Origin of the sequence: Fibrobacter sp., from assembly GCF_017545445.1 — a bacterium.
Classification (GTDB): domain Bacteria; phylum Fibrobacterota; class Fibrobacteria; order Fibrobacterales; family Fibrobacteraceae; genus Fibrobacter.
Window position 1 is genome coordinate 1 of sequence record NZ_JAFWOM010000175.1, and the last position, 57671, is coordinate 57671.

At 45.1% G+C, this 57671-nt stretch carries 47 protein-coding genes; 28 read left to right on the forward strand and 19 right to left on the reverse strand.

Annotated elements, in window-relative coordinates; translation table 11 throughout:
- Window positions 1-642: glycogen/starch/alpha-glucan phosphorylase (locus IKG78_RS19815; protein ID WP_290947257.1), on the forward strand; the 642-nt coding region annotated here is incomplete at its 5' end.
- A 218-nt stretch (window positions 643-860) separates the two neighbouring features.
- Here the strand turns inward: IKG78_RS19815 and IKG78_RS19820 are convergent.
- Both IKG78_RS19820 and IKG78_RS19825 read right to left on the reverse strand, forming a co-directional pair.
- Window positions 861-1865: a Gfo/Idh/MocA family oxidoreductase gene (locus IKG78_RS19820; RefSeq protein ID WP_290947259.1), complete on the reverse strand. Its 1005-nt coding sequence runs from the start codon at window positions 1863-1865 to the stop codon at window positions 861-863.
- Between the two features lie 21 nt (window positions 1866-1886).
- Window positions 1887-2783, reverse strand: coding sequence for a sensor domain-containing diguanylate cyclase (locus IKG78_RS19825; RefSeq protein ID WP_290947261.1), 897 nt, complete (start codon window positions 2781-2783; stop codon window positions 1887-1889).
- A 106-nt stretch (window positions 2784-2889) separates the two neighbouring features.
- Here IKG78_RS19825 and ybaK point away from each other — a divergent pair, with 106 nt between their 5' ends.
- Together ybaK and IKG78_RS19835 are read left to right on the forward strand one after the other, a co-directional pair.
- Window positions 2890-3393, forward strand: a complete 504-nt coding sequence (ybaK, locus tag IKG78_RS19830) for a Cys-tRNA(Pro) deacylase (protein ID WP_290947264.1) — start codon at window positions 2890-2892, stop codon at window positions 3391-3393.
- Window positions 3394-3417: 24 nt separating this feature from the next.
- A complete protein-coding gene (locus IKG78_RS19835) occupies window positions 3418-4581 on the forward strand; it encodes a glycoside hydrolase family 16 protein (RefSeq protein WP_290947267.1) in 1164 nt (387 codons plus the stop codon).
- A 157-nt stretch (window positions 4582-4738) separates the two neighbouring features.
- Here IKG78_RS19835 and IKG78_RS19840 read toward each other — a convergent pair whose 3' ends face one another.
- Complete coding sequence (locus tag IKG78_RS19840) at window positions 4739-5431, reverse strand: 4'-phosphopantetheinyl transferase superfamily protein (protein ID WP_290947271.1); 693 nt, start codon at window positions 5429-5431, stop codon at window positions 4739-4741.
- Window positions 5432-5508: 77 nt separating this feature from the next.
- Between IKG78_RS19840 and rd the strand changes: the two genes are divergently transcribed.
- Together rd and IKG78_RS19850 are read left to right on the forward strand one after the other, a co-directional pair.
- Window positions 5509-5670: a rubredoxin gene (gene rd / locus IKG78_RS19845; RefSeq protein ID WP_290947274.1), complete on the forward strand. Its 162-nt coding sequence runs from the start codon at window positions 5509-5511 to the stop codon at window positions 5668-5670.
- A gap of 132 nt (window positions 5671-5802) precedes the next feature.
- Entirely contained in the window at window positions 5803-8511 is a 2709-nt protein-coding gene (locus tag IKG78_RS19850) for a TIGR02171 family protein (protein ID WP_290947277.1), read from the forward strand.
- Window positions 8512-8552: 41 nt separating this feature from the next.
- Here the strand turns inward: IKG78_RS19850 and IKG78_RS19855 are convergent, their stop codons facing one another.
- The 3 genes from IKG78_RS19855 to IKG78_RS19865 form a co-directional block, all read right to left on the reverse strand.
- Window positions 8553-9701 carry a GGDEF domain-containing protein gene (locus tag IKG78_RS19855; protein WP_290947280.1) on the reverse strand — a complete coding sequence of 383 codons (1149 nt, stop codon included), beginning with the start codon at window positions 9699-9701 and terminating at the stop codon, window positions 8553-8555.
- A 51-nt stretch (window positions 9702-9752) separates the two neighbouring features.
- Window positions 9753-10544 (reverse strand): tRNA (N6-threonylcarbamoyladenosine(37)-N6)-methyltransferase TrmO, encoded by a 792-nt coding sequence (gene tsaA, locus IKG78_RS19860; RefSeq protein ID WP_290947283.1) that lies wholly within the window; start codon window positions 10542-10544, stop codon window positions 9753-9755.
- A 68-nt stretch (window positions 10545-10612) separates the two neighbouring features.
- Window positions 10613-11323: a LamG domain-containing protein gene (locus IKG78_RS19865; RefSeq protein WP_290947286.1), complete on the reverse strand. Its 711-nt coding sequence runs from the start codon at window positions 11321-11323 to the stop codon at window positions 10613-10615.
- Between the two features lie 81 nt (window positions 11324-11404).
- Here IKG78_RS19865 and IKG78_RS19870 point away from each other — a divergent pair, with 81 nt between their 5' ends.
- On the forward strand, window positions 11405-11719 hold the full coding sequence (locus IKG78_RS19870; protein ID WP_290947289.1) for a hypothetical protein: 315 nt from the start codon (window positions 11405-11407) through the stop codon (window positions 11717-11719).
- Between the two features lie 84 nt (window positions 11720-11803).
- Here IKG78_RS19870 and IKG78_RS19875 read toward each other — a convergent pair whose 3' ends face one another.
- Window positions 11804-12361: a GNAT family N-acetyltransferase gene (locus IKG78_RS19875; protein WP_290947293.1), complete on the reverse strand. Its 558-nt coding sequence runs from the start codon at window positions 12359-12361 to the stop codon at window positions 11804-11806.
- Window positions 12343-12561, reverse strand: coding sequence for a hypothetical protein (locus IKG78_RS19880; RefSeq protein ID WP_290947296.1), 219 nt, complete (start codon window positions 12559-12561; stop codon window positions 12343-12345). The genes IKG78_RS19875 and IKG78_RS19880 overlap by 19 nt, the downstream gene beginning before the upstream one ends.
- 510 nt (window positions 12562-13071) lie before the next feature.
- On the opposite strand from IKG78_RS19880, the gene prfA reads away from it, so the two are divergent.
- The 3 genes from prfA (at window position 13072) to IKG78_RS19895 (ending at window position 15880) form a co-directional block, all read left to right on the forward strand.
- Window positions 13072-14139, forward strand: a complete 1068-nt coding sequence (gene prfA, locus IKG78_RS19885; RefSeq protein ID WP_173473445.1) for a peptide chain release factor 1 — start codon at window positions 13072-13074, stop codon at window positions 14137-14139.
- Between the two features lie 71 nt (window positions 14140-14210).
- On the forward strand, window positions 14211-15125 hold the full coding sequence (prmC, locus tag IKG78_RS19890) for a peptide chain release factor N(5)-glutamine methyltransferase (protein WP_290947301.1): 915 nt from the start codon (window positions 14211-14213) through the stop codon (window positions 15123-15125).
- Between the two features lie 47 nt (window positions 15126-15172).
- The gene (locus tag IKG78_RS19895; protein ID WP_290947303.1) at window positions 15173-15880 is read left to right on the forward strand and encodes a hypothetical protein; all 708 of its coding nucleotides are present in this window, start codon (window positions 15173-15175) and stop codon (window positions 15878-15880) included.
- Between the two features lie 38 nt (window positions 15881-15918).
- Here IKG78_RS19895 and IKG78_RS19900 read toward each other — a convergent pair whose 3' ends face one another.
- The 10 genes from IKG78_RS19900 to IKG78_RS19945 all read right to left on the reverse strand — a co-directional run bounded on the left by IKG78_RS19900 (window position 15919) and on the right by IKG78_RS19945 (window position 26008).
- The gene (locus IKG78_RS19900) at window positions 15919-16143 is read right to left on the reverse strand and encodes a hypothetical protein (protein ID WP_290947306.1); all 225 of its coding nucleotides are present in this window, start codon (window positions 16141-16143) and stop codon (window positions 15919-15921) included.
- Window positions 16144-16352: 209 nt separating this feature from the next.
- Window positions 16353-16781: a septal ring lytic transglycosylase RlpA family protein gene (locus IKG78_RS19905; protein WP_290947309.1), complete on the reverse strand. Its 429-nt coding sequence runs from the start codon at window positions 16779-16781 to the stop codon at window positions 16353-16355.
- A gap of 6 nt (window positions 16782-16787) precedes the next feature.
- On the reverse strand, window positions 16788-18677 hold the full coding sequence (locus IKG78_RS19910; RefSeq protein WP_290947312.1) for a tetratricopeptide repeat protein: 1890 nt from the start codon (window positions 18675-18677) through the stop codon (window positions 16788-16790).
- Window positions 18678-18734: 57 nt separating this feature from the next.
- The gene (locus IKG78_RS19915) at window positions 18735-20453 is read right to left on the reverse strand and encodes a tetratricopeptide repeat protein (RefSeq protein WP_290947315.1); all 1719 of its coding nucleotides are present in this window, start codon (window positions 20451-20453) and stop codon (window positions 18735-18737) included.
- A gap of 11 nt (window positions 20454-20464) precedes the next feature.
- The gene (locus tag IKG78_RS19920) at window positions 20465-21313 is read right to left on the reverse strand and encodes an RNA polymerase sigma factor RpoD/SigA (RefSeq protein ID WP_173800450.1); all 849 of its coding nucleotides are present in this window, start codon (window positions 21311-21313) and stop codon (window positions 20465-20467) included.
- 57 nt (window positions 21314-21370) lie between these two features.
- Window positions 21371-21667 carry a DUF971 domain-containing protein gene (locus IKG78_RS19925; RefSeq protein WP_290947321.1) on the reverse strand — a complete coding sequence of 99 codons (297 nt, stop codon included), beginning with the start codon at window positions 21665-21667 and terminating at the stop codon, window positions 21371-21373.
- On the reverse strand, window positions 21664-22791 hold the full coding sequence (locus IKG78_RS19930; protein ID WP_290947324.1) for an Mrp/NBP35 family ATP-binding protein: 1128 nt from the start codon (window positions 22789-22791) through the stop codon (window positions 21664-21666). Before IKG78_RS19930 ends, IKG78_RS19925 begins: the two co-directional genes overlap by 4 nt.
- A 288-nt stretch (window positions 22792-23079) precedes the next feature.
- Window positions 23080-23667 carry a DJ-1/PfpI family protein gene (locus IKG78_RS19935; RefSeq protein ID WP_290947327.1) on the reverse strand — a complete coding sequence of 196 codons (588 nt, stop codon included), beginning with the start codon at window positions 23665-23667 and terminating at the stop codon, window positions 23080-23082.
- A gap of 162 nt (window positions 23668-23829) precedes the next feature.
- Window positions 23830-24198 carry a fluoride efflux transporter CrcB gene (crcB, locus tag IKG78_RS19940; protein WP_290947330.1) on the reverse strand — a complete coding sequence of 123 codons (369 nt, stop codon included), beginning with the start codon at window positions 24196-24198 and terminating at the stop codon, window positions 23830-23832.
- Window positions 24199-24592: 394 nt separating this feature from the next.
- On the reverse strand, window positions 24593-26008 hold the full coding sequence (locus tag IKG78_RS19945) for an ATP-binding cassette domain-containing protein (RefSeq protein WP_290947333.1): 1416 nt from the start codon (window positions 26006-26008) through the stop codon (window positions 24593-24595).
- Between the two features lie 162 nt (window positions 26009-26170).
- Between IKG78_RS19945 and IKG78_RS19950 the strand changes: the two genes are divergently transcribed.
- The 15 genes from IKG78_RS19950 to IKG78_RS20020 all read left to right on the forward strand — a co-directional run bounded on the left by IKG78_RS19950 (window position 26171) and on the right by IKG78_RS20020 (window position 49509).
- Window positions 26171-27604: an alanine/glycine:cation symporter family protein gene (locus tag IKG78_RS19950; protein WP_290947335.1), complete on the forward strand. Its 1434-nt coding sequence runs from the start codon at window positions 26171-26173 to the stop codon at window positions 27602-27604.
- A gap of 93 nt (window positions 27605-27697) precedes the next feature.
- Window positions 27698-28855 (forward strand): GGDEF domain-containing protein, encoded by a 1158-nt coding sequence (locus IKG78_RS19955; protein WP_290947339.1) that lies wholly within the window; start codon window positions 27698-27700, stop codon window positions 28853-28855.
- A gap of 84 nt (window positions 28856-28939) precedes the next feature.
- Window positions 28940-30586 (forward strand): FISUMP domain-containing protein, encoded by a 1647-nt coding sequence (locus tag IKG78_RS19960; protein ID WP_290947342.1) that lies wholly within the window; start codon window positions 28940-28942, stop codon window positions 30584-30586.
- Window positions 30587-30702: 116 nt separating this feature from the next.
- The gene (locus IKG78_RS19965) at window positions 30703-31323 is read left to right on the forward strand and encodes a restriction endonuclease subunit S (RefSeq protein WP_290947346.1); all 621 of its coding nucleotides are present in this window, start codon (window positions 30703-30705) and stop codon (window positions 31321-31323) included.
- Window positions 31320-32888, forward strand: a complete 1569-nt coding sequence (locus tag IKG78_RS19970; protein WP_290947347.1) for a type I restriction-modification system subunit M — start codon at window positions 31320-31322, stop codon at window positions 32886-32888. Before IKG78_RS19965 ends, IKG78_RS19970 begins: the two co-directional genes overlap by 4 nt.
- A 49-nt stretch (window positions 32889-32937) precedes the next feature.
- Window positions 32938-34170 carry an RNA-binding domain-containing protein gene (locus IKG78_RS19975; RefSeq protein WP_290947350.1) on the forward strand — a complete coding sequence of 411 codons (1233 nt, stop codon included), beginning with the start codon at window positions 32938-32940 and terminating at the stop codon, window positions 34168-34170.
- 184 nt (window positions 34171-34354) lie between these two features.
- Entirely contained in the window at window positions 34355-34846 is a 492-nt protein-coding gene (locus IKG78_RS19980) for a hypothetical protein (RefSeq protein WP_290947352.1), read from the forward strand.
- Between the two features lie 238 nt (window positions 34847-35084).
- A complete protein-coding gene (locus IKG78_RS19985) occupies window positions 35085-37100 on the forward strand; it encodes a P-loop NTPase fold protein (RefSeq protein ID WP_290947355.1) in 2016 nt (671 codons plus the stop codon).
- Window positions 37087-38322, forward strand: a complete 1236-nt coding sequence (locus IKG78_RS19990) for a restriction endonuclease subunit S (RefSeq protein WP_290947359.1) — start codon at window positions 37087-37089, stop codon at window positions 38320-38322. Before IKG78_RS19985 ends, IKG78_RS19990 begins: the two co-directional genes overlap by 14 nt.
- A 12-nt stretch (window positions 38323-38334) precedes the next feature.
- Window positions 38335-40215 carry an AAA family ATPase gene (locus IKG78_RS19995; RefSeq protein ID WP_290947362.1) on the forward strand — a complete coding sequence of 627 codons (1881 nt, stop codon included), beginning with the start codon at window positions 38335-38337 and terminating at the stop codon, window positions 40213-40215.
- Between the two features lie 446 nt (window positions 40216-40661).
- On the forward strand, window positions 40662-43895 hold the full coding sequence (locus IKG78_RS20000) for an HsdR family type I site-specific deoxyribonuclease (RefSeq protein WP_290947365.1): 3234 nt from the start codon (window positions 40662-40664) through the stop codon (window positions 43893-43895).
- Window positions 43888-44592: a SprT family zinc-dependent metalloprotease gene (locus IKG78_RS20005; protein WP_290947368.1), complete on the forward strand. Its 705-nt coding sequence runs from the start codon at window positions 43888-43890 to the stop codon at window positions 44590-44592. Before IKG78_RS20000 ends, IKG78_RS20005 begins: the two co-directional genes overlap by 8 nt.
- A 26-nt stretch (window positions 44593-44618) precedes the next feature.
- Complete coding sequence (locus tag IKG78_RS20010) at window positions 44619-46172, forward strand: DEAD/DEAH box helicase (RefSeq protein ID WP_290947371.1); 1554 nt, start codon at window positions 44619-44621, stop codon at window positions 46170-46172.
- Between the two features lie 641 nt (window positions 46173-46813).
- Window positions 46814-47644: a TIGR02147 family protein gene (locus IKG78_RS20015; protein ID WP_290947374.1), complete on the forward strand. Its 831-nt coding sequence runs from the start codon at window positions 46814-46816 to the stop codon at window positions 47642-47644.
- A 14-nt stretch (window positions 47645-47658) separates the two neighbouring features.
- On the forward strand, window positions 47659-49509 hold the full coding sequence (locus IKG78_RS20020) for an FISUMP domain-containing protein (protein WP_290947376.1): 1851 nt from the start codon (window positions 47659-47661) through the stop codon (window positions 49507-49509).
- Window positions 49510-49883: 374 nt separating this feature from the next.
- Here IKG78_RS20020 and IKG78_RS20025 read toward each other — a convergent pair whose 3' ends face one another.
- Entirely contained in the window at window positions 49884-51050 is a 1167-nt protein-coding gene (locus IKG78_RS20025) for a GSCFA domain-containing protein (RefSeq protein ID WP_290947379.1), read from the reverse strand.
- Between the two features lie 560 nt (window positions 51051-51610).
- On the opposite strand from IKG78_RS20025, the gene IKG78_RS20030 reads away from it, so the two are divergent.
- The 4 genes from IKG78_RS20030 to IKG78_RS20045 all read left to right on the forward strand — a co-directional run bounded on the left by IKG78_RS20030 (window position 51611) and on the right by IKG78_RS20045 (window position 57584).
- Window positions 51611-52444, forward strand: coding sequence for a TIGR02147 family protein (locus IKG78_RS20030; protein WP_290947382.1), 834 nt, complete (start codon window positions 51611-51613; stop codon window positions 52442-52444).
- 9 nt (window positions 52445-52453) lie between these two features.
- Window positions 52454-54352 carry an FISUMP domain-containing protein gene (locus IKG78_RS20035; protein WP_290947385.1) on the forward strand — a complete coding sequence of 633 codons (1899 nt, stop codon included), beginning with the start codon at window positions 52454-52456 and terminating at the stop codon, window positions 54350-54352.
- Between the two features lie 385 nt (window positions 54353-54737).
- A complete protein-coding gene (locus tag IKG78_RS20040) occupies window positions 54738-55571 on the forward strand; it encodes a TIGR02147 family protein (RefSeq protein WP_290947388.1) in 834 nt (277 codons plus the stop codon).
- Between the two features lie 9 nt (window positions 55572-55580).
- Window positions 55581-57584, forward strand: coding sequence for an FISUMP domain-containing protein (locus tag IKG78_RS20045; RefSeq protein ID WP_290947392.1), 2004 nt, complete (start codon window positions 55581-55583; stop codon window positions 57582-57584).
- Window positions 57585-57671 lie beyond the last annotated feature (87 nt).

Genomic DNA, 57671 nt, shown 5'->3' on the forward strand with positions numbered 1-57671 from the left:
CTTGCAAACGCCGTGGCTTCTATCATCGACGCTGATCCGGATTGCAAGGGCAAGCTCAAGATGGTGTTCCTCGAGAACTACCGCGTGTCCTTCGCCGAAAAGATCATCCCGGCCGCAGACCTTTCCGAACAGATTTCTACCGCCGGTACCGAAGCTTCGGGTACGGGTAACATGAAGTTTGCTTTGAACGGCGCTCTCACGATTGGTACGCTCGACGGCGCTAACGTGGAAATGAAGGAAGAAATCGGTGACGACAACATCTTCATCTTCGGTCTCACCGTTGAAGAAGTGACGGACCTCCTCGCTAAGGGTTACCGTCCGCGCGACTTCTACGAAAAAGATGATGATCTCCGCCGCGTGATCGACCTCATCGCTTCTGGCTTCTTCAGCCCGGATCATCCGGAAACCTTCAAGCACATTGCAGAAAAGCTCTTGTCGCATGACCCGTACATGCTCTGCGCAGACTTCCGCAGCTATGTGGATATGCAGAAGAAGGTTGCCGATGCTTACCAGGACAAGAAGCACTGGGCAGAAATGGCAATCCTCAACGTCGCTCGCATGGGCAAGTTCAGTTCTGACCGTACCATCAAGCAGTACGCCGAAGAAATCTGGAACGCCAAGCCGTGCAGCATTGAGCTGTAAGCTTAGACGAAAGAACGGACCTGCGGTCCTACAGACGAAAGACGAAAGTAGCCGCAGGTTAAAACGTTATTACAGAAGAGTTCGCGATGAAAGTCGCGGACTTTTTTGCATTTTCACTTTTTTGCATTTTCAATTGGGGCTGCGGTGTTGCCGCCCTATAACGGACGCACGAAGTGCGTGATTCTAATCCTAAAACCTACAACCTATAACCTAACACCTTAAAAAGTCGCGAGTTTTACGGCATCGGCGGAGCTTTGTGCGGCACGGCGGCCCCATTCCGCACAGGCGTGGAGCATGAGCTTCAAAAAGAATTTGTGTTCGTTTTCAAGGGAGTCCGGGACATGCACGACATCGCCGTTTTCGTCATATTGGGCTAGGCTAACGGAGTAATCGTACGCAGGGCGATTTGCAGTACGGGCAAATTTTACAGACACTGTCCGAACGTCATTTTCGCTGTTTCGGTCAACAATAAAGTCCAGTACAGCTCCTGCAAAATCGCCTTTTGCAACATTTATCTGCATTTGAGCACGGTCGCCGTTTTTGTTCAGCAAGAACTTTGAAACCTTCAAATCCTCATAACGGAACATCGAAAGGCAAAGACTCAAATCGTGGACCATCAAATCCAAAGCGACATTCACATCGCGGCAACGCTCGGAATAACGGTGCTCCCGGCGAAATTCAAGCTGCACCGGGACTTTCGCAACTTCCTTAGCAAATTCCGCAGCGGTATAATTCTGAGCATCCGCGACGTTCCCGACAACGTTTGCATTTTCTGCAACTTTCGCAAATTCGCCCCGAGCCTTCATCGCATGGAGTTCCGCCATAAAATGCTTGCGGAAATTCAAGAACACTGGATTAAAACATTCCGACTGCGCGACAAACAAAACCACATCGTTGCGGATTGCCAAATCCACAAGCTCTTGAGCGTGTTCTCCCGTGACCGCCAGCGGCTTTTCAACGAATACCGAAATTTTGCGTTCCAGACAAAGTTTTGCGTACTGGTAATGCGTTGTCGCCGGAGAAGCGATTACCGCAAAGTCGATTTTTTCACTCGATAAAAATTCATTCACTAAAGATTCGCGAAGCGACCCGTCATTTTGCAAATCGCTCAAATCGAAAATCTTCAAAAAACACACGCCAGATTTTTCAAAAAAAACACGATGGCGTTCGCCCATAGTGCCATCGCCAAACAAGACAGCTTTATAAAATTTATTCAAAATCATCCATCATCCAAAGAATTGCAATCAACTATTGGGGTTCGCACGCTTTGTATCTTTATCCATATACATTCGTTTATCAGCAATTTCCATAGCATGCATAAAGCTGAGCGACGGAGACGTCACTTCACAAACGCCAAACGATACACTTACAGATTTACCTTTCAGAACTAACGAACGAGAAGCTTCATTTATACAATCAATATATTTTTTGCACTCGTCTTGCGTTGTATTTGGCAGAATGACAAGAAATTCGTCCCCGCCCATGCGGAACATCACAGCCTTTTCGGGCAGCTCAGTACGGAAAAGCGAAGCCGTAAGCCTTAAAAATTCATCACCAACAACATTTCCATAAGAAGCATTGATATTTTTCAAGCCGTCATAATCCGCAGAAATAACGCACAAAGGATACATATCCGACTTCATGGAATTTGCAATCCACTCATCCAAATAATCACGATTGTACAAGCCGGTCATCAAATCAATGTGCGCATACCTATCGAGCTTTTTTTCAAGCATCATTTTTTCAGAGACATCGTTGATGAGACCGACAATGCCAATAATATTCCCGTCATTACTTCGCACCGGATTCTTTATCAATTCCAGAAACTCGGTCACACCATCTTGATCGATTTCTATGACGTAGCTAGTACCTTTCCCGGTGCGCATGATTTCGCGGTCCTGTTCCATTGCAAGCATGGCATTGTCCTTGTCCTTGCGAATTTCCAGATCCGTTTTACCGGCAATATCCCATGACGGGTCTTCGGCTCCTTTAAGGTGGCGCCAATAATGAGTAGAAAAGACATACCGGCATTCCGCATCCTTGAAAAAGATATTCGACGGAATCTCTTTCAAGATTCTCTTAAACAAGTCGTAATCTATCTTCATCAGTTCCATGGAATGCCCTTCGTCACCTGAATACATCAATTCTAATTTAATTTAGCATTCATCACAACCAATTGCAACTCCACCCACAAAGATTTATATTTGAAATTGGAATAATCACGGGTAAGCCCCGCAAGAGGAATTTATGGATATCAAAAAAACAAACGCCGCCCGCATCTTGGACCGCCAAAAAATTTCATACGAACTTATCCCCTACAAGGTCGATGAAAATGATCTTGGGGCACAGCATGTAGCCGATAGTCTAGGCGAAGACATCAATCAGGTTTTCAAGACAATTCTCGTCCATGGCGACAAAATCGGCTACCTCATTTGCGTAGTGCCCGGCAACCTCGAAGTGGATTTGAAGGGAGCCGCAAAAGTAAGTGGCAACAAGAAAATCGAAACCGTCCCGCTCAAGGATTTGACCCCGCTCACTGGTTACATTCGCGGCGGTTGCAGCCCGCTCGGCCTCAAGAAAAACTTTCCCATTTTCATCCACGAAACGGCCATGCAGTTCCCGTACATCTACGTAAGCGCAGGCGAACGCGGACTCCAGCTGAAAGTGGCCCCGGCAGATTTGGTCAAGGCAACACGAGCGACGGTTGGCGTAATTGCTCGCATCCACCCCGAAGAACCGGACGCAAAGTAATTTAGAATAAAGGATGGTTTGGTCATGTTTTTTAAGTTCAAAAAAATTCGTGCAGTAACAAGAATCGCTACGGCAAGTTTCATCGCCTGCTTTGCCGCATGTTCCGACGATTCTTCGAACGCACTTGCTCCGGTGAGTACAGCGGAATCATCGTTCAGTTCGAATCATTCCGCTCCGGCCCCGGAATCCTCAAGTTCGAGTCATTCCACACCCGCCCCGGAATCTTCGAGCTTCCAGAATGACAATTCTTCTTCAAGCGTGTCTTCGTCATCCATGAACGTTCCCACGTCGTCATCCACGATTCTTTATACGATTTCGTCATCCTCGGAGCGAAGCGGAGGGGATCCATCCAGCAGCAGTAAGACAGATGGCGGCTCGGAGGCAGCCATGACGAGTAGCAGTAGCCGTCATTCCGCACCCGCCACGGAATCGTCTAGCAGTTCCCAAAGTAAAGAACCAGTCGAAACGTACCTCTGGAACGACGAATTCGACGGCGACGCAATCGATACAAGCAAATGGAGTTTCGAAATCGGCACGGGTGCAAGCGGCTGGGGAAACAACGAATGGGAATATTACACGGACCGCAAAGAAAACGCCTACATCAAGGACGGTGTTTTGCATATTCGTGCGCAAAAAGAAGATTACAAGGGTTCCAAGTACACCTCCGCACGCATGATTACCAAGGGCAAGTTTGCTTTCACGTACGGCACCGTAGAAGCCCGCATCGCACTTCCGACCGGCAAGGGAATCTGGCCTGCTTTCTGGATGCTCGGTCAAAACATCGATGAAGTCAGCTGGCCCGCATGCGGCGAAATCGACATCATCGAAGCCATCAACAGCGAAAACATCGTCTATGGCACACATCACTGGCAATACAACGGCAACCACGCCAGCTACGGAAACAACACCAAGGACTACTACGGCACAAGCAAGGAACTCGACATCACGCAGTTCCATACGTACAAGATGGTCTGGAACGAAAAGCTCATCGCCATGTACGTCGATGACTTCAAGTATCAGGAAATCGATATCGAGAATGCGAAAGACGGAATCGAAGCTTTCCACAAGCCGCAATTCTTTATACTAAACGTTGCCGTCGCAGGCAGCTGGCCCGGTTTTGAAGTCGATGATACGCAATTTCCGAACGAAATGCTCGTGGATTATATTAGAGTAGGAAGTAGACAGTAGACGGTAGGCAGTGGTTAGTAAGCAGCAGGTATGGGGTTTGGGCACGGGGCTCACGCCCCTTTGGGGTATGAGGTATGGGCGTTTGTAATAGGAAACGTTCAAAGTCTCGCAAAGCGAAGCGTGCTCATAGCCGACACCTAGCCCACATTAGCTTCTCTCATAATAAAATGTTTAAATCAACACACCTTATTTCTTGCGGTGCGTTTTTGCCGTTATTCTTCATGCAATACGCATGACGATAGCCGTCGTGCAAATCGATTTCACGGAATGTGTATTCTAGCCGCATTCCGCCATGATCCAGCGAAATATTTTCGTAATCATCGACATGCAAAGCGAATTTATCCGGCATGAGAGACATCCCGCGACCGGTCACTTTCATATAACATTCCTTGAGCGTCCACAACCTGTAAAAAGCCTCCGTCTGCATTTCGAGCGATTCAAAATGCTTAATCCATGCCGATTCTTCGGGCAAGAAAAAACGTTCGGCAAGACGTCCGCGGTTGCCTTTGATAATCTCGACATCGCACCCCACTTCAAAAGGCGAAATCACGCACATCACGCGTTCGCCTGAATGGGATAAATTAAAATGGATTCCGGGGCAATCCGCCAAGAACGGCTTTTCGTTTTCGCCATACGCGATGCGTTCGTCAGCGCCGGCCAAGCCCGCCTCTTCGCACGCTTTGCGGAGCAAAAGTCCAACGCCCAGCGACTGCATTTTTCCCTTGGGAAACTTGAACGACATCACTTTCCTTTGGCGGTATCCGGGAACCGCTTTCAGCAATTTTTCAAAAACAGAGGAATCCTTCAATACAGAAATATCGGCGATGTAAATTCGAGTCGTCTCTAGCATAAAAAAAATATAAAAACTGATTTTCTCATTTATAATTATATAGATTAAAAGCAACACCATTTAGCAAGGAGAAATACATGTCCAAATACAAATGCGAACCCTGCGGTTACATTTACGACCCTGCAGTCGGTGACCCTGACAACGGAATCGCACCCGGCACCGCCTTTGAAGATTTGCCGGAAGACTGGGTTTGCCCGGTTTGCGGAGTCGGCAAAGAAGAATTTGTCAAAGAAGCCTAACGTCATTCAATTTTTCGCCGGGGTCTATGACACCCGGTTTTTTTATAAATATCTCGAAAAAAGCATTTTAATCTTTGACAGAACCATAACGTTAACGTATCTTATACTGTCAAAAAAGGGATTATAATTTTTATGAAAAGGATTTTTGCAATACTTTGTGCAAGTTTTTTAGTGTACTGTTCTGACAACGGAACGTCATCGCAGTCTACACCGTATTTTTTTCTGCAAGAAGATTCAAAACATGCCGACATGATACTTGTATCCCCTAAAGATTCTACTGTAAAGCTAAATTCCAAGCTCACTGTTGAATTTACTTATAATTTTTCTATCGGCAAGCACGAAGTCACATGTGGGGAATACGCAAATTTTATAAAAAATACATCTTGCAAAGATCCCGAAATCCCTATAGCAGATATAACCTTCTATGACGCCATCCTTTTCGCCAACGAAAAAAGCAAAAGTGAAAATCTAGATACCGCATACACTTATACTAGCGCCGCCTTTGATTTCGAAGGGCACTGCACGGGCATGGTGGGTTACGAATTCCATGCCGACCGTGACGCATACAGACTCCCCACAGAAGCAGAATGGACGTTAGTCGCATTACAAAGCTGGGCACCACAAAACGCCTGGACTGTCGAAAAATCGGGCTATACAATGCATCTCTCTTGCACCGCAGACACGCTTAACGGATTCTGCGATTTTGCAGGGAACGCCATGGAATGGGTCAACGACTGGATGGGAGAATTTCAAGACACGGTCATTGCAAATTATGCAGGCGCGCCAGACGGAGGAAACATCGGCGAACGAGTCGTCAAAGGTGGAAGCATCCGCAACGAAGCCTCCAAAATATCCCTCGACAACCGCAGCGACGTTTACACAGTCACCTCTTCAACAAGAACATATTACATCGGATTTAGACTTGCCTTCGGCAAAATTCCTAATGCAGTATGGATGAACACAAAAGGCAGCTTAACAACGCAGCCCATCAATGTTCTATCGACATCCGCACAATTAAAAAAATCCACAAAGACACACCTCAACAAGCTTGTTTTCCGCAACGATGAAACCGGCAATATAGCCTTTATCAATTTCGCAAACGGGAAACCCATTGTCAAGGATATCGAAAATACGCCTAACGCTTACCACCCCACACTATCGCCGGACGGAAAATTTGTCGCATATTCAACAAAGTACGAAGGCATTCCCGGAACATCGGAAATTTACGTACAAAGCGTTGATTCCGTTCATGCAAAAAAAATAAAACTCAATGTCAAAAGCGCTGCAATTCCGCGTTGGCGGGTCGTCGATGCCGACACCCAAATCGTTTACGTCACAAGCGCAGACAACAACTCCGACGAAACCAATTGGAAAAAAGAATCCACATGGAGCGTCTCTTTTGCCAAAGGAAAATTCGGTACACCCAAAAAGATTTTTGAAGGCACATTCAATGGAGGCGTAAGTAAAGACGGCAAACACGCCGTTTCAGGAGCTCGCTTGCTCCGCGCAAACGTAAACGGCAAAAACAAAACGTGGTACAACAAAGAACAAGCTTGCAACGCTTCGCTCTCGGAAATTACAAAGCAAACGCTATTCCTTGATTTTGCAAGCAAAACCGGAAAGGATTTCGCCGGCAGCAAATATTCAGTGCACGAGCAACTATTAATTGCGGACAGCACCGGAAAACTTGTAAAAATGATTCCGGCCCCCAAGGGCTACACATTCGACCATACAGAATGGGTCCGCAACAGTTCTAACCTCGCCACAGCAACACTCCAAAACGCAGACGGCTACCACACCAAAATCGTACTCGTCAACACGAAGGATTCCAGCATCACGGAAATCGCAAGCGGAGCGGAACTGTGGCACCCGGAATTATGGACCGGCACACTGCAAAATTTCGAAACAACGCTGAACGTCGATAGCGCCGGCATGTACGAACTCAACTCCCCGTTCACAGGAGATTTAAGTCCCATGAAAACGCGCTACGATTTGGAAATGCTCTATAAATATCGCGATTCCATCAATGTTCTCGTATCCGGTTCTTCAAGATCATGGGCGGGAATAAGTCCACTTGTGTTAAACAAGAGAAAAGGAATTTTTTCCATCAACGCAGCAAATCCCGCTGTTGATTTATCAGTCGCAAAACGTCTTCTGCTAAATTACGGAGTCAATTTATTACCCAAATTAAAAGTCGTCGCCGTCTCACTTGACTTAGATATTATCTTCCAGCGGTATTACGACACGGCCAATTATTGGGATTACATTTGTCTAAAATCTACGGGATTTGTCTATGACGAAGCCCATGATTTTTGGAAAGACGGGTATCCCCAAGGCTTGTACGAACTGACTCACGATTCTTACGGTTCCGACGAGCAAAGCCGTCAAGACGAACAAGAAAGACTCGGCTACAAATACACGCCAGATGCAGGATGGCAAGGAAGCCCCGTAAATGTGGATTCCACGTACATGGACGGAATCTTGTCAAACCCAGAAGAAGCGCTAGTTAAAGAAATCGAGGATATCGTCAAGGAAGCCGAAAGCAAAAAAATTCACCTCATCGGAATCATCTTTCCGCAATCTCCGGACTATAAGGAAACAGGCGCTTTCGGACGCTACGGATTACGCCGTTCTGTAGCAGAGAAAATGATAAAGCGCATCAAAAAATACGAAGAAAAATACTCTCATTTTATACTGATGGACGAAAATAAAATGGGAAGCCATGACTACGATGACGAAAAAGCATTCAACAGCGACCATCTTTCGTACAAAGGTGCAGAAAAACTGACAAAGCGTCTGGATTCATTGATCCAAACACTAGAAATCAATTGGGATAAATAGAAGAAATGCCGGTCAAGAACCGGCGTTTTCCATAAAAATAATTATCGGTAATACCGTCTATCGTGTTGTGCCGACGAGTAAAAAGCTTTTTTATCGTCATACATTCTTTTGTCTATAATTTCAAGAATTTTGTCAAAGCTATTCTGTTTCAAGTCGAAAATTCCAATCCCAATCGATGCTGACAATTGATACTTTTTAGTACCTTTCTCGTTAAAATCCGTTAAATTCTTTTTGATGCGTTCTCGACAAGATTCCGCAACTTCTTCGCGGTCCGTATTCAACACAATTACAAATTCATCGCCCGCATAGCGAATCGCCGTTCCTAAAGACCCAACCGTCGATTGCAGTATTTCGGCCACAGTAAACAACGCGTCATCACCTTGGGAATGCCCCAGACTATCGTTGATTTCCTTAAATCCGTTCATGTCAAGCATCATAATCGCGATATTTTTTTTATGCCGCAATTCTCCAACAATTCTTTCCAAGTAATAACGATTGTAGAGCCTCGTTAATTTATCGACAAAAATATTTTCATTCTGCAAAGCAAGCGTTATATTTGTAAAACCGACTGCAATTCCTACCCACACTGTCGAGATGCCATAGAAAAAATTTTGCAAACAAACGCAAATAACTACAGGCCACACAAATTGCCAAACCGGGAAAAACTTGACACCGCCGCTTTTCGCCCTTCCAATCCAATAGATGAGGACACTATCTATCAAGAAAGCCAATTCCATCAAATTATTCACCATGAACAAAGGTCCACGCGAATAGACATTGTTTTCGTCAATTGCAAAGATGATGGGATAAAAGAAATTCAAAATCAGCAACAATAAAACAGAACCGGATATTCCAAGCACAAAAGCCCGTTGAAAACCGGAAAACTTTCCGTTGATATGGAAAGAAATCAATATAATCCAAAGCGGCCCAATCACCAAATTCGCAAAGAACAACACAAAGTTCGTTGCATAACTGAGAAACCTGTACATTTCGCCCGGTCGCCCATCTACAGCAAAAGACGAGGAATCCGCAAGGCATGCCGAAACAATGACAATCATGATTCCGAGCAGCAACTTGTCTTCTTGATTTTTCTTCTGCAGTTTCCAAGCACCACTTAATACAGCGCCGAGTACCAAAAAGATACCCAGCATATCGGCCATGTATATTTCAAGCAAGCTGTATTCAAGCATACGGTGTTTTATAATGTTTATATATAAGAAAATTATAATAATTTTTTCACGTTAGCTCTGTGAAGGGAATTTTTTTACAAAACAACGGTGGATTTGCTTGTCTCTGTATTTATCTTCGTAAAAATATAGCTCTTCTGGTGTGTAGCCGCTGCGAAGATTCGTCAAAGTAATTTTTTTCAGTGGTTCATCGTAACAGAAATCGATGCGGAACGTGCGATAGGCGAGTGTGCCTTCTTTGGCGTTTTCGTCTAGTGCAATGCGGCGTCGGGTGGTATCAAATGGTCCGCGTGCTAGCTGGATTTCAACAAAGCTCAATATGTCAAATGGTGTATTCTCTCGAAGCCATTGGATGCGGTCGTCAAATGTCGGAGTTGTTTCGATCTTCCACAAATCGCCCTCTTGTTCTTCGACCCAGCCTGCTTTTGCGTCAGGGAACGAGTCGGCCATCGGGATGTAGGGTTTGATGTCAAGAATTGGCGTTTCGTTCAAGAGGTCTGCTTCATCGATGTATAACGTAAGTCCATCAATTTTTAACAAGCGAACGCAAGAAAGACCAATCGGATTCGGTCGGTAAGGACTGCGGCTCGCGAAAGTCCCTACGCGGTCTTTGCCTTTCGGTGGCACTGGCGGGCGTGTTGTCGGTCGCCAACCCTTGTTTTCGTGAAACTGGAAAATTACCCAAAGGCGTTCAAAACCGTCGAGATCGCGGAGAGCTGTTTCGAAATTTTTCCCCGAATTTAGCACTATGCGACCGGGATGCCCGGCAAACAAGCGCCCCTGACGGGGAGCATCGTACTTGTAAACAGCATCGCCGAAAAATATACCGATGGGGGAGATTTCCATGCAAAAAAATATAGAAAAGCCGGCCCGAGAAGGACCGGCTCAGCAATTATTTCGAGAGGGGTTAGCCTTTAAATTTTTCCGTAACGGATATAGTCTATTTTACCGGTAAAGAAGCGGTTTTCGTACTGGTCTTGACGATGTGGATCGCAACCAATCCCCAAATCGTATTTCAATTCAGATGCCGTATTGTACAAAATCTCCGATACATATTTTTTCCCATCCAAAGTAATTTCAAGTTTGTAAGCTTCTACAGTTAAATTTTCGACTGATGTATAATTAAGCTTAACACGAAGAACGTGCCATTCGTTCATGGTAACCGTATCTACTGAAAAATCTTTCCAATCGCTGGAACCGCCACGAATATGGAACGTCACCGTAGAATCTTCCATACGAATCATCCAGCCGTTAACTCCACTGCCTGGAGGATCTGCCGAAAAGATATTGCCCAATTTTGCTGGTTTTGTCGGCATGAAACGGGTTTCAATAACAAAGTTTTTATTTTTAAAATCACCACTCAAGGGAATGCGCAAACCGGAGGTACCATCAAGAACTAAGCTACCGTTTTTCACGATTACTGTAGGCATGTTCTGGTCCAAAATGGCATTATTTTTTCCGAAGTAGTCGAGGCCGACATTTGACGGATCGTCAAATTCATAGGCAACACTGTATTCCGCCAAAACATCTTCTTTGGAAGGTTCCGTAGAAGAGGCTTCACTACAAGCCATCATTCCGCATGACCACAAAAGAGATATCCCTGCAATTACTTTACCAAATTTCATATAATTTTTTCCTTTTTAATTTTACCTAGATATAATAAAAAATTTAAGCCCTTTAATACAATTTTTTGTAATTTTTTTTCTATGGAAAACGAAATACCGGAAAATATAAATCAAGCACAAAATACTTCAAACGACCCGTCTATTGCAGAGCAATTTTTGGATTCAATTGCCGATAATGCTCTTTACAAAGCCTTTGATTCTGCTGTTGACAAGATTGTCAATGCTACAAAACCTGCTGTAGAAGCAATAACGGATGTTACAGGAACAACGGCGAATAAAGTCGTCGAAGGTGTAGGTGAAGCCGTCGATAAAATTGATGTTTCAGACGCAGCAGGGGAAGCCGCAGGCGGAATTCTCGATGGGGTTCTAGGAAGCATTCTCGATAATATTCTGTAATTGTCGTTCTTTCCAAACGCATTGAGTACGGCGCTACAAACGAAGCTAGAAATGCCCCGGCAAAACCGAGGCAATTCATTTAGTTTACGCAACCAGCTTCATCAAGTCAAAATACATCAGTCGCGTATGCGGGTCATCGTCTTCGGCGTTCATGAAGCGAAACCCATTCTTTTCGTAAAAAGGAATTGCGTCCAAATACGCATCGACTGTCAAAAAACGACACCCCGTTTTATTATCGAAAAAGAACATAGCCTTGATATAATTTAAAACGGTCGTTCCAATTTGGCAGCCCTTCGCACTTTCATCAACACCAAGCCGGCACAATTTAACCGCAGGATAACTTTTCAAACGTTTTTCATTCGGAAAGCCCTGTTTTTTACGGAAACGGTTGAATTCGGTTTTGTCCTTAAAATCACCCATGGCAACCTTATCATTTGCAAGGCTGCAATAGGCCAGCATTTTACCTGTATCAGCATCCGCACAAGCATAACTTACCGAAAGCAAGTGTTTCTGAAATACTGATGCCCGATTTCGAATGAAATCATCCAAATCAGGATCGCCGCAAGTAAAATCTTTGACAGAATAAGATGAACGAATCTTTATAAAACTAAGCTTTGATAGATTTATACCTTTTTGAACCACGGATCAATACCTCCATTAGCCTCTTCACGGGCACGCTGATCAGCCATACCACGTTCATAAGCCTTTTTCATGAGCTCGTAATCCCGCAAAATGCGAGCACGAACTTCAGGAGGTTCAGGTTGCACATTCTCCATCGCCTCTAAAAAACGACGGGCATCTTCACCAAAGAGAATCGGTGTTTCACGAATGGGTCTTGCCATAGTCATGTCCTTTATTTTTTCATATAAGTAACGATATAATAACTATGGAGCATCACTAAACAGGTGAAACTCGGCAACACACTACTAAGGTGGTTTCTATAATATAAAATGTTCATTTTTCAAAAACAAGGGGTCGCGCTGCACGCCATTCATTTTGCAAACAAAAGCTAGCCACAACGATTAATTGTTCTGCAAACAGTTGGTGACATCATTCCAAAAACGACAATATTATCATACCTTTTCCTTCCTACTTTTTCTAAATGGCGCTCTTTCAAAGCGCTTTTAGTTCGGCTCAGCAATGTCAAAACAACAAGTTGTTTTGACGTCTACGACGTCCGTAGCTTCAGCTAGAAAATACAAAAACAAGTTTTTGCGCTTTCTAGCTTTGCACACTTTTGCCGCTGCGCTCGCCTTTGGCACTCTTCGAGTGCCTTTTGCTAGGCTCGGAAGTGGGCCTGTAAACAGCCCCGTTTCACTCGCCTTACGCAAAAGTTGCTAAATTTGGGCACGATGAAAGAAAAGGCAAAAAAACTCATTGAAAAGTACGAAGAACTGGAATCGGAACTCGGCAATCCGGATGTTCTCGGCGACCAGGCTCGTTACAACAAGATTCACAAGCAGTACAAGGGTATTGAAAAGGCTGTCTTGAAGGCTAAAGAATACCTGCAAATGATGGACGATCTTGACGAATACAAGGCCGCGCTCGGCGATTCCGACCCAGAAATGGTCGCGATGGCAAAAGCGGAAATTTCGGAAATCGAAAAGAAGCTCCCCGAAGTGACCGACGAACTGCAAATTTTGATGGTTCCAAAGGACCCGTGGGACTTCCGCAATGCGACGCTTGAAATCCGTGGCGGCACGGGCGGTGACGAATCGGCTCTGTTTGCTGGCGACCTGTTCCGCATGTACCGTGGCTACTGCGACAAGATGGGCTGGAAGATGACCATCCAGGACTTGAGCGAAGGCACGGTGGGCGGCTACAAGGAAATCCGCGTGTTCATCGAAGGCGATAGCGTCTATGGAACGCTCAAGTTCGAAAGCGGCGTTCACCGCGTGCAGCGTGTGCCGGAAACGGAAACGCAGGGCCGTGTGCATACATCTGCTGCGACGGTGGCGATTCTCCCGGAAGCTGAAGAAGTTGACGTGGAAATCCGCGAAGCGGACATCCACATGGACACATACCGTTCTTCGGGTGCTGGCGGTCAGTACATCAACAAGACGGACTCTGCCGTGCGTTTGACGCATATCCCGACAGGTGTAGTGGTGAGTTGCCAGACCGAACGTAGCCAGCTGCAGAACAGACTCCACGCCATGGAAATGTTGCGCTCCAAGATCCTCGACGCGGTTATCGCCAAGAAGGAAAAGGAAGAAGCGGCAAACCGCAAGGCCCTCGTGGGTACCGGTGACCGTTCTGCCAAGATCCGCACTTACAACTATCCACAGAACCGCGTGACGGACCATCGCATTGGCCTCACCGTTTACAACCTGGACAAGGTCGTGACTGGCGAACTTGATGAAATCATCAATGGTCTCCAGATGGCGAACGCCCAGGAAAAGCTCGGAAAGTTCAACGCTTAATAGATTGCTTCGTCGCAGTACTCCTCGCAATGACGAACAACGAATAACGCCCCGTCCATAAGGAAAGTCCAATGCCTCAGCCGCAGATGACAGTGCTAGAAATTTTGAACCGCACCAAGGTCTTCTTCGAAAAGAAGGGCATTCCAGACGCACGTCTCGATGCCGAGTACATCATCAGCTACGGTCTCAAGATGAAAAACCGCATGGACTTGTACCTGAACTTCGAAAAGCCGCTCACGCCAGCGGAGCTGGACGTGCTTCGCACGATGGTTGCGCGCCGTGCAACGCGTGAGCCGCTGCAGCACATCATCGGCGACACGAGTTTCCGCGGGTTCATCATCAAGTGCGACCGCCGTGCGCTTATCCCGCGCCCGGAAACGGAATCGCTCGTAGATATGGCGGCAGAAAGCCTCAAGGGCGTCGAAAATCCGTTTATCGTTGAAGTTGGCACAGGCACGGGCGCCATTTCGATCGCTTGCGCCAAAGAAATCGCAGGCGTCAAGGTCTTGGCAACGGACATTTCCGAAGACGCACTTGCATTAGCACGAATAAACGCTGAAGCGAATGCAACTGGCGAAACTTTGCATTTTGTGCAGGGCGACTTGCTGAACGCAGTAACCTCGGAAGCAATCGCGAATGCCATCGGCGCTTCGGTGGATTCAGCGACTTTACCCAAAATAGATTGCCTTATCGCAAACCTTCCTTACATTCCCGATGGTGAAAAGGACAAGCTCCAGCCCGAAGTCGCTAAATACGACCCTGCACTAGCCTTGTTCGGCGGAGCGGACGGACTAGACCTTGTCCGCAAACTTTTACAGCAAACCGAAAGTAGCCTCAAGCCGGGTGCCGCAATCTTCCTTGAAATCGGTTCCGAACAAGGTGAAATGCTCAAGTCCGAAGCCGCAAATTATCCGTGGCTCGAATTTACGGGTATCCACAAAGATTTTTGCAACAACGTCCGTTTCGTAAGCTATAAAAAATTATAAATTAAAAGCGATTAAACCCTTTGTCTAGAATAGCAAAAGAGGGCTATATGAAAAAGATTTTTCTCGCTTTATTTATAGTAATGTTATGCGAAACATCGTTCGCACAAGATTCTCTTTCAACGGCAAACTTCGATTCTCCCAAGCCCAAAAGAAACAGTTTTTACCTCAACACGGGAATAGGCTTTGGTTATACAAGCATCTATTTCGATCATCGTTATGATTCTGACAAAATCAAATACGATGGAAGTGCGTTCGGTTTTGCTGGCGAACTAACCATGGGACTTCTTATCAAGGGATTTGTGGCCGTCCACGGCTCCTTTGAATTTCTCTCCCTCGACGGAAAATACGACTTGGACAAAGTCAAGAAAAATTATGCCAGTGACGAAATCGACGACTTTGCTTTCCTTGGTGGAGTCGGCGCTACGGTGTATCCCTTCTTGTCGTCTTCAAAAAGTTTTTTTCAAGAAGTATTCTTTAGTGCAAAATTCGATTTAGGCCTTATACTCATAAATGATCCGTTTTCTGACTATTCAGGTCGTTCACTTAAACATAGCGACTATTTCGTTTTCGGTGTCGATCTAGAAACAGGAAAAGACTGGCAAATTTCCGAAAGGTTTTTTATCGGAGTCGGGTTAAAATGGCAGCTATTGTCCATCATCTCCAGCAATGAAGTGGATGATGTAGATAGTAAAACTCCCGAGCACAAACATCTCGTAAATTCCATCCAGTTGATGCTACGCTTCAACCGAAAGTAGAGCCCACAAGCCGCAAAATCGAGGAAGACTTTGCAAGATCAATATCCGGCGCAGCCGAGGGCCGAAAGTACAAACGTTTCGCTTTCTCCCATACGGTAGAACGGAATCAGGTCATCGTCGTCAATAGCGGAGTCGTCATTGCCGTTCAGCTGCATCAGTTCGCCAATGCGGCGTTTGAAGATGGAAAAGCCGGAATCCCACGGAGACGGCTCCCACTGGGACTGTTCCGAAATTTCGACTACATGCTTATTTCTTTTTGTCATTTTGCAATTCATATTTTACCTTTAGGACTATTAGTGTCTTTACGAGCACTAATATAGAATCGTTGGATGTCAAAAGCTGACATTTTGAGGAAATGGCAAAAAAAATTGTGAAAGGTGATCCCGGAATAAATCTGGGATGACAATGCCACAGGAACCGTGTAAGGAGATCCCGGCATGGTGGCTGGGACGACTGTGTGACTGCATGTTGTCTATTCGATTACGGTCGCGGTGACCTGCGCGTGTCCGGCTTTTTCTAGCCCAAGGGCTTTGCCTGCGGCTTCGCTTAAATCGAGTACACGCTTTTTCGAATACGGTCCGCGATCATTGACTCGCACAACGACAGAAGCCCCCGTCTTTTGACGTACGACTTTTAATTTCGTTCCAAATGGAAGCGTCCTGTGAGCACAAGTGAAGTCATCGCGGTCAAAAATTTCGCCGCTGGCTGTTTTTCTGCCGTCATAACCTTTGCCGTAAAAACTGGCATCTCCTGAGAACGTGTAACCCACTTTGACGTTTTCGACACGTGGCTTTGTTGAGGTCACACGAACGTAGCCTTTACGGTGCGAACCCGAAGAACCGCACGCCGAACATGCAAACGACGCACACACAAGTAAAACAACAAATCTCCGGGGAAACATAAGCACCTACTCAAAATCGTACATGCTGTTGTATGTATTCTCAAGAATTTCGTCTTCCTTACTGATGATCTCGGATTTCTTCTCTTCGGGCGTTTCGTTCAGTTCGTTGTAATACTGCTTAGACTTTCTTTCAAGATTTTCGATGTTTTTGGCAGTACGAGTACGCAAACGAGCCAATTCATCATCCGTTATCGTCGCACGCGTATTCAGAAGATAAACCGCTCGCTTGCCCCACGGAGTCTGGCTGTAGTTGTCTCGAAGATTACGATAGACGGCGACAGCGCTGTCAACGCGTTCAGGATTCATCTGGAAATAGATGGCCTTCATGTAAAGAGCTTGAATGCCCGACTGCGTATGCGGATATTCTCTGTATAAACTATCGAATGCAGCGAAAGCGGTCGCGTATGCAGAATCCACCAAATCCATCTTGCTGACTGGCATTTCAGAGGCGACCGTCCACAAACTTTCTGCGACCATGTAACGGTCACGAGCAACGTCTTCATTCGTTTTCATCGTAACATGCATGCCTAGGTTCGTCTGTGCTTGCTTTGCGTAGTCCGTATTCGGATATTTCTCGATGATTTCCTTGTACAATTCTTCGGCTGTATCAGGATCGTGCAAGAATTCATCATAGATAAACGCTCTTGCGTATGCGGCTCGCATGACGCTTGCTGAATCGTCAGATTTTTCAATCACGTTTGTGAGCCTGGCAATAGCACTATCTGCTTCGGAAAGCTTGAGCAAGAATAGCTCCGCAATCATAAATTCCGTCTTGAAGAATGATTTCATGTTGGGAATGGAATCTTTATTCTTTTCCAAAATTTCTTCATTACGGTCTCGCATCGAAACAAGATTTCTTAACGCATTGCGGCGCTCACGGGATTTTATTCCATACTCACTGATAGACCTTGCGATATAGCTGCTATCGTAATAAGACATGGCTAGTTCATAATCCAATTTTTTTGTCTGCTCGAAATCGCCCATATTAAAGTAGCTACGGGCAGAAGATTCTGATTTCGGATATTCCGTATTGATTTTATTGAAAATTACAAAAGCGTCGGCATCTTTCCCGGCCAAAAGCGTACATTCCGCGATACGGACAAGATAGAAGGACCTTTGCTTTTCATAAGCTTCGACCTTGTAAAGAGCCTTGAATTCATCTGCCGCCTTGAGATATTCGGTCTTGTTCACAAGGCATTCTGCCGACTGCTCGCCAGCCGTCTGGCGTTCGCGATCGTTCAGATTTTCAATTTCCTTTGCATTGTAATGCTCGTGAGCCTTGTCCCAATTTTCCATTTTGAAATAAAGCCCGGCCAAACGGAAATGAGCCTTGCCTTTCATGTACGGGGTTCCGCTCTTGTCCGCAAGCAATGCTTCTAAAGCGGCTATCGCCTGTTCTGGCACTTCTGATTTTTCATTCAAAAGCGAAAGCAGATTCAATCCTTGGAAGTAGTAAGGATGGTCCTTGGATGCAACTACTGGTTCCAATGCAAACCGGCTGATATTGTATTCTTGGTTGCGATAGAGGCAATAGGCTCGCTGGTATTCGACGGCACGCATGGAATCGTTATCGGCGAAGTAGCGTTCGTACTCATCGTACTTGGTGATGGCCTTGGGCCAGTCCGCCTTGTGTCTGTAAGATTCCGCAATGAGGAATACGGCTTCGGCAGTGCGTTTCTTGTTATCTGGGAAACGTTCTAGCACGCGGGAACCTTTTTCAATAATCTTTTCGTATTTTTGAGATTCCTCGTTGCCTGGATAAGACTGCGTTTCGTCGGGAACGCTATCGAGGCGTGCGGTCCGCAGTTCGGTCGCTTCTTCATAGAGCCGTTCCGCATTGAACATGTGGTTCAGATAGGCACAGCAAGTGCACCCGTCCAATAATGCGACGAACAAGAACAAAACTATTAAACGACCAAAAAACATATAGTTACAAAATACAAATTTACAGTTTTAAAATTCCATGAGCATCGGCAGATAATCGCAAAGTTTCATGCCAGAAGGGGGCAACGTGCTGCGATCCAAGCGCACCATACGCACTTCAGCGGGTTTTCCGACGATGCGGGCCAAAATTTCGAAGTTGTCGCGAGTTTCCCAGACTACGGCATCCATGACCAAGTCGTCTCGGCAAACAGTTTCTCCTGTGCTATTGCCGATTCCGGAAATTCTAGAATTTTGCTTCATCAGGCGGGTGAAAATTTCGGGAGCGACGCCCAAATGATTCGAAGTCGAGGAAGAATCATAGACGGACACGTGAACTTCCCTAAAGCGGTTCAAAGAATCAAAGACGACCGTATAAGTGTGCATGTACGGAGATTCATAAAAAGATTCCTGCCAAACGAATCGCCTAACTTGTTTGAAATTTGTAATGGAATATTTTTTAAAGAACTCCTGCGAGGATGCTCCGTAACGGACAAGGTAATGACCTAATTTGGTTGAAAAATCATGTTTTTGTTCGGGGGCCATTGATTCACGGAGACTATCGACTGCACGGGTCAAGTTTGCTGTTAGCCCGTTATTGAATTCTTCGATGACAACCTGACGAGCCTGTTCCACTTCGTTCAATCGAGTCTTGATATCCGGGTATTCGGGGTCGTTTTTCACAATGTAGTTGAATTCTCGACGAGCCCTATCGAACATGTGGTTTTTCAGATAAGCAATTCCAAGAGCTTCGCGGAGCGGTAGATTTTCGGGGTAACGTTCTACTAACGGCGAGAGAATATCACATGCAACTTGTGCACGGTCTCTTGCAGAACCGGCGTAACTTTCCTTTCCGGGAGCCGATTTTTCACCGATGGTCGCCATTGCCCGGCGGGCTTTTTCATAATCGGGGTGGAACGCTATTATGCGTTGGTACGTTTTTTCAGCCACGTCAAACTTGCCGTTGTATTCAGCAAGGTAGCCCCGCAAAAGCAGCAATTCCGAAGAAAGCGGGAACTGCGTCAATGCGTAATCGACCACAATTGATGCACTATCCAGCACGCCGGCATCGTGATAAATTTTTGCTAAAAGTTCAAACGCCCGCTGCGAGTCGCCCGACGAAAGACTAATGGCCGCACGGCATTCGTTTGTTGCCTCTCTCATGTTCGAGTTTTTGTGCAGGAGTTCGGCGTACCACAGGCGGATCTCGTAAATGGACGGTGAACGAGAACTCGCCATTTTCGCAAGTTCTGTTGCTACGGTCAAGTTCCCGGCCAAAAGCGATTTGCGGCTGTCCAGATAGAAACTGATTCCCGTATTCGGGTAACGGTTCATGAGGCGGCCCATTAAAATTTCTGCACGGTCGCGCATGGTCTCTGTTACGGAATCCATGCCGAACAAAGTATTGACCTCACCCCAGACGGCTGCATCGACGTTTGGATAAAGAAGGACTAACGCATCGTAAATTTCATAAGCGGCCTTGGATGCTCCACTGCGAGAGAGTTCGCCTGCTCGACGAAGCTCTGCTTGTGCCTGCACCGGAAGTCGTTGCACGTCAGCCTTGAAATTCGGGGCGTCGCCGTTTGGAATCGACATTCCGGCATCAAGACCGAAAGGCACCTCTTCTACAACTGTTTTTGAGGGACCGTATTTATTGTAAAGTTTGTATCCACCATAAGCGGCTAACGCACCGAAAAAAACAATGAGGAAAAGGTAAGCCGCCGCACGAGACGCAGATGAAGAATTTGCCATCAGACTTCCACTTAGAGTTCCAAAAAGTCGGCCAGTTTTTCTTTATGTTCCTTGCTCTTCTGCAATCGACGCAAGGTCTTGTTCTTGATTTGGCGGACTCGCTCACGGCTGAGCTTGAGGTCTTCACCAATGTCTTTGAGCGTCGTATCTTCGACTGTATCGAGGCCGTAGAACATGCGGAGAATTTCTTCTTCGCGCTGCGGAAGGGACGATAGAGTCTCTTGAATGAGCTTGCGGCGTTCTTCGCGCTCCATATCCTCGTCTTGGTTGCCGTCGCTGCCAAGCACGTCCATAAGGGTACTCACGGAATCGGCACTCGAAACGCCGGCGTCGTCGCCAATGGGGGCGTCAAGCGAAATATCGACAATTTTTTCCATGACTTCGACGATGTCGCGTTCGTAAGCGGAAAATTCTTCCATCGAAATGGTCTTGTCGTAATCACCGCCGTTCTGCATCAACGCGCGCTTGAAGCGGTTCACCAGGGCAAGCTTGTTTGGCGGAATGCGGACCGCCCCCACTTGTTCAAACAAAGCCTTCTGGATGGACTGGCGGATCCACCACACGGCGTAGCTGATGAACTTCACGTCCTTGTCCATGTCAAAGCGTTTTGCCGCCTTGAAAAGGCCCAAGTTTCCTTCGTTTATCAAGTCCAAAAGCGAGAGACCACGTCCCTGATACTTGCGGGCGACACTCACCACAAATCGGAGGTTACCACGAATAAGGCGCTGCAAGGCAGACTTTCGAATTTCTTCGGTTTCACCGTTCTTGATAATTTTCAACAACGCCGATTCTTCCTGCGGAGTCAGCGTAGGATACCTATTCAAGTCACGAAAATAAAGAGCTTCGTTAAAATCACTCATAAATACAACACCTTCTGTCGTGAGCAAAACCGCTCCAGACTTTTAAAATATGGCTTTTTATGCTGATTTCGTCAATTCCTTGAGTTTATCGTATGGGTAAATTCCCGAACGATGACCATCGTTGAAGGAAAGTCCAACGGCATAGCGGCCAATCGACTGTACTTTTTCAAGTTTCACATCCAAGGGAACAGTGGAATCGTCTAAAATTTTTTCGCCGGAATGTTCATCGACGCAGAGTGCGCACGGACAAGCTAAACGGAGCGAGCGAACATCACATGCGCCGCGAGTGCCGTCGTTCCATTCAAAGCCGAGCTTGCCCTCTTTTGTTCTGAAAATTTTCTTGGGTTGGATCATACTTCCTCCACGGGCAGCTGTTCGAAATCGTAATTGAAGTTTTTGAGGATTCCATCACCCTCCGATTCAAATACCGCAAGCGTACGCACCATCTTTTCGGCTGCCTCCATAAAGACCTTCGCCGATTCGGAATTCGGGTAGCGGAGCACGGCGGGCGTGCCTTCATCACCGCAACCGGCAACAGCGGGTTCCAGCGGAACTTTACCGATAAGCGGCACACCCCACTTTTCGGCAATCTTCTGACCGCCACCGGCAGGGAATATGTTGTGGTGCTTGCCACATTCATCACAAATGAAATAGCTCATGTTTTCGATGACGCCGATGACCGGGACTCCCACGTTATCAAACATGGCGATACCCTTGCGGCAGTCGGCGAGAGCCACCTCTTGCGGAGTCGTCACGACGACCGCGCCAGCCATCGGGCAGTTCTGCGTGAGCGTGAGCTGGATGTCACCCGTTCCTGGAGGAAAATCGACAAGGAGGTAATCTAGCTTGCCCCAGCGCACATGGTGGATGAAGTGCTGGATCATCTGCGAAACCATCGGTCCACGCCAGATGGTCGCCTTGTCGGAATCCGCGAACATGCACATCGAGACGATGCTGATGCCGCCCTTCGCTTCGACCGGTGCAATCGTATTGTCTTCAAAAACTTCAGGAGCTTTATCTATGCCGAACATGAGACCCATACTCGGGCCGTAAATGTCCGCGTCGAGGATGCCCACGCGAGCGCCAGAGAGGCTGAGCGCCATGGCGAGGTTCGCCGTCACCGTCGATTTACCCACACCGCCCTTGCCACTTGCCACAGCGACTACATGTTTGACATCGCCGATGTAAGAATTTTGCGGAGCCTTTGCCGCGGAATTGTCATCGCCCACGCGGCCCTGCGAAGAAGTCAGCGTCACTTCGACTTCGGTTGCGCCAAGGCTTTTCACGATGGCGATGCACTGGTCCTTGAAACGGTCGCGAATCGGGCATGCCGGAGTCGTGAGGCGCAAATCAAAACTCACGGCGGTTCCTTCAATCTTTAAATTTTGAACAAAGTTCAGTTCTACGATATTCTTGTGCAAGTCCGGATCTTGGACCGCACGCAAGGCGCTTAAAATATTTTGTTCATTCAGTTGCATGTTTACAGCTCGGCTCAACGAGCCTTTGGGCTATGGGGTCGCTCGCAAGCTCGCTTTGAGGTATGGGTAAAGAATTTTGCATTAATTTAACAAATCGCAGGCGGTCAAGCTCATGAAATATCACCTCGGACACTGTTCCTGGGCCAGCATTTAAAGCAACGCTAGAATCCTTTTGGTGACTAGATTTTTTTCATCCTATTAAAGGGTCCTGAATGACGAAAAAAAGACAGATACCGAAGTATATGTCTTTTTGAAGATAGCTTTTTTTGCGTCTTGGAAACGCGAAAATTAAATCTTGATTTTTGCACCCATGAGCTTCACGAATTCGCGGACAATCGCTGTATCGCCAGGCCATGCCGGAGCAGTCACCAAGTTGCGATCTACGACGGCTTCATCAACGTTCACGGCCACATACGTACCGCCAGCAAGAGTAATGTCTGGACCAACAGCAGGGTATGCCGTTGCCTTGTAGCCTTTCAGCACGCCTGCAGCAGCAAGCACTTGCGGACCATGACAGATGGCTGCCACAGGCTTTTTAGCCTTGAAAAATTCTTTTACGATTTTGAGCACGCGTTCGTTCAAGCGAATGTATTCCGGAGCGCGGCCACCTGTAATGAACAAGCCTTCATAATTACTTACCTCTACCGCATCAAAGTCTGCCGTAAGGGCAAAGTTGTGACCACGGGATTCGGCGTAAGTTTGCTCGCCCAAGAAATCGTGAATTGCAGTAGCGACCGTTTCTCCCGCTTTCTTGTCGGGGCACACGGCATCTACCTGATAGCCCAACATGGACATGGACTGGAACGGAACCATGGTTTCATAATCTTCGGTGAAATCGCCACAGAGAAGCAAAACCTTTTTTGCTTTTTTTGCCATTATACACTCCTGATAGATATAACTTGTTTTCTTTTTTACAACTAACCTAAGTTAGACTGTAAATAAAATACATCAAACTTTATCGAAGAGTATGTACATTTACTTTTTTTAACAAAGTGATTGTCTATTAGTTTTTAGTCATTGGTCAATAGTCAAGACTCTTTACCGATTGTAACCCATGAGGTAAATTCCAGCGGCACAGGCTGCAACTCCAAGGACAAAACTAGCAAGCGCGTATGCCGCGAACATCCCGATTTTTCCGCTTTGCAGGAGTGCAAGGTTTTCGTTTGCAAATGTGCTGAACGTCGTAAAGCCGCCGCAAAAGCCTGTTACCAAGAACAACTTGAGGTTTGGCGATAGCGTCCCGCACTTGAGGAAAAGTCCTGAAAATATCCCGATGCAAAGGCAACCGAGAACATTTGCGACAAACGTAGGCCACGGGAATCCTGCGGCCTTCGGAATCACAAGCGAAAGGAAGTAGCGCAGCACGCTACCGAGAGCACCACCAAGAGCAACGAAGAGATAGGACATAAGGAGTGGTTAGTGGTTAGTGGTTAGTGGTTAGTGGTTAGTGGTTAGTGGTTAGTGATTAGACGAAAGACCGCTGCGCTGGTAGACAAAAGAGGCGAATGTTGCGAAAGCAAGTTTACTTGATTTCATAACTGAGCCGACTAGTCTTGGCTTGAAGAGCTAAGACGAGAGAGAAATTAACTCAAATCTTTCGTCTTTGGACAAGTCCCAAATGCTTGGCTCAGTTATAGGTCTGCGAGCAGCCCTGCAACATTCGCCTTTTGCATTTGTCGTCTATAGCCCGCCGCAGCGGGCGTTCTTTGTTCATTCACTACATTCAAGAACCAAATGCTAGGCTCAGAAATAGGCTTGCAAGCAATCCTGCTTCATTCGCCTTACGCATTTGTCGTCTATACTACAGCGAGAATTTCGGCATTCTCAGGAGGTGCGTCATGCAGGGTGGCCATTCCTCTTCGTAGTGGCTTACCAAGATGATTGTCGTCTCCGTCGAAAGCAGTTGCAACAAGTGAAACAACTTTTCGCGATACTCGCCTTTGAGACCTTGCGTCGGTTCGTCAAGCAACAACACCTTTGGCGGGCGGATTGCAGCTCGCGCCATCAGCACCAAGCGTTTGTCAATCGGCGAAATTTTGCGAATCGAAATTGAAGTATCTTCGAAGCCCAAATAGTTAAGCCATTCGCGAGCCTTTGCACGCTCTTCCCACGTGATGTTTTCGGCACGGCAGAGGTTCGGCGTAAATCCTGTACAAAGTACTTCTAATAAGCTTAAGTCTTCGCGGTACTGGAGTGCCATTTCTGGCGAGAAGAATCCGAGTTTTGCCTTGTGGTCCCAAATGTTGAGACCATGCCCCGGACGTTCGCCGAGGAGCGTAATGTCGTTGTTGTAAATCTGCGGATGGTCTGCTGTTAGCATTCCAAGAAGCGTGCTTTTGCCGGCTCCATTTTCACCCATTACTGCCCAATGTTCACCCTTGCGAACGGTCCAGTTCAAATCCTTAAGCACATCAGTATCACCAAAGCGAACGTTTACGTGTTTCAAATCGAAGAGGATTTCTGAATCAGACGAGAGACGAGAGACGAGAGACGAGAGATGAATGGAATCACAGTTCTCTCGTCTAAGATCAACGATCTCATAATCTTTCAACTCTGCTTTCTTGAACTTCGGAGTAGCGGCAGCCTTCGGAAGTTCGCCAGCATATTGTGTGAACGTCTTGTTCGCATAAACGAATGCTGGAATTTCCGGGAGCAGTTCGTCTTCACGAGCGAGGCGCACCACCACATTCAAATCCGGACGTTTTGCAAGATCTGCAACAGAGCGTGCTAAATGCGCACGGTACTCCGGATCAAGCCCGCCAAACAAGTCGTTGAAATAAACCCATTTGGGCTTTTCCATCCACATGCGGGCAAGTAACACGCGACGCAGTTCACCGTTTGAAAGGCTCAAAAGCGTGCGTTCCAGAACACCGGTAGGCAAGTCGGCTATTTTCAATGCTTCTTCTAATTTCGAAGAATCTGTTTCCGGCCATGCCATATCGTCTATGTAGCGGTCCGTTTGCAAAAAGAACTTTTTGTCCAAAAGCAAGTTGCGCACCAACGGGGCTTCTGCATCATGCAAACTGATGAAGCGCTGCTGGAAAAACGGGGCCAACGCCTGCTGGATTTTACGTTGTACTGCCTCCGACATCGTGGAGACATTTTCACGTTGATTCAAAAAATGAGTAATGACTCGGTCAAGATCATCGCCCTCGGTGCTGAAAATCTGCACCTGCGGAAACATCTCGATCAGAGCTTCAAAGCGCTTGAATTCCATGTGCCCAAAGATAGAAAAAGGGCAAAAAAATGGCTCTTCGATTTTTTAGACCTGTTTTATTGTCCTTGCTATGTTGCAAATTTTTGGGGAAATACAATTTCTAAGTATAAAGAATGTTGCTAAATTTTTTTTCTAGCGTTCGTTTTGTTAGGAGCCTCTACGATGGTCGATTTTCTGAATACCGTTGACAATATTCTTTATTATCCCATATTGATTGTGGTCCTTGCGGCTGCGGGAATTTATTTCAGTATCCGCACGCGGTTCGTTCAAGTTCGGCTTTTTGTGGAGGCGATTCGTACGCTCGCTGAAAAACCTCAGGAAATGGGCGGCGTATCTTCGCTGGAGGCGTTGTTCGTTTCGACGGCATCCCGCGTGGGAACGGGAAACATCATCGGCGTATCTACCGCGATTTGTCTGGGCGGGCCGGGGGCTGCGTTCTGGATGTGGGTGCTTGCGATTATCGGTGCGTCTTCTGCGTTTGTCGAGAGTACGCTTGCGCAGGTCTATAAGCGTCGTGACCGTCACACCGGCGAATGTTATGGCGGACCGGCGTACTATATCGAGACTGCGTTGCATAGCCGCTGGCTCGGTGTCGTTTTTGCGGTGTTCTTGATTTTGACATACGCATTCGGCTTTAATTTGCTTTGTTCGTACAATCTGCAATCGACGTTCGAGACCTACAGTTTCTACAATCCGTCGGTGACTCCTTGGATTATCGGCGTGATTCTTGCGTTGCTTGTGGGCTTTTGCTTGTTCGGTGGCGGCAAGCGTATTGTTAAATTGACTAGCGTGCTGGTGCCGTTCATGGGGCTTTTCTATGTATTCCTTGTGTATATTATTTTGGTTGTAAATTACGATATGATTCCTTCGGTTATTACGGCTATAATGCGTGACGCGTTTGACTTCGAAGCGATTGGCGGAGGTATAGCAGGTTCTTGCCTGATGTATGGCATCAAGCGCGGACTTTATTCGAACGAAGCTGGCGTGGGGTCTGCGCCGAACGCGGCTGCTGCGGCTCATGTCTCGCATCCGGTAAAGCAAGGGCTTGCGCAAGTGATTTCGGTGTATATCGATACGCTTTTCCTCTGCACGGCGACGGCCATGATGTGTCTTGTTTCTGGCGTGCCGGGAACTGCGGAAAATGCCGGGGCGATGTACGTGCAGCAGGCGGTCTCGAAGACGTTTGATGCGGCTGGACCTATCTTTATCACGGTGGCGATGGCATTGTTCGCTTTCACGACGCTGCTTGGCAACCTTTTCTATGTGCATAATGCAATCGCCTTCATCAATAACAAGAAAATGCCGAGCAAAAAAGTGATGACGGTGATTCATATTGCGTGCTGCTTGGTGGTGCTTTTCGGCGCGGTGACTCCGATGGATGCCTGCTGGGCTTTGGCTGATATTACGATGGGCGGCATGGCGTTGATTAACTTGCCTGCATGCGTCATTTTGGGCAACGTCGCTTTCATGGCTCTTCGCGATTATGAACGCCAACGCAGACGCGGGCGGAACCCGGCGTTTATCGCAAGGTATATCAAGCTGGACCCTCTAGGATTGGATTATTGGAGGCACAAGGAAAGAGACTCCAAAGTTTAGTTCGCTTTTTTGTGCGAAATTCTTTTTCACTTTCCCTTCTTTGCCTTGCAGTATGAAAAATAAAATGTATAATTGCAGGAGAAGGAAAAAGGAATGGAGCCGCTTTTCAATCTAGAAAGCATTTATGTTGCAAACGTAATCGGGATTGTTCTGATTGGCGTTTTGATAGTATGCAATTTGTGGCGTTTCCAAAGTAAGAGCCGTGCCAACAGGAACCTGTTGTTGATGATGTTCCTTGCTTTGACCAGTTGCATTGCCGACCCGATTTCTTATACCATGAAGGGTGTGCCGGGCTTGTTCCCCAAGATAGCGGTCTATGCGGCGAGTACGTGGCTTTTTGCGGCGAATATGCTTGCGGTCAATTTTTGGGTGCGGTTCCTCGCGTACCATTTAAATGGAGGAATGTCACGGCGTTCTAGGATTGCCCTGAATTCGGTCGTCGTTGTCAGTCTTTTTTTGCTTGTTGTCAATTTATTTGAGCCGATAGTGTTCACTATTGACGAAAACAACCTTTATTCAAGAACTTATCTGTATTTTTATTACGTGGTGGTTGACTATATGCTGGTGATCAACAGCCTTGTGACTTACTTTAAGAGCAAAGCCAAGGGCGGGTTCCTCAAGTTTTTCCCGATTTGGGTCTATATTGTGCCAATTCTCATCGGGGGGGTGTTGCAGTCGGTGTTTTACGGAATTTCTGTGATACCTACAAGTATCGCGATTTCGATTGCGGGCGTACTTGCTAGCCTTCAAAACGAGATGATTTATCAAGATCCTCTTACGGGTCTTTTCAACCGCTCTTATATGCATTACTTGCTAAAAAAGTACATCAAGATGCCGAAACTCAATATTACAGGAATCATGATTGACTTAAACGGGTTCAAGCATATAAACGATGAATTTGGCCATGCGGTGGGTGATGAGGCTCTGCTGATTGCATCGCGTATTTTAAAATTGGCCGTTGGCGATGCCGGTTGCGTTATCCGTTATGCAGGGGATGAATTTATTATTTTACTTAATACGCAAGATGATACAAAAGCGAAAAATTGTATTGCAAAAATTCGCCATCTTTTTGACAAATTTAATAATAACAAGTCGAAACCTTATATGTTGTCTGCGTCTATCGGGGCACATAAACTCGATATGAAAACCGAAAGTATCGATACTTTTATTAATATCATTGACGCACGCATGTACGAAGACAAGAAATTTTTTTACGCAACTCATGCTGGGATGGATCGCAGGAAGGGGTAGTTTGTCGGAAAAATACACGGCGCGAATACAACATAAATATTATATTGTGTATTCACTAAAGCACCCTTCAGGCAGGAGATTCCTATGCTCAGAAAATTTGGTTTCGGGTTGGCCCTTGTGGTTGCCTTCGGCCTAGTGGCTTGCGGCGATGACGACAGCGATTTCGCACAAAGGTCCCAGAACGACGAAGAGGAATCCTCTTCTAGCATGGAAAAATTCAGAAGTTCCTCCAGCAAAGGCAAAGTGTCTGCCAAGAGTTCTTCGAGTTCCCGTAAAGGTGTATCGAGCAGTTCCGCCAAATCAAGTAGCTCCGCTAAATCGAGCAGTTCCGCTAAATCAAGCAGCAGCGGGCGGTGTCCCGATATTCCCGCAGGCATTGGCCGTTCCGCCCCGAGAGATACGAATTGGGTTCCGGAAAACGTGGACGCGGGCTCTGTTTACGACTCCGTGGCACACACCCTGACGGACCTTCGCGATGGACAAGTTTATAGGACTGTAACTATGGGACGTCAGGTGTGGATGGCCGAAAACCTCAACTATGCCTACCTAAGGCCCACCGCCGATTTGGATTCGACAAGTATCTGCCCGTGTAACATCTCCGATTCTTGTGCTAGATACGGGCGTTACTATACGAAATGGGCAACCAATGACCAATATTCCGTATTTGGCAAAACGAAATCCGGTTATGATTACATTGATTACGATACCGAATTTCCTGCAGGGTTTGTGCGCGGCGTATGCCCCAAGGGGTGGCATGTTCCCTCGGTCAGAGAGATGAATCGTCTATTCGATTTTGTTGAGGATGAAGCGGGAAGACTTTTGTCTAAGGAAACTCCAAATGCGACCGATGATTACGGATTTACGTTGCATACCTCGGGGGCAATCGATTCTCCCGTTAAACCCGTCGTGGAGCATGGCTCTTTCGTTTTTTTCTGGATTGCACATGAAAGCTATTCTGATGTAATGTATATTGAAGATGAGGATGTTGGCAAGGAGTACATCGACAGGGGCGTGAGTTCGCTTTATAGTAGAAGTATAGATATTTCCTTTACGCTCCGGTGTCTGATGGACCCCGTTGTTGCGGATACGGCTAAATTCGTAGATGCATCGGCTGTTGTGAAGGATTCCATGACGGACTTGCGAGACGGGCAGGTGTACCCTACCGTAAAAATCGGGACGCAGAAATGGATGGCAAAGAACTTGAACTACGCTTATGGAGATGATGCCGATAGCCTGAGTCTTTGTTATGAGAATGATGTGGAATTTTGTACAAAGTATGGGCGCTTATATACGTGGGCTGCCGCAATGGATTCCGTTGCATTGTTTAGCGACGATGGCAAGGGTTGTGGCTATGGGGTCACGTGCAAGGCTGATGGAGTCAAGAGGGTGCGGGGTGTTTGTCCTGACGGGTGGCACTTGCCTTCCTTGGAAGAATGGCGTACCTTTGGTTTCGCCTTAGGGCATGCCCCTGCTGCAGCAAAAGACACAGCATGGAAAGCTACAAGTATCAACGCCCGCACTGGCACAAATACCTATGGGTTTTCTGCACTCCCCGGTGGAGATAAGTACGAAGAGCATTTCTATGGGGAGGGGGAGCACTCTTTGTGGTGGGCTGCAGAAGAAGACGGGCCATATTCTGCCAACAATTGGTATATCGGAACCATTGAGATGATGGTGAAGTCGAAACTCAAGTACAATATGGCAAGTTACGTGCGCTGCGTTGAAGATTGATAGGAAAAATGCCGTTATTAGCTTGAAATTGCAGATTTTTATAATGGTTGCTTTTTAGTATGAAAAATACTACGAAAAATCTTGTATTTTAAAATAGAATTGTTTATATTTAGGGCATGGACTTGGAAAATGTGTCGAAGAATGCCCTTGGAGTGCCGAATTCGTATACGGTATTGCTGCGCGATGTTGCTTGGCTTTCGGTTGGCTACCCTTTTCGTAATACATGTATTCCCGGCGATTCGGGAATGTTGTCGTGTTTCTTGCGTGATGTTGACAACTCGGGCGAATTGCAATTGCAAAACTTAAAACGAGTAGAAGATGCGTCTCCTAACGATTCGCATTTAGCCACTCAGGGCGATGTCGTATTCCGCTCTCGTGGAACGCCGTTTATGGCGGCGGTTGTTCCCGAAATTACTGAAAAGCTGTTGGTTGTCGCTCCGATGATCCGTATCCGTGTGAATCGCGAATTGGTTTCGCCCGATTACTTGGCGTGGTATATAAACGGGGCGTATGGTGCGGTCTATTTTAAGGAGTTTGCGACGGGCTCCGGCATTCCGCTGGTGAGCAAGGGTGTTTTGGAGCAGATGCCTGTCAAGTTGCCCAGTTTAAAGGCGCAGCAGGCTATTGCCGACCTTGTAAAACTTGGCCGAAAAGAACAAGAAATCTTGACACAAATTGTCAAGCAAAAGAATTTAATTTTAGAAACGGAAATTTCAAAATATTTGGAGTCGCTATGAGTGAAGTAAAAAGCGAAAAAATCGAGCAAGATGCCATCAATGCTGCCGCTTGGGCCGCATGTGATACTTTCCGCGGGGCGGTTGATCCGGCGCAGTACAAGGACTACATTCTGGTGATGCTGTTCCTGAAGTATATGTCGGATGTGTGGCACGACCATTACGACGCTTATGGCAAACAGTATGGCGGCGACGAGGCGCGAATCCTCCGCAAGCTGGAACGCGAACGTTTTGTGCTTCCGAAGGTAGAAATCAAGAATGACAAGGGCAAGGTCATCGACTCTTTTGTTGCAGACTATTACAGCCTTTACGAACGCCGCACGGCTGATAACATCGGCGACTTGATCAACATCGTTCTTGATAAGATTGAAACGCAGAACAGGCTCAAGCTCGAAGGCGTTTTCCGCAATATTGACTTCAATTCCGAACCGAATTTGGGCAAGACGAAGGACCGCAACCGTCGCCTGCGTACGCTGCTCGAAGACTTCCACAAAGAAGAACTGGACATGTCGCCGAGCCGCGTTTCTGAAGATATCATCGGCAATACTTATATGTATCTGTTGGAACGTTTCGGTGCCGAAGCGGGCAAGAAGGCGGGTGAATTCTTTACGCCGTTCGATGTGACGGAACTCGTGGCGAAACTTGCCGCTCCGAAAGATGGCGATAAAATTTGTGACCCGACATGCGGTGCGGGCGGCTTGTTGATTCAGGGCGCAAAGCAGGTGCCGAGCGGAAATTACGCTCTGTTTGGTCAGGAATCTAACGGCAGTACGTGGGCTCTTTGCCGTATGAACATGTTCTTGCACAGCACCGATAGCGCTCGCATTGAATGGGGCGATACGCTCAACAGCCCGATGCTTGTTGAAAAGGATAAGCTGATGAAATTCAATGTTGTCGTCGCTAATCCACCGTTTAGCCTTGACAAATGGGGTGCCGAAAATGCTGCAAGCGACCCTTACAAGAGATTCTTCCGTGGCGTTCCGCCCAAGAGCAAGGGCGACTGGGCCTTCATCACGCACATGGTCGAGACGAGCCTCGCTGGCGAAGGTCGCATCGTTGTCGTGGTGCCGCACGGTGTGCTGTTCCGCAGTTCGACTGAAGGCAAAATTCGCGAGGCGATGATTCGCGAAAACCTGTTGGATGCGGTGATTGGACTCCCGGAAAATCTTTTCCCGACCACGAGCATTCCCGTGGCGATTCTGGTATTCGACCGCAGTCGTGAAATCGGCGGCAAGAATGCAAAACGCAAGGACGTACTGTTCATTGACGCAAGCCGTGAATTCGTGCAGGGCAAAAAGCAGAATTCGCTCTCCGAAGAGAATATCTCGAAGATCGTGAATACCTACAAGAAGCGTAAGAATGTGGACAAGTACGCCCATATTGCCACCTTCGACGAAATTGAAGGTAACGAATTCAATCTGAACATCCCGCGCTACGTGGATACCTTCGAAGAAGAGGCTCCTATTGATGTGGATGCGGTGCAGAAGGATATCGACCGCCTTGAAAAGGAACTAGCCGAAGTCCGCAAGCAGATGGCGCAAAAGCTGAAGGAGATTAAGCGGGGGTAAAGAACCATGTCGCTCGCATGGGCGAGATGGTCGAATAAAGGATGATTTGATGACACAGGAAGAACTCAAAAAACTGATTTCCAAAGACGAGACGAAGAATGTCGAGTTAAAGAAATCTACCGGAGAACTTCGCGAAGGCATGCATACGGCATGTGCCTTTTTGAATTCCGATGGCGGAGTTCTCGTTTTCGGTGTCACACCCTCTTTGAACATTGTCGGTCAGATTGTTTCGGAATCCACCCGACGCGATATCGCGCAGGCCCTAGCGGGGATTGAGCCCGCAGTTTCGCCCGTCATTGAATATGTAGATATTCCCGGCAAGCCGAACCTCCAGGTAATTGTGTTGAGGTTTAACCCGTGGGTCTATGGACAAAAGCCATATACATTCCACGGGAAACCGTATTATAGGTTGGAAAGCGTCACCAAGGTGATGCCTAGGGATATGTACGACGAAAGACTGCGGCAGAATTTCCCACACCAATTTTCGTGGGAAATGCGTGTAGCAGATAAGATCACTATAGGCGATTTGGATGAAAAGAAAATTCGCGGCTTGGTTCGCCTCGGAGTCGAAGAGCGGAGAATCTCAGAGGAATCACTTTCCGAACCAATTGAAGTCGTTTTGGAAAAATGGGGCTCGGGTGTCAAGCGGATTATTGATGTTTGTAAGGAAGAAGGATCTCCAGAACCTTTTTGGACTGAAGAGGCCGGCTATACTGTGGTAACGTTCCCGCTGGCTAGATTAAATGGCAGGAATGTCACTCAAAATGTCACCCAAAATGTCGCTCAAAAAGATGATGACGTACCTAGAAGGCAGAAGGTGGAACAGGTCATTTCTGCAAACTCCATAATATCGACAGATGCTTTAGCAACAATGTTTGGAGTAACGAAAAGAACTATTTTGCGCGATTTGAAAGACCTTGGATATGTTTGGGAAGGAGCCGCTAAAAACGGACACTGGAAAACCCGAAATGTCGCTCAAAATGTAACCCAAAATGTCACCCAAAATGTCATCCAAAATGTCACTCAAGACATAGAAGACGGCCCTAGAGTGCAGAAGGTTGAACAGATTATCTTAGTAGATTCGATGAAAACAAAAGAGTATTTGGCGAAGATGTTTGGAGTAAGTACTAGGACAATTTTACGTGACCTCAAGAAGCTTGGCTACGCTTGGGAAGGGGCATCAAAAAATGGGCACTGGGTGCGCGAGAAAGGACGTTTTGTTGACGCCAACAAGACATCGGTTAATAAGATTGAAAAGGAAATGAAGAGGATTGGGAAGTAAACCATTTTCGTGAGGTCACGTAAAAGCTTACAATAGAGAATAATAGTATGTATTTGCACACGGTTAGAAAAAGAGACTTTTGCATTTTTAAACGTAGCGGATTCGATACGTTTAAAAATGTTGGCAATCGGAGATCGTATTGGTAAAGAAGCCGAAGACAAAAAGGAGCTCGCAGGAACGCAGAATGGCGAAGTTGGACGCTTCGCTTAAGTCGGCCTACGAACTTGCCGCAAAAAATTTGGCTTTGATGAAATTCCCTGAAGAGGCTTGGATATGCGTAAATGGAGTGCAACTTTCGGAAACACGAAAAATACAATCTGAAAAGAGCAAGAATGCGAAGGACGTACTTGAAAAAGAAATGGAAATTGCATCGATGTTAGTTGCTGCGGGGCATTTTGTTTGGATGCTGCCAGAAAACAGGGCTAATGCCAAGAACCCTGACGCAATTATAGATGGACTGATATATGATTTTAAACAAGTTAAACTTTCAAAAGTGGAACAACGCTTTGTAGAGGCTCTTAAGCAAGCGGACAATGTGGTTCCGAGATTGCTCGACGAAAAGAATGTTTCTCGTGTATTGGGCAAATTGAAAAAACATGCTAAAAGCAAGAAAAACGGAACCCTTTTCGTGATTGTTGGCTCGGATGTAAGGAGGTTTGATTTTGACGAGATATAAAAAAATCCACGTTTTTTTGGCACAAAAACGTGGAAAACCCTGGCTGCCCGAGCATATAGCCCCGGCAAAGTTCATTGCTGAACTTAGTTATAATATACAATATTTTTTTGCGGAAGTCAATGGCTTTATTAGGACATTGCTTGAAATACGGAAATATGGCGAAAAAAGAAAAATTCAACCCTGTTCACTAGAATGTCGTTAGAGTGATAAACTACATTGAATTACATGAGGACGAAATATGTCAAACAGCAACAAGCACATTGAAGAATTCCTGGACTACTACCTGAATGTGGAGCAGTCTCCCGATTATGCTGTGTTGATTACAGGCTGTTGGGGCTCTGGCAAGACATATTTTATTAGACAGTATCTAGAAGGCAGGGGTGCTGCCGGAAAGGATGTAGTCAAAACATTTGACTGGTTGACCGATTGCGAAAAATATGCAGTTGTATATGTTAGCCTATTCGGTGCTAAAAGTCGCGAAGAAATGGACAAGCGAGTTCTTGAAAAACTGCATCCAATATTAAATTCAGATTATCTAAAAAGCATACCGACTGCCGTATCGACAATTGCCAAATTGCTAAAAGAGTATTCTGTTAATCCCGCTTTAAAAGCTACGGGTGCAGTAGCCGAAATCGCGACTCCTTTTTTAGCGGAAGTCTTGCCGAATATTATAAAAGGTGAAGGAGAGAAATTAAAAGGCGCTGTTGTCGTTTTTGATGATGTTGAGCGTGCTGACATGCTACTTCCTGAATTGTTGGGATATTTGAACGAATATGTGGAACACCTGCATGTTCCCTGCATTTTGCTTGCGGATAAGGAAAAATGGGAAGAAGCACAAAAGTGTCAAGAAGACAAATCAACTCTTCATCATTTGTCTAGTACCAAGGAAAAAGTCATTGGTAAGGAATTCCAGATACAAACATCTTTTGATGAAGTTTGGAATTTATGGTTTAATAAAGAAAAGCATCTTCTTGGTGATAAAGCATGGCGTTTATTGAAAGATTGTCATGATATAATCGCTCAAGTATTTGAATTGTCAAATGCCTCAAATTATCGTTCTTTAAGGCATACTTTTTTTGATTTTCAACTGTTCATAGAAAATATACAGGATGAGTATTTGATCAATCCTGAATTTAATTCACTATTTATCGCTGATTTCTTTGCACATCAATATGCTTATTATTTAGGTTGGTTTAAAGCGTCTGAATATGCGGAAAGTAATGCTATCCAAAGAGGTTGCGCGAAGGCCTCTGTCGAAAATAGAAATCACCGATTAGCTCAAGATGAGTCTGTTGATGAAGAATTGTATAAAAAATACCCAAAACTTCCGTATGAAAAATTCGAAGAAATATTTGACAAGGTCAAACGCTTAAGTTCATATGCTTTTTTAGATGACTATTATGCAAAATGGCGGCAGATTTGGCAAGAATGGTTTTCAAAAAATTATGTTGAAGCTGAACACCTCAATAATGTTATCAAAAATTCAATATGGTATGATAAAAAAGATGATTATTACCTAAATAAAATGTATGAATGGTTTAGAGAGGACGATGATTCTGGCCCAAAGGCTATGGCTGCGCTTGAAAAAGCGCTGCGAGAAAAGAAACTGACTAGTCCTATATCAATTATGTGCTTGTTCAGCAAACTTTATTGGCTTGCGCAAAGAAGAGTTTTTGTTGAGGACTATAATGCATTTTGTAAGAAAATAGAAGACTATGTTGTTGCGTGCAAGGGTATTTTGGAGTATGAAGATGTAGATAAATGGACACAACACACAATGTTGGATTCATCTTATAGTGATGTCAAAAAAGAATTAGATCATCTACAAGAACTCCTTAAGGAAATCTTGGCAGAAAAAGCGGCATCATTCAAACAGAACAAAATGGATGAGTTTTTTGAAAATCTTGGAAATGAAAATCCAGTTGTTTCCGAGCAAACTTGTGGTACGATTATAAATGGCTATCTGGATGAAAAAAAATTTGTATTTGGTGATTTGAATGCGGAACGTTTCTGTGAAGCCTATAGAAAAATGCCCTCGCGAGTTAAAACGAATTGTTTTAATGCGTTGAAGTCTAGATATCAATATCATCCTGAACAGATTGAAAGGGAAAAGAATTTTTTGGAAAAACTTTTGAAAAATGCTCAAAAGATATATAATGATGCAAAACGTCCGTTGTTGCCAAGTGTGTTTGCGTTTGATTATTTAATTAGAACTTTGGAAAAAATTTTGGGAGAAAAGAATGATGCTACCTAATGGATGGAAAAAAGTAAAGATAAAAGATATTGAATCCGTGGACATTCAAAACGGATATTCTCCTTTGTGTGTTGATTATGAAACAAATCGAAAAACGTTGAGCCTTGGTGCTTTGACTGGTTTTTCGTTAGATGTGAGCCAACAAAAAAATATATCAGAAAATGCTGTGATGCCGATTCATTCCTTATTAAAGAGAAATGATATATTGGTTAGCCGATCAAATACAAAAGATAAAGTTGGCCGTGCCGCTGTAGTATTTGATGATTTAAAGGGAATCTATTATCCAGATTTAATGATGCGTTTTCAAGTGAATGAAAAAATTGCTGATTGTCAATTTGTTGTGTTATGTTTGCAGTCTCCTGCAGGACGCCGTTATTTTGAATCATGTGCTGCTGGAACAAGCACAAGTATGGTGAAAATTAATAAAAATGTACTAGAATCTTTTCCGATAATGTTGCCCCCGCTAGAAGAGCAGAAGAAGATTGCGGCGACGCTTTCGGTCTGGGACTCCGCCATCGAAAAAATGGAAAAACTCATCGAAGCGAAGGAAGATCAGAAGAAATCTTTGATATGGAAATTGATTGAAAGTAATGACAACAGAAAAATTAAACTAGGTAAAGTTGTTGTAGATAAAAATAAGTGGAGAAAAAGCAAACTATCTGATGTAGCTTCGGGTTTTGATTATGGAATGAATGCTGCAGCAAAGGAATATGACGGGAAAAATAAATATATTCGAATAACAGATATTGATGATGTATCTCATAAGTTTAATTCTATAGATTTAGTCTCGCCAAATGCGGAACTAGAAGACAAATATCGGGTGAATGAAGGAGATATTCTTTTTGCTAGAACAGGTGCTAGCACGGGAAAATCGTATTTATATGATAAAAATGATGGCATTTTATATTTTGCCGGATTTTTGATTCGAGTCCATGTATTAAAAGATAACCCTTTCTTTATTTACATTCAAACTCTTTCGTCAAAATATCAAAACTGGTTAAAAAAGATGTCGATGAGATCGGGGCAGCCTGGTGTTAATGCGGAAGAATATAAAAACTTGCCAGTTTTAGTTCCGACTCTTCCAGAGCAAAACGCAATTACTGAAGTTCTTTCCGCTGCCGAAAAAGAACTCTCTCTACTCAAACAACAACTTGAAAATTATAAAAAGCAGAAACAAGGCTTGATGCAAAAACTCCTCACCGGTGAGTGGCGAGTAAAATAAAGGGAGGAAAATATGAAGATTACTCAGATTGAAATTGGTCGTTTAGATGAAAATGATCGCTTGAATTTGAATGAAAAAGTGAGAATGAACAATTTAAACAGCATTGTTGTTCTTGTTGGGGAGAATGGAGCGGGAAAGACTCGTCTTTTGCGAACCATTCTTAGCATTCAGGAAAAGCAGAATGAATATCGTAAAAAAAGAGATGCTCTATTAAAGGAAATAGATGAAAAGATAGGAAATTATTTTCTTACTTATGACGAGGAAGAGAATAAAGAGATAAAAGAAATGGAAAATGAAACGGAGTGGATTGGTCATTTAAAATTAGATGGTTTAGACAAGAGTAATTATCCTAATATAATTTCATTTGTTCCATCAACATCAAAGTTGAAAGATTGGAGAGATTTTTCAAAAAAAGCATGGATGAAAAAAGCAGTAGAGTGCGAACGTTTGAATATAGATGCACTTGCAGAAGGAACAACTTCGTTTATTCAAAAATTATCAGATCAATCTCGGGAAGCCGAATTTCACTTAATGCAAAAAAAAGAAAAAGAAGATTCTACTAAAATAAATGAGTATAACAAGCGAAAAGGCCTTTATACAAAATTTTCCAAATTGGTGAAAGATAATTTGAAATTAACACTAGACCGCAATGAAAATGGCGATGCTGTGCTGCTTGATGAAAAAGGAAATGGCGATGTAATTGCTGAAGCAAAGTTATCCGAAGGTCAACAATTGTTGTTGCAAATGTGCGTTCAATTATATGCTAAAGACGCTCAGTCTGATGATTATATTTTGTTATTAGATGAACCTGAAGTACATCTTCATCCGTCTGCAGTTATTCAATTTGTTGAAGATGTGAAAAGAAAAAATAAAAATGGGCAAATATGGATTGCAACACATTCTTTGGCTTTGGCTTCGCATTTTGATCCTGATGATATATGGTATGTCTCTGGAGGTGAAGTTGAAAAAGCTGGAAGAAAGTCAGAGAGAATATTGAAAGGGCTTATAGGAAATGAAGAAGATATAGAAAAATTGAGGCAATTCACAGATTTGCCTTTTCAATTTGGAGTTACAAGATTTTCGACGCAATGTTTGTTGCCTCCCACTGTTGTTGAAACAGGAGCTAAAGATCCTCAGTTTCAACAAATAAAAGAAATCTTTAAAATTCAGCAATCACAGGGAGGAAAAATCAAGCTTCTTGATTATGGCGCAGGTAAGGGACGGTTGATATCGTCTTTTGCCGAGGATGGATCTAATTCAAAAGAAATATTAGATTATTACGCTTATGATAAGTCTGTTGAAAACAAAGAATGTTGTATTGGTAATATAAAGAAATTTCATAATGAAGATGCAGAATTAAGATATTATAGCGAAATATCAAGTTTGGATAAAAATTCATTTGACATTGTTTTAATGTGTAATGTATTGCATGAAATAGATTGCAAATATTGGAAAAGTATTTTTGAAGATATCAGTAAAATTTTAAAAAAAGATGGATTTTTATTGTTTGTCGAAGACAATATTATTCCAATCGGTGAACTGCCAAATAGGATTGGCTTTCTTGTTTTGAATACACTGCAATTGAATGAACTCTTTCAAACAAAAATATTATTGGACGATATAAGAGATTATCATGATTACGATATGAGTAACCGGTATAAAAAAGGGCGATTAATGGCTCATTTGATTTCTGCAAATGTATTGAAAAATGTTACGGAAACATCAATAAAGAATGCTATAAAATCTTTAAAAGAAATGTCTAAAGTAAAATTGTATGAATGTAGGGATCATGCAATAAGTGAAAGTGATGACAGTACATGTAAAGATGGCTTAGAATATGGTTTCTGGTTAAATCAATATGCAAATGCCTCCCTTTGTTTAGATAATTTGTGATAATAAAAATATCTAAGGTCATAAGAGTTTGAGGTGATTTTATGTCAAAGTCCCGAAAGGTAACCCCAGTTTCCATTCGCAGTTCGGCTGCGGAGAGTTCAGTTATTAAGAAATACTTAATAGTTCAAAAAATTTTTGCTACCTAAAAAAGGATAGAGCTGATATGGATGAAAAAGAGTTACGGAAAATTATTCGTCAGGGCAAAATGTGGGGACAATTTGTCATCCCCCTTTACGTCGCAACGGCTGGAGAAAATCAAATGTATAAATTTCCAATTTTGCTCCGGTCACAAAATGAGACCGGTTTTACATACTGAATTTTTCAGGATCACAAAGGTGATAAAAATGGCGGATTAAATGGCAGATTATTTGGCTGATTATTTGGCACGTTAAAAGGCACATTAAGCGACACATTAAATGGCAGATTAAAATACTTTGAGGTAATTTATGAGCAACGAACAACAGCCTGATTACAGAGAAATTCCGACATCGCAGATTCCGGCGATGCGGTTATTGGCGAATCTCGGGTTTAAGCCGCTTACACCCGAAGAGGTGATGCTGGAGCGCAAGGGTAAGCTTGCCAACGTGTTGCTCGAAGATATTCTGCTTTCGCAGTTGCGTAAACTGAACTCGTTTACGCACAAGGGGACCAAGTGTGATTTTAGCGAAGAAAGCTTGCGTGGTGCTGTATTAAAACTGAAGAACATGCAGTATGATGGCTTGGTGCGTACGAATTACAAGATTTACGACTTGCTCACGCTCCCGCAATCCGAAGAAGAGTCGGTTGAGGGCGACAAGCGCAGTTACGACATCCGCTATGTTGATTGGCAAGAACCGGCGAACAATGTGTTCCATGCTGTTGCCGAATTCGATGTGGAGTGTGCGAAATCTAATGCCCGCATCATTCCAGATATTGTGCTGTTTGTGAACGGGATTCCATTTGCGGTTATTGAAAATAAATCGCCCGAAGAAGGTGTCAAACAAGGTATTTCGCAGATGATTCGCAACCAAGGGGATGATTATATTCCTCGGTTGTTTACTTTTTGCCAAATGCTTTTGTCTGTCAGCATGAATGATGCGACTTATGCCACTGTTGGGACTCCCGAAAAGTTCTGGAGCCTTTGGCACGAGCTAGAAATCAAGGACAAGGAAATCGAAGCTGCGATTAACAAAAAGGTTCCGGCTGAAGATGAAGACCGAATATTCTCGGTGCCGAAATTCAAGTCGTTCCGCAAGGATAATCCGCAGACAAAGCGTGTGGTGACGGAACAGGATAGATTGATTTATTGCCTGTGCAAGCCGGAGCGATTGCTTGAAATGGCTTATCGTTTTATTCTGTTTGATGAAGGTATAAAGAAAATAGCTCGTTATCAGCAGTTCTTTGTGGTCCATTCGGCGTTGAAACGCATTCGGAACATTGATAACGAAGGCAAGCGTAAAGGTGGACTTGTGTGGCATACGCAGGGGTCGGGCAAGTCGCTTTCGATGGTGATGCTTGCTCGCGGAATTGCTCTGGATTCAAAGTATGATCCCGATTGCAATATTGATAATGCGCGTATCGTTCTTGTCACAGACCGCAAGGATTTGGATACGCAGATTCATGATACGTTCAAACATTGCGGAATGGAAGTCATCAAGGCAACTTCAGGTGAAAACCTGCTTAATCTTATGGCTTCTGATACTCCAGCCGTCATCACGACTGTTATTAACAAGTTCGACAAGGCTTTGAATAAGCGGCAATATGTTGAAAAATCCAACAATATCTTTTTGCTTGTCGATGAGGCACACCGCACGCAGTATAAAAATCTGCATGCACGCATGAAACAGATGCTCCCGAATGCCTGCTATATCGGCTTTACGGGAACGCCGCTGATGAAAAAAGAGAAGAATAGCTTCGGTAAGTTCGGCGGGATGATTAAGCCTTGCTATACAATTCAGCAAGCAAATGAAGATGGTGCCGTGGTTCCCTTGCTCTATGAGGGTCGTCATGCAGAACTCAAGCAGGACAAGGCGGCGATAGATCTTTGGTTTGATCGTTTTACTGCGGGGCTTTCGAACAAGCAGAAAGCTGACCTTAAGAAAAAATATGCCCGAGCCGAGATGCTGAACAAGGCAGAACGCGTCGTTTATATGCGTGCGTTTGATATTAGCGAGCATTTCCGTACAAACTGGCAGGGGACTCCGTTCAAGGCACAACTTGTCGCACCGAGCAAGGAAACTGCTATTCTGTACCATGAATTCTTGGATGAAATTGGTTCCGTGAGTTCGGAGGTTATTATTTCGGGCCCCGATGAGCGCGAAGGTTATTCGGAAGTGGGTGAAGAACCGAGCGACCGCGTGACGAAATTCTGGAAAAAAATGATGGATCACTATGGTGATGAGGAGGAATACAATAGGTCTATTATTGAAAGTTTCAAGGGTTCGGGTAAACCGGAAATCTTGATTGTATGTGATAAGTTGCTGACGGGCTTTGATGCTGAACGCAACACTGTTCTGTACCTTTGCCGCACGCTCAAGGAACATACGTTGTTGCAGGCGATTGCCCGTGTGAACCGTTTGTTCGAGGAAAATGGCAAGAAAAAAGATTTCGGCTATATCGTAGATTACGCTAACGTTCGCGACAACCTAGATACGGCGCTTGTGATGTACAAGGCACTGGAAGGCTTTGACCCCGAAGATTTGGAAGGCTTGCTGACCGATGTGTCGGAACTAGTGGGCAAGTTGCCGCAGTTGCGCTCTAATTTGTGGGATGTTTTCAGGGGTGTCAAGAACAAGGCTGACCCCGAACAGATGGAACGCCACTTGGCCGATGAAAAACGCCGTAACGATTTCTACAAGGCCCTGCGAGATTTCGGAAAGTGCCTGAGTATCGCGATGTCATCGCAGAAGTTCCTGGAAAAGACTCCTGCCGAAGATATGATGCGGCTCCGCAGGGAGTTCAAGATGTTCTCGGATATGCGTGTGTCTGTAAAGCACCGCTACGCTGACGATGTGGACTACAGCGAGTACGAACCGAAAATCAAGAAGTTGCTCGATACGCACATCCAGTCGGATAATGTGGTACAGACTGTGGCTCCTGTGAATATTTTGGATCCGAAGTTTACGAAGAAACTGAGTGATGACAAGCGTGGTTACGATGCTCGTGGTAAGGCGGCGAGTGCGGATTCGATTGCGCATGCTCTCAAGAAAACCGTGACGGAAAAGATGGAAGAAGACCCGGCATTCTACGAGAAATTCTCGAAGATGATTCAGGATGTCATTGATAGTTTCCAGGCGGGTAAAATTTCTGAGGACGAATATTATTCCAAGGTTCAGAACTTGCAAGAAAAATTCAAAAGCAAGCGACGTGACGATGTGCCCGAGGAAATTAGCGAGAATGAGGATGCCGCAGCTTTTTATGGTGTCGCTTTATCTGCCTTTGTGTATTGCGGAAAATGCGATGCGGCGGAAGCTAGGCGAATCGCCGCAAAAATGGCTTTGTTTACGGTTGAGTCGTTTGAGAAACATCGTAAAATTCAGTTCTGGAATGATACGGATGCACAGAATCGTGTAAAGAACGAACTGGATGACTTTTTGTTTGATGAAATTCAGGTGCGGGAACGCTTTGAATGGTCAAATAATGATATTGATACGCTTGAAGATAAGATTATGAATGTGGCAAGGCGGCGTTCGCATGAATGAGTTGGGCGTTGTTAAATATGGAGACCGCGAGATTGCATACGCGGTTGAATTTTGCTGCCGCAAAACGCTGGAAATTTCTGTAATGCCGGATAGTGCCGTGCAGGTGCGGGCTCCGCAAGGGGCAACGCTCGAAGCGATTGCGCAGAAGGTGCAAAAGAAAGCTCCTTGGATTGTTGAAAAGCAGGACTGGTTTGCGAGATTCCCTAAAGCGCCACCTCCAAGGCAATATCTTGGTGGCGAAACGCATTTGTATATGGGGCGGCGTTACCGCTTGAAAATTGAAAAAGGTACAGAACGCTTGGTGAAAATCGATGGCGGGTTCATTAGAGTTGTTTCTGCGGATGTTCGCCCCGCAACTGTGAAGAAGTTTCTTGACGAATGGTTGCGTGAACGAGCTAAGGTGCAGTTTGAAAAAATATTTGATGCGTGTATCGCCAAGTTTTCTTTGCCGTCATCTTCACTTCGGTTGCAAATCCGCAATATGCAGACGCGCTGGGGTTCACTCTCTAAAGGTGGCATATTGACCTTGAACATAAAACTGATTGCTGTCCCGAAGGAATGTATCGAGTATGTCGTGGTACATGAACTGTGTCACCTGAAATACCCGAATCATGATAAAAGGTTCTATCGACTGTTAGAAACACGATTGCCTGATTGGGAAAAGCGAAAATTGAAACTGGAGAACTTGCAGATGTAGATATTTCTTTTTCTATCTTTGGCACTATGAAATTTGAAGAACTTCCCTTGGCGAATCCGTTGCAGCGAGCCGTTCGCGCTATTGGCTACGAAACGCCGACCCCGATTCAAGAACGTTCCATCCCGAGCTTGCTCGAAGGCAAGGACTTGTTGGGAATTGCACAGACGGGTACTGGGAAGACGGCGGCGTTCGCACTCCCGATTTTGCAGCGTTTACTGGATTCCGGGAAGTTTCGTTCGCCGAAGACTTGCCGTGCGTTGATTCTTTTGCCGACGCGAGAACTTGCGATTCAGGTGGAGGATTGCTTCAAGGCGTATGCGCAGTTCACGGCGATTTCGACGGCGTGCATATTTGGCGGTGTGGGCGATGGACCGCAAAAGAATAAACTGATTCGCGGTGTCGATGTGCTTGTGGCGACTCCTGGGCGATTGCTCGACTTGATTGGACAGAAGGCGGTGTCGCTCAAGAAACTGGAATTCTTTGTGCTTGACGAAGCGGACCGCATGCTCGACATGGGATTTATCCATGATATCCGCAAGGTCGTGGCGATGTTGCCGCCTAACAGACAGAATTTGTTCTTTAGCGCGACGATGCCCGATGAAATTTCGAAACTCGCTGCGACGATTCTGCGTCCGAACCCGGTGCGTGTGGAAGTCGCTCCGCAGAGCACGCCGATTGAACGCATCCGTCAGGAACTGTACCGCATCGACAAGCGTCGCAAGGGGGCGCTCCTCAAGGAACTTTTAGCGGAACATCCCGAGATGAAAAAGGTACTTGTGTTCTGCCGCACCAAGCATGGTGCGGATAAAATAGTACGTGTGCTTGAAAAGGCGGGCGTCAAGTGTGCTGCCATTCACGGAAACAAGAGCCAGAATCGCCGTCAAGAAGCGCTTGGAAACTTCAAGTGTGAACAAATTCGAGTGCTTGTCGCGACGGATATTGCAGCTCGCGGCATTGACGTGGATGATGTGAGTCATGTGTTCAATTACGATTTGCCGAATGAACATGAAACGTTCGTGCACCGCATTGGCCGTACAGCCCGAGCGGGGAAGGAGGGCGTTGCAATTTCGTTCTGCTCGCCGGACGAAGAATCCGATTTGCGCGGTATCGAAAAACTGACCCGCGTGAAAATCCCGGAAGGTGACCAGAGCATTTATGACAAATTGCCACCTCCGCAAAAAGAAACCGTCGAAAGCATGATGCGCAATTCTCGTGGTCGCATGTCCCGCGAAGATGCTCAGGCCCGTGCTGCGGAAACCCGCAACAATCGCGGTCGCAAGGACAATCGCGGAAAGCAGAATTCTGATAAAGTGATGATGGATGGAACTGCGCAAAGTGCAAACACTGAAAATGTGCAGCTCCATGCGAATGAATCGCCGCGCAATCAAAAGCATGGTCATGGCAAACCGCATCCGCAAAATGCGCCACGCAATCTTGAACTGAATTCTCGCAATCCCGCTCAAAACGTTCCGACCGGCAACTCCCCGAACCCGCAAAACGGTGGTCGCCATCATCGCCGCAACCGTCCCGGCTCCCGTGCCCGCCGCCGCATGCGCGAATCGCAAAACCAACAACAGTAAGTGCGCGTAAAGCCCGCGCATCTTGTCATCCTCGCATCTCGTCATCCAGAGGGCATAAGCCCGAAGACAACCACAAAAGGCGAGAGTCGCAGTTCGTCATCCTCGACCGTTAGGGAGGGGATCCAGTGATGTTTTGATTTGCATCGTCATCATGGCCTTAGGTCCCTGAGCTCGGTTGGTGAGCCTGCCGAACCATGCCGAAGGGCCGGGGCCGCCTTACACGGCACTAATCGCAGATACTGCACTCATTGCTGTCATCCCGGACTCCGTTCCGGGGTCGCCTTACACGGCACTAATCGCAGATACTGCACTCATTGCTGTCATCCCGGACTCATTCCGGGGCCGCCTTACACGGCACTAATCGCAGATACTGCACTCATTGCTGTCATCCCGGACTCCGTTCCGGGATCGGCATTCTCGTTTCTACAATACTCTTGTGTTGTGAAAATTGCTTAAAATTTTTCAATAATTTATAAAATTATCTAAATTTTTGTAAAAATTGATATTTTGTGTTGTATGACTATTGCGTTTTTGAAAATTTTGATGTATATTTGATTTCAGGAACGAATCGGGCGCATAAACCGAAATTCGTTTTAACTGGCGGCCACGACAAAAAATAGAGGTCGCAGTAAGGAGGAAAAGTGAAAGAAATTTTGGAATATACGAGCTATCGTCAGTATATTGCAGATTACTACGCCGATAAAAAGGCGAAATCTGCATTTACTTGGCAAGAGTTCGCAAACGAAGCTGGTTTTTCTTCGCGTGTTTATCTGAAATACGTGAGCGAAGGCCGCTTTAACTTGAGCGAAACGGCGACTGCTCGCGTCGCTGATGCCATGCGCCTGGCCGATTACGAAAAAGAATATTTCGCAGAAATGGTCCGGTTTGACCATGCGAAAACGGATGCTGAAAAGAAGGCAGCCTTCAACAAAATGCTTGCCATTGCCGATGCGCACAAGGCTAAAATTTTGGAAGGCGATTCATTCCGTTTTTTTGAAAGCTGGAAAAATCCAGTCATTCGTGAACTAGCCCCTTCAATGCCTGGAGCAAAACCGCTTGCTCTTGCCCATGCCTGCCGCCCGGAAATCACCGCCGCCGAAGTCAGCGATGTACTGAACTTCCTTGTTAAAGGCGGATTCCTTGAAAAAAATGAAGAAGGCAATTACGTTCAAACAGAAAAATCCTTGACGACGGGGCCGATGAGCGTGACTCCGTTGGCTGTCCGCAGCATGCACCGCCAAATGGGCGAACTTGCGCTTGAGGCGATTGAAAGTGTAACTCAGGATAAACGAAATTTTTCTGGTGTCACATTCGGCATTACGAAAGAAGGCTATGACGAAATTGTGCAAGAAATTGCCGATTGTCGTAAACGAGTTGTCGCCATTGCTCGGAAAAATGCCGCAACGGATGAAGTCTATCGTCTGAATATGCAACTTTTCCCGCTGACGCAAAAACAAGATTTAAAAAAATAGAGTTGGAGGAAATTATGAAGTACTCAAAAATAAACAAAAATTTTGTATGCAAAATGGCTATGCTGCTTGCCTTTGTATTCGCAGCGTGCTCGGAAAACAATGTCTCTGTTGCAGGAGGCACTGTTGAAGAAACGGGCGTCTATGCTTTGGCGGGGCAAGTGGGTGCTGTTGCTAAAATGAGTGTCATGCCGGATTCTTTGAATTCTTCGAATGTCTTATCTGTAATGCCTGGAACTGTTGTTAAGGTTTTTGAATTGGATTCGATTTCGTTGGATACGACGGGACGTATTTTTGTCGATACAATTTTAGATAGTAACGGCCATTTTGATTTTAAGAATCTTTCGCTCAATAGCCCGTATGTTCGGATAAGCGTGCTTGATCCTTATAATCATTTGTTCTGCCAATCATGGGTTGCTGCTTTTGAGGGGCGCGAAACCTGCGCTGACGGTCTTACAGATGTTTATGTTCCTGAATTAACTTCAATTGTAGATTTACGGGTGTCTAAAAATATCGAGTTAAATATTTTGACGCTTATGAAGGCTCCTATTTTGTACGATTATTTTGTTGCCGGAATGTCTTTTGCTGAGGCGGGAGAAAAGGCTGAACGTGATATACTTGAAAGTCATGGAATATATAAGAATTTTGTCCCTTTTGAAACTCCGCAAAATGAGTGCGATGCTGAGTTTATGCGTGTTAAAGAGTTTATATCTACGATTCATGAAGACGTCAATATGTATTTTATGGGGGATACCAATACTATTCTTTTGGCATTTGAAGAAAGTATTGATTTTTATGCACAAATTCCTCGTGCAGCTTTTTCTTCTAGTAAAGAAAATGAGTCGTTGTATGAGAGGAATATGTCATATCAGGAATTGAAAGTTGGCTTTATTGCTAAGCGCCAAGGCTTGGAACAATGTACAGACTCGCGTGAAGGTGAAACAGCTCCCTATGGGGAACGTGAACTTGCTTGCCGTTCTGGAAAATGGGAATTGCAGTATAAAAGGATTGAATTTACGAGTGGAACCATGGTCGATGATCGTGATGGAAAATCCTATAAAACGGTGACGTACAACATTAACGGTAAACCGCAAACTTGGATGGCGGAAAATCTGAATTTTGACGGATCGGTTATGCCGAATGGTGATACGCTGAAGTCTGATTTACGTGAAAGCGCGGGCTGTCTTGCTGGCGATGAATTTGCCTGCGAAGTAAATGGCCGCTTGTATGAATGGCAGGCTGCGATGAACATGGATAGAAACTCGATGAAGGTGTTTCTTGCGCTTCCTGAGAGCGATACGGTTTTCTTGGATGATAAGTGTAAATCTATGATTGAAGATTTAAATAAGTGCAATTCAATTGAAACTTCTAATTGCGGAGAAAAGCGTAGGGAAAGCGGAAAATATTGTAAAACTCTTTATCCTGAAGGCATATTGACGATGCTTGGCGAAGGTGATGCACTTTGGAAATGGAATTATGCGGATTATTTATCCCAGTCTAATATAATGAATTATCAAGGCATATGTCCTGACGGATGGCGTCTCCCGAATCAAAGGGATTGGAGTTCTTTATATGAATACTTTACTAGTCAAGGAGTGACTGTTGCAGCGCTTGCTGATGAAGTTGCTACGGGTTTTAATATGAAAAGTTTGGTTTTGATAAGGAGTGATGAAGATTGGCTAAAGAGGGGACCAAATTTTGTGGCAGTTCCTGATATTGAAAAAGGGTATAATCAATCGGGGTATAGTTCGGCTGTTGGTTGGGACAATGGTTGTTCTATGAAAGTGAATGGCGAATGTCTTGTTTCTGCGCGCTATCGCTATGACTTTGCTTCGACATTTTATTCAGTTCGTTGCATCAAGAATTAAGGAATTGGAGGCTGCAGTGATTGGATCGTCATCGGAAGAAACAAGTGTCATTGCTTAAGAAACCTAAAAAGGGTAGAAAAAAGAAGGCGGGCTTCGGCCTGCCTTTTTTTATACGGATTCTTACGCGTGTATCTTGCTATCCTATTATGCTCATGTGTCTCGTCGTCCTCAATGCTGTCACCCCGGATTTGTACAAGTACAAAGCACTTCGGCTCAGTTATGAAAATGCAAGCATTTTCGCAACATTCGCCTTGGTTGCTTTTATTCCGGGGTTGCCTTACACGCATCTCGTCATCCTGAGGGCGTTAGCCCGATATATGAAACTAGGCTCTTTAGAGCCTTAGTTGAATTAGGTTCGTAGGAGCAGGATCCAGTTATTTTTCAAACTTGTGCTTTTCGTTATCAAGGTTCAGCCCCGCGATTTGACTTTCGAGTCTTGTTGCTTCTGCGTGTAGCTTTTGAAGAAATGTTGCGGTGGCGGGGGAGTCCGCATCTTGTATGCGGTGGTTTGCGCTTTTCAGGAATTTTTCGACTTGCTTGATGTTGTCGCGTGTTTTCTTGTCGCAGTAGGTTTCTACCATGCGTTCGAAAATGTATTCTTCAGCGGTTTTGGACAAGTGAATCATGTCGTTGTCGTAAAAGCGGTAGTCGCGTAGCTCGTCCATCACGATTTCGTAGCTAGGAAAATAACTGACTGTCGTTGTAGATTCCTCTGCAATTCCAGCCATGTCATCGCGAGATTCCGCCGCGAATCCGGCCTTGTCATCGCGAGATTCCGTCGCGAATCCGGCCTTGTCATCGCGAGACTCCGTAGGAGTCGTGGCGATCTCTCTTATAAACTTCTCTATCGCAAGTTGCAGTGTCGCTTTCGAAAGCGTGTTCTCGTGCGCACCGTCGCTCAAGTGCCGGAGTGGCGAAACCGTGAAAACAATCCGCATATCGCTTTTTATCTTCCGCAAGTCTTGCACGATGCATTCCAACGCTTTTACAACGTGCTCTACGTAAATCATTTTACGTATGAATAAATTAGGATTTTGACGATGACAGTTCGAAACGGCGACCGCGTACCCTTTCAAAAAATACACGAATGCAGTCCCGAGCGTGATGAATACGGCGTCGGCTTTTTGCAAAAATTCCCGTGCGTTGGTTACGGCATTGTCCAGCTTTGCAATGCACTCTTCGCGAGTTGCCGCGGAAAGCGAACTGTGTGCATCCCAGCAATGCCATGGTGCGTCGCTATGCTTGCCGCTATTCTTCGGTTTGCCGAGAGATTCTAACCATTCCTTTTCGCTAATCGACCGCATGTCCTGAAAAACTTCTGGCTCTCCAAATTTTTTCTCGTTTGCAATCGCATGGATTTGTGCTGCTATCGAAAGCGGATTATAGACAGTCCCGAACGGATTGACGAGAACCTTGAATTTGCGTGCCGCAAACTGTGCAGAAATGTTATCCGCGAAGCACGACCCGAAAAATGCAATGTGCGAATTGTAGTCAATTTGCCATTTGGCCGCCGGAATGTCGATTTTAGTGAAGAAATTCATGGAAAAAATATAAAAACATTTTTTTGTGTATGACCAAGCTTGATTTTACATACTAAAACGCCTGTTTTTTCTTTTTAGTATGTAAATGATGTTTTGTTACTTTGTGTGCTTACATACTAAAATTACTTTTGTGGCTTTTAGTATGTAATTTTTGCGGCAAAAGTCTGCTTTGAAGTCGAATTTGAAGAGAAAATGTCGAAAAATCGAGTTGTGTGGCTCTTTTGAAGCATTTTCCTGCCGAATTTTACATACTAAGAAGTCGAATTTCCTTTTTTAGTATGTAATTGAAGTAAAGTGATTGACTTTTCCCGTGCGGATAATTGCGTCAGACCTTCCGACACCGGCGGTGTAATTCAAACTTAAAAATTCATATTGTAAAATTTGATAATTTTCTAAATTTCTATAAAAATCTTTAAAATTTTAAATAAAAATAAAATTTTATATTGTGAAACTATTGATTTTTGAAAATTAATGAACTATATTTGGAATATCAACAGTCGGTCCGCTAGCGAAACCGTTCAAAAAAGTTCCTAGAAGAGACCGTTTTGTAAGGAGGATAAATGAAAGATATACTTGAATACAGGGACTACCGCCAGTATATCGCAGACTACTACGCCGATCGTAAGGCGAAGTCCGCGTTTTCTTGGCAGGAGTTCGCCAAAGCGGCGGGTTTCTCGTCGCCAGTTTACCTTAAATACGTGAGCGAAGGCCGCTTCAACCTGAGTGAAGAAGCCGCTGGGCGCACGGCGAAGGCCATGCATCTTGCGGATTTCGAATGCGAGTTCTTTGTCGAGATGGTCAAGTTTGACCATGCGAAGAGCGATGATGAAAAGCGTGCGGCGTTCAGCAAAATGATTTCGATTGCGGATGCGAATAAGGCGAAAATCCTAGAAGGCGAATCGTTCCGCTTTTTCGAAGACTGGAAAAATCCGGTACTCCGCGAACTTGCTCCCGCCATGCCTGGCGCAAAGCCTTTGGCACTCGCTCATGCCTGCCGCCCAGAAATCTCTGCTGCCGAAGTCAGCGAATCGCTGAACTTTTTGGTCAAGGCGGATTTGCTCAAGAAAGACAAAGACGGCAATTATTCCCAAACAGAAAAAACGGTGACGACCGGCCCGATGGATGTTACGCCGCTTGCGGTTCGCGGAATGCATCGCCAGATGGGCGAGTTCGCGCTCGACGCTATCGAGGGCGTGCCGCAGGGCGAACGCCATTTTTCGGGCCTTACGCTTGGCATTACACGCGAAGCGTACGAGGAAATTGTGCGGAAAATTGCCGAATTCCGCAAGGACATCATCGCGATTGCGACACGTGAATCTGCGACAGACGAAGTCTATCGCTTGAACGTGCAGTTCTTCCCGATGACAAACAAAAGTTTAAATAAAAAGGACTAGGAGGAAACCATGAAAAACTTAATTCGTAACACGCTTGTGCGTGATTTTATCGGGGTTGCGTTCTGCTTGATGATGTCGCTTGCACTGCTCATGATGTATTCGGGTTGTTCCGAAGACAATTCTCCGATAAACGGCGCTCATGGCGGTGCCGCCGAAGAACAAGGTGTGTATGCTTTGGTGGGGCAAGCTGGCGATGTGTATCCCCGATTGCTGAAATCGGCGGAAGAAGAGGGGAAGGATTCTTTGAAGAACGAAGGGTCTGTGTTCGCTTCAAAGGGGACGATTGTCTCTGTTTATGAACTGGATTCTTTGACTCTTGATACGACGGGCCGCTTCTTTGTGGATGCTGTAAATAATGATAGCGGCTACTTTAAGTTTGATAGCCTTGATTTGAATAGCCCGTATGTGCTGATTGTGATGCAAGAATCTTGCTATACGGAAGATTGCCGAGATCGAGGCTTGCGTTATGCGTATAATGATGAATTTGTTAAAAATGAAAATTCGCATAAGTACAAACAAACACTGAGTGCTATGGTGTGTCTGCGAGACATTGAAAAGGTCCGTGTCAATTCGTTGACGATGGCGAAAATACCTCTTTTGCGGGCGTACATGGCCGAAGGCAAAACTTTTGCAGAAGCAAATGAATTGGCAGAACGGGAAATTCTTGAAAATTTGGGAATATATGATAATTTGGGGACGTTCGAAGATCTTTCTCGCGATGATTCGGAATTGTTCTATGTGAATGAACTGTTCCGGCTAGATTCTGCTGATATCCGCTTTCAAATGGGCCGGTTGAATATACCTCTTTATTTTGCTCCTGTCGAAGCCTTCTCTGTATTGGGCAAATCTTTGGAAGAGTACTATTTGAATTCTGTGAAAATGATTGAATATGAAATTGGCTATTTGGCTCGTCAAGATGGTTTGGGACGTTGTTCTGAAGCACGCGAAAATGAGACAGGAGCGGTGAAGGATGCGCTTGGGAATGATATTGCTGTTGTGTGCCGTTCTGGAAAGTGGACTATCGGATTTAAAAAAATTGACCATAGCAAGGGTTCTGTGACGGATAAGCGCGATGGGAAAATTTATAAGACGGTAACGTATAATTTTGGCGGAAACTCGCAAACTTGGATGGCCGAAAATCTCGATTTTGCAGATGCTGCTTCTTGTTATCATCCTGAAGTTCATGGCGAAGGTTGCGGAGCTTATGGTCGTGAGTATCAATGGCATGACGCGATGAAAATCGAGGACGATAGTATAAAATCGTATTCGGTCGGTGCACAAGGCGATACCATCCTTTTGAGCAAGAGGTGTGTAGATGCGTATCTTAATGATTCAATGTTTTTGGCTTCTGTGAAGGCTGTTGTTGATTCTTGTGATACGGTGTTGTATGGAAGTGAAAATCAGGAGAAAGGGCGTATTGCAAGATCTTGGGCTTGGAATTACATGGATTATGTTACTCCAACGAACCAGAACTCTTATCAAGGTATTTGCCCTGATGGGTGGCGTATCCCGTCGTTAGATGATTGGATGACTTTGTTGCGAAATTTGGGCGAACAGTATGGCGTTGATTATAGTTCCGTAGTGCCGGTGTTGTATGACGGTGAAGCGACAGGATTTGGTTTGAAAAGCTATATCTATGCCTTGGGCGGTGGCGATGGGGCTGAGTATTTTAGGGTGCTCATTCGCAGGATGGGGTTCTACAATTATTTTGTTATGGCTGATGTGCTTTTCTATGTAATGGATTTCTTTAACACGTGGAAAGTGCATGAAGGATTTGATTTGAATTTCCCTTCCGAAATGCACATGACTATTTATAAGAATGAAAATAAGGAGCAGGTTTCTGAATTGCTTCAAGGCGCCTTGAGTGATCCGTATCAAAAAGCCGCTGTCCGCTGCATCAAAAATTAATCTCTCTCTCTCCCTTTTGTGTAAGGAGGAACGGAAGACGGGGTTCGCCCCGCCTTCTTTTTTGCATTCTCCATCAGCCTTGGGTACTGTCATTCCCGACTCGATCGGGAATCTCTTTTTCGTTGTTGTCACCCCGGCCGTTGTGCCGGGGACGGTTTTTAACCATTAACCATTGACCAATGGCTATTGTCTATTTTCTATATTGTGAAAAATGCTTGATTTTTTATTAAAATTTTGTAAAAATGCTAAAATTTGATAAAAAACTAAATTTTATATTGTAAAAACTATTGACTTTTTTGAAATTTGATAGTATATTTGAATCATGAAACAGCTCGACGCTTTTTTGCAATGCGTGAAATGATGATGCCGTTTGTAAGGAGGAACAATGAAAGATGTGCTAGAATACACTGGCTATCGGCAGTACATTGCGGACTACTATGCCGATAAAAAAGCCAAGTCCGCATTTACTTGGCAGATGTTCGCTGAAAAGGCGGGCTTTTCTTCGCCTGTTTATCTTAAGTACGTGAGCGAAGGTCGCTTCAACTTGAGCGAAGAGGCTGCGCTCCGTGTGGCTGCTGCAATGTCCCTTGTGGAATACGAGCGCGACTATTTCTGTGAAATGGTCCGCTTTGACCATGCCAAGACGGATGATGAAAAAAAAGTCTTTTTCAACAAGATGCTTGCGATTGCCGATGCGCACAAGGTAAAGGTTATAGAGGCCGATTCGTACCGTTTTTTCGAAGACTGGAAGAACCCGGTGCTCCGTGAACTTGCCCCTTCGATGCCGGGTGCGAAACCGCTTGCGCTTGCACGTGCTTGCCGCCCAGAAATTACTGCCGCCGAAGTGACGGAGTCGCTGAGCTTTTTGGTCAAGGCGAATTTATTGCAAAAGGACAAAGACGGAAATTACGTACAGACGGAAAAATCCGTGACGACGGGTCCCATGAAGGCTACTCCGGTAGCGGTCCGTACGCTGCACCGCCAGATGGGCGAGTTTGCGCTTGAGGCTATCGAGGGCGTGTCTCAGGATGAACGCCATTTCTCGGGACTTACGCTTGGCATCACGCGGCAGGCCTATGAAAAAATCGTTCAGGAAATTGCAGAGTGCCGCAAGCGCATCATCGCGATTGCAAGAGAAGATGATGCGACGGAAGAAGTGTATCGCTTGAATATGCAGTTCTTTCCGATGACGAATAAACGTTTAAATAAAAAGGGTTAGGAGGATATCATGAAAAAATTAAATCGAAACACGATAGTGGCCGATTTTATCGGTGCGGCGTTCTGCTTGATTATGGCTTTTGCGCTTCTCATGATGTGTTCGGGTTGTTCCGAAGACAATTCTCTAAATGGTGCTCATGGCGGTACCGAAGAAGAACAGGGGTTCGCCTTGGTTGGTCTAGCTAGCGATGTTTATCCGAAATTGCTGGATTTGCATACTGGTGAGAATGGTTCAACGGATGCCTCTCTAAATGGCGATAAGTATATAAAAGCTGCAGAAGGGACTGTTGTAGTTGTTTATGAACTGGATTCGTTGACTCTTGATACGACGGGTCGCTTTCTCGTTGATTCGGTAGATAATGCTAACGGTCACTTTGCGTTTAAAGAAATTGATTTTAACAGTCCGTATGTGCTTGTGGATGTACGTGATTCTTGCATGAGCTATAACTGTATTGGGATGATTCCTGGCTTTTCGGCTGATTCCGTGATTGTAGGAAAAAAATATCGACTTCCTTTAAGTGCAATCGTAGATGTGCGTAAATATTCCAAAATAAGTGTTAATACGTTGTCTGATATGAAAATCCCGTTGGTAAAAAAATACTTTGCGGAAGGTATGCCTTTTGATTCGGCATGTAAAAGAGCGGAACTTGATGTTCTTGATCGTTTTGGGGTTTATGAGGACTTGGGCGATTTTGAAAGCTTGGAAAGTGTAAATGGTGAATTGTCTTATGTGTTACGGATAATGCGTATTGCAATGGACTCGGTTTTTATTTGCAGTGCATCTCTTCCGATTAGTATAGAAGCTTTTTATTTTGTGCCACCTAAAATTGTTGCTGCATTGGACGAAAAAGCAAAACAGGTATATGAAAATACGATTAAGTTTATTAATTATAAAATAGGTAGCTATGCCCGTAATACAGATATAGGACGTTGTACGGAATCTCGAGAAAATGAAGCCCAAAGGATTATAGGCGGTAATTCTATTGGTTACGAATCGATAGTTTGTCACTCCAATAAATGGGTACCGGGATGGAAAAAGATTGAATACACGAATGGAACGATGGTCGATAATCGTGACGGTAAAACGTACAAAACGGTCACGTATAATTGGGGCGGTGTTACGCAGACGTGGATGGCTGAAAATCTGAACTATGCAGATACGACATCTTCGAATGCCGATAGCGTGTTGAAAAATAATTTGCTCGAAAGTACAAAATGCTGGGACGGTGATCCCTCTTGCGAAAAGTTGGGCCGTTATTATACGTGGAAGGCGGCGATGAATCTAGATTGGTCTGATATCGGCTTGACGGATATTGTAAGGAATGAAGTATATGATGCGGTACGTAATGTTTATGTCGAGTCTTATGATACTGTGGTTGTAGAAGATAGATGCAAGACCCTTAAATACAATCCATTTGAGTATCATGAAGAAGCTTTTAAAAATGGTCCGGATGCTATAGAGTATTGTTCGATAAAAACGATGAATGGGGAATGCGAATTTCTTGATACCGCTGTAAATTTATACGAATATTGCGAAGAACGGTATGGCCGCTGTCGTTTGGATATATCTCGGGTTGTTCCTGAATCAAAGCCTGTCATTTATCAAGGCGTATGTCCTGATGGGTGGAGACTCCCCAATAAAAACGATTGGGTTATTTTGCAAGAAAATATGCGTACTCAAGGAGGTTCACTTAGGGATGCTGACGGTAGCGGTTTCGGATTTACGGAAATGATGACCGTGGATTATGATGCGAAAATTCCTTCGCTGAGTATTAAAAATAGGGTGTATAGCCGTAGCGTTAGATTTGTCGCAGTTCCTGAAAAGGGCAACAGTTCGTATTCTAATTTCTTTAACTGGTTGTTTTATGAAAAGTATCAGCTTGAAATGGACGTTGTTGCTTTCCCTTATAACAATGATTCTTTGCTATGGGATTATGATCGTTATCAAGCATATGGTGATGCTTATGTCGGATTGTTCAATGAGGAGGCTCCGGTCCGCTGCATCAAAAAATAATCTCTCTCTCTCTATCTCTCTCTTTTGGTAAGGAGGAACGGAAGGCGGGCTTCGGCCCGCCTTCTATTGATAAATTGACAAAAGAAC

Excerpts from the sequence above, each read along its gene's own strand:
- IKG78_RS19820 (WP_290947259.1), bottom strand. The coding sequence starts at position 1,865 with ATGATTTTGAATAAATTTTATAAAGCTGTCTTGTTTGGCGATGGCACT.
- IKG78_RS19825 (WP_290947261.1), bottom strand. The coding sequence starts at position 2,783 with ATGTATTCAGGTGACGAAGGGCATTCCATGGAACTGATGAAGATAGAT.
- ybaK (WP_290947264.1), top strand. The coding sequence starts at position 2,890 with ATGGATATCAAAAAAACAAACGCCGCCCGCATCTTGGACCGCCAAAAA.
- IKG78_RS19835 (WP_290947267.1), top strand. The coding sequence starts at position 3,418 with ATGTTTTTTAAGTTCAAAAAAATTCGTGCAGTAACAAGAATCGCTACG.
- IKG78_RS19840 (WP_290947271.1), bottom strand. The coding sequence starts at position 5,431 with ATGCTAGAGACGACTCGAATTTACATCGCCGATATTTCTGTATTGAAG.
- rd (WP_290947274.1), top strand. The coding sequence starts at position 5,509 with ATGTCCAAATACAAATGCGAACCCTGCGGTTACATTTACGACCCTGCA.
- IKG78_RS19850 (WP_290947277.1), top strand. The coding sequence starts at position 5,803 with ATGAAAAGGATTTTTGCAATACTTTGTGCAAGTTTTTTAGTGTACTGT.
- IKG78_RS19855 (WP_290947280.1), bottom strand. The coding sequence starts at position 9,701 with ATGCTTGAATACAGCTTGCTTGAAATATACATGGCCGATATGCTGGGT.
- tsaA (WP_290947283.1), bottom strand. The coding sequence starts at position 10,544 with ATGGAAATCTCCCCCATCGGTATATTTTTCGGCGATGCTGTTTACAAG.
- IKG78_RS19865 (WP_290947286.1), bottom strand. The coding sequence starts at position 11,323 with ATGAAATTTGGTAAAGTAATTGCAGGGATATCTCTTTTGTGGTCATGC.
- IKG78_RS19870 (WP_290947289.1), top strand. The coding sequence starts at position 11,405 with ATGGAAAACGAAATACCGGAAAATATAAATCAAGCACAAAATACTTCA.
- IKG78_RS19880 (WP_290947296.1), bottom strand. The coding sequence starts at position 12,561 with ATGGCAAGACCCATTCGTGAAACACCGATTCTCTTTGGTGAAGATGCC.
- prfA (WP_173473445.1), top strand. The coding sequence starts at position 13,072 with ATGAAAGAAAAGGCAAAAAAACTCATTGAAAAGTACGAAGAACTGGAA.
- prmC (WP_290947301.1), top strand. The coding sequence starts at position 14,211 with ATGCCTCAGCCGCAGATGACAGTGCTAGAAATTTTGAACCGCACCAAG.
- IKG78_RS19895 (WP_290947303.1), top strand. The coding sequence starts at position 15,173 with ATGAAAAAGATTTTTCTCGCTTTATTTATAGTAATGTTATGCGAAACA.
- IKG78_RS19900 (WP_290947306.1), bottom strand. The coding sequence starts at position 16,143 with ATGACAAAAAGAAATAAGCATGTAGTCGAAATTTCGGAACAGTCCCAG.
- IKG78_RS19905 (WP_290947309.1), bottom strand. The coding sequence starts at position 16,781 with ATGTTTCCCCGGAGATTTGTTGTTTTACTTGTGTGTGCGTCGTTTGCA.
- IKG78_RS19915 (WP_290947315.1), bottom strand. The coding sequence starts at position 20,453 with ATGGCAAATTCTTCATCTGCGTCTCGTGCGGCGGCTTACCTTTTCCTC.
- IKG78_RS19920 (WP_173800450.1), bottom strand. The coding sequence starts at position 21,313 with ATGAGTGATTTTAACGAAGCTCTTTATTTTCGTGACTTGAATAGGTAT.
- IKG78_RS19925 (WP_290947321.1), bottom strand. The coding sequence starts at position 21,667 with ATGATCCAACCCAAGAAAATTTTCAGAACAAAAGAGGGCAAGCTCGGC.
- IKG78_RS19930 (WP_290947324.1), bottom strand. The coding sequence starts at position 22,791 with ATGCAACTGAATGAACAAAATATTTTAAGCGCCTTGCGTGCGGTCCAA.
- IKG78_RS19935 (WP_290947327.1), bottom strand. The coding sequence starts at position 23,667 with ATGGCAAAAAAAGCAAAAAAGGTTTTGCTTCTCTGTGGCGATTTCACC.
- crcB (WP_290947330.1), bottom strand. The coding sequence starts at position 24,198 with ATGTCCTATCTCTTCGTTGCTCTTGGTGGTGCTCTCGGTAGCGTGCTG.
- IKG78_RS19945 (WP_290947333.1), bottom strand. The coding sequence starts at position 26,008 with ATGGAATTCAAGCGCTTTGAAGCTCTGATCGAGATGTTTCCGCAGGTG.
- IKG78_RS19950 (WP_290947335.1), top strand. The coding sequence starts at position 26,171 with ATGGTCGATTTTCTGAATACCGTTGACAATATTCTTTATTATCCCATA.
- IKG78_RS19955 (WP_290947339.1), top strand. The coding sequence starts at position 27,698 with ATGGAGCCGCTTTTCAATCTAGAAAGCATTTATGTTGCAAACGTAATC.
- IKG78_RS19960 (WP_290947342.1), top strand. The coding sequence starts at position 28,940 with ATGCTCAGAAAATTTGGTTTCGGGTTGGCCCTTGTGGTTGCCTTCGGC.
- IKG78_RS19965 (WP_290947346.1), top strand. The coding sequence starts at position 30,703 with ATGGACTTGGAAAATGTGTCGAAGAATGCCCTTGGAGTGCCGAATTCG.
- IKG78_RS19970 (WP_290947347.1), top strand. The coding sequence starts at position 31,320 with ATGAGTGAAGTAAAAAGCGAAAAAATCGAGCAAGATGCCATCAATGCT.
- IKG78_RS19975 (WP_290947350.1), top strand. The coding sequence starts at position 32,938 with ATGACACAGGAAGAACTCAAAAAACTGATTTCCAAAGACGAGACGAAG.
- IKG78_RS19980 (WP_290947352.1), top strand. The coding sequence starts at position 34,355 with ATGGCGAAGTTGGACGCTTCGCTTAAGTCGGCCTACGAACTTGCCGCA.
- IKG78_RS19985 (WP_290947355.1), top strand. The coding sequence starts at position 35,085 with ATGTCAAACAGCAACAAGCACATTGAAGAATTCCTGGACTACTACCTG.
- IKG78_RS19990 (WP_290947359.1), top strand. The coding sequence starts at position 37,087 with ATGATGCTACCTAATGGATGGAAAAAAGTAAAGATAAAAGATATTGAA.
- IKG78_RS19995 (WP_290947362.1), top strand. The coding sequence starts at position 38,335 with ATGAAGATTACTCAGATTGAAATTGGTCGTTTAGATGAAAATGATCGC.
- IKG78_RS20000 (WP_290947365.1), top strand. The coding sequence starts at position 40,662 with ATGAGCAACGAACAACAGCCTGATTACAGAGAAATTCCGACATCGCAG.
- IKG78_RS20005 (WP_290947368.1), top strand. The coding sequence starts at position 43,888 with ATGAATGAGTTGGGCGTTGTTAAATATGGAGACCGCGAGATTGCATAC.
- IKG78_RS20010 (WP_290947371.1), top strand. The coding sequence starts at position 44,619 with ATGAAATTTGAAGAACTTCCCTTGGCGAATCCGTTGCAGCGAGCCGTT.
- IKG78_RS20020 (WP_290947376.1), top strand. The coding sequence starts at position 47,659 with ATGAAGTACTCAAAAATAAACAAAAATTTTGTATGCAAAATGGCTATG.
- IKG78_RS20025 (WP_290947379.1), bottom strand. The coding sequence starts at position 51,050 with ATGAATTTCTTCACTAAAATCGACATTCCGGCGGCCAAATGGCAAATT.
- IKG78_RS20030 (WP_290947382.1), top strand. The coding sequence starts at position 51,611 with ATGAAAGATATACTTGAATACAGGGACTACCGCCAGTATATCGCAGAC.
- IKG78_RS20035 (WP_290947385.1), top strand. The coding sequence starts at position 52,454 with ATGAAAAACTTAATTCGTAACACGCTTGTGCGTGATTTTATCGGGGTT.
- IKG78_RS20040 (WP_290947388.1), top strand. The coding sequence starts at position 54,738 with ATGAAAGATGTGCTAGAATACACTGGCTATCGGCAGTACATTGCGGAC.
- IKG78_RS20045 (WP_290947392.1), top strand. The coding sequence starts at position 55,581 with ATGAAAAAATTAAATCGAAACACGATAGTGGCCGATTTTATCGGTGCG.